The organism is Streptomyces sp. NPDC088157, from assembly GCF_044741545.1.
GTDB lineage: Bacteria > Actinomycetota > Actinomycetes > Streptomycetales > Streptomycetaceae > Streptomyces.
The window spans coordinates 367047-424372 of the sequence record NZ_JBIUSU010000009.1 but is presented as its reverse complement, the minus strand read 5'-3'; the positions used below and the strand labels follow the sequence as shown (position 1 = coordinate 424372).

Annotated in this window: 55 protein-coding genes (2 of these 55 cut by a window edge); 42 read left to right on the top strand and 13 right to left on the bottom strand. The window is 71.0% G+C overall.

Annotation, left to right across the window (positions count from 1 at the left end; genetic code table 11):
* From ACIPFH_RS33910 to ACIPFH_RS33845, 14 genes are all read left to right on the top strand, one after another.
* Window positions 1-1764 carry the 3' portion of a penicillin-binding transpeptidase domain-containing protein gene (locus ACIPFH_RS33910; RefSeq protein ID WP_401832579.1) on the top strand. The gene continues 201 nt to the left of window position 1, outside the view, so 1764 of the gene's 1965 nt are visible here — the last part of the coding sequence; its start codon lies off the left edge, out of view; it ends in the stop codon at window positions 1762-1764.
* Window positions 1765-1835: 71 nt separating this feature from the next.
* Entirely contained in the window at window positions 1836-3512 is a 1677-nt protein-coding gene (locus ACIPFH_RS33905; protein WP_401832577.1) for a UDP-N-acetylmuramoyl-L-alanyl-D-glutamate--2,6-diaminopimelate ligase, read from the top strand.
* A 4-nt stretch (window positions 3513-3516) separates the two neighbouring features.
* Entirely contained in the window at window positions 3517-4932 is a 1416-nt protein-coding gene (gene murF, locus ACIPFH_RS33900) for a UDP-N-acetylmuramoyl-tripeptide--D-alanyl-D-alanine ligase (RefSeq protein WP_401832575.1), read from the top strand.
* A complete protein-coding gene (gene mraY, locus ACIPFH_RS33895; protein WP_356251263.1) occupies window positions 4929-6002 on the top strand; it encodes a phospho-N-acetylmuramoyl-pentapeptide-transferase in 1074 nt (357 codons plus the stop codon). Before murF ends, mraY begins: the two co-directional genes overlap by 4 nt.
* Window positions 5984-7411: a UDP-N-acetylmuramoyl-L-alanine--D-glutamate ligase gene (gene murD, locus ACIPFH_RS33890; RefSeq protein ID WP_356251260.1), complete on the top strand. Its 1428-nt coding sequence runs from the start codon at window positions 5984-5986 to the stop codon at window positions 7409-7411. The genes mraY and murD overlap by 19 nt, the downstream gene beginning before the upstream one ends.
* Window positions 7412-7516: 105 nt before the next feature.
* On the top strand, window positions 7517-8881 hold the full coding sequence (gene ftsW, locus ACIPFH_RS33885; protein WP_401832572.1) for a putative lipid II flippase FtsW: 1365 nt from the start codon (window positions 7517-7519) through the stop codon (window positions 8879-8881).
* A 6-nt stretch (window positions 8882-8887) separates the two neighbouring features.
* Window positions 8888-9985 (top strand): undecaprenyldiphospho-muramoylpentapeptide beta-N-acetylglucosaminyltransferase, encoded by a 1098-nt coding sequence (gene murG, locus ACIPFH_RS33880; RefSeq protein ID WP_356251254.1) that lies wholly within the window; start codon window positions 8888-8890, stop codon window positions 9983-9985.
* 27 nt (window positions 9986-10012) lie between these two features.
* A complete protein-coding gene (locus ACIPFH_RS33875; RefSeq protein ID WP_401832570.1) occupies window positions 10013-10807 on the top strand; it encodes a cell division protein FtsQ/DivIB in 795 nt (264 codons plus the stop codon).
* Window positions 10808-11084: 277 nt separating this feature from the next.
* Window positions 11085-12281, top strand: coding sequence for a cell division protein FtsZ (gene ftsZ, locus ACIPFH_RS33870; RefSeq protein WP_356251248.1), 1197 nt, complete (start codon window positions 11085-11087; stop codon window positions 12279-12281).
* Window positions 12278-13006 (top strand): peptidoglycan editing factor PgeF, encoded by a 729-nt coding sequence (gene pgeF, locus ACIPFH_RS33865; protein WP_401832568.1) that lies wholly within the window; start codon window positions 12278-12280, stop codon window positions 13004-13006. Before ftsZ ends, pgeF begins: the two co-directional genes overlap by 4 nt.
* A 6-nt stretch (window positions 13007-13012) precedes the next feature.
* A complete protein-coding gene (locus ACIPFH_RS33860; protein WP_401832565.1) occupies window positions 13013-13732 on the top strand; it encodes a YggS family pyridoxal phosphate-dependent enzyme in 720 nt (239 codons plus the stop codon).
* Window positions 13733-13860: 128 nt separating this feature from the next.
* Entirely contained in the window at window positions 13861-14502 is a 642-nt protein-coding gene (locus tag ACIPFH_RS33855; protein WP_356251238.1) for a cell division protein SepF, read from the top strand.
* Window positions 14503-14563: 61 nt separating this feature from the next.
* Window positions 14564-14848, top strand: a complete 285-nt coding sequence (locus tag ACIPFH_RS33850; RefSeq protein ID WP_020129925.1) for a YggT family protein — start codon at window positions 14564-14566, stop codon at window positions 14846-14848.
* A 52-nt stretch (window positions 14849-14900) separates the two neighbouring features.
* Window positions 14901-16190, top strand: coding sequence for a DivIVA domain-containing protein (locus ACIPFH_RS33845; protein WP_401832562.1), 1290 nt, complete (start codon window positions 14901-14903; stop codon window positions 16188-16190).
* Between the two features lie 299 nt (window positions 16191-16489).
* Here ACIPFH_RS33845 and ileS read toward each other — a convergent pair whose 3' ends face one another.
* Window positions 16490-19636, bottom strand: coding sequence for an isoleucine--tRNA ligase (gene ileS / locus ACIPFH_RS33840; RefSeq protein ID WP_401832559.1), 3147 nt, complete (start codon window positions 19634-19636; stop codon window positions 16490-16492).
* Between the two features lie 612 nt (window positions 19637-20248).
* Here ileS and ACIPFH_RS33835 point away from each other — a divergent pair.
* From ACIPFH_RS33835 to ACIPFH_RS33810, 6 genes are all read left to right on the top strand, one after another.
* Window positions 20249-21277, top strand: a complete 1029-nt coding sequence (locus ACIPFH_RS33835) for a TraR/DksA C4-type zinc finger protein (protein WP_401832556.1) — start codon at window positions 20249-20251, stop codon at window positions 21275-21277.
* 67 nt (window positions 21278-21344) lie between these two features.
* Window positions 21345-21941, top strand: coding sequence for a signal peptidase II (gene lspA / locus ACIPFH_RS33830; RefSeq protein WP_401832555.1), 597 nt, complete (start codon window positions 21345-21347; stop codon window positions 21939-21941).
* A 62-nt stretch (window positions 21942-22003) separates the two neighbouring features.
* Window positions 22004-22948, top strand: coding sequence for an RluA family pseudouridine synthase (locus tag ACIPFH_RS33825; RefSeq protein WP_356251223.1), 945 nt, complete (start codon window positions 22004-22006; stop codon window positions 22946-22948).
* Entirely contained in the window at window positions 22945-23418 is a 474-nt protein-coding gene (locus ACIPFH_RS33820; RefSeq protein WP_401832554.1) for a GNAT family N-acetyltransferase, read from the top strand. Before ACIPFH_RS33825 ends, ACIPFH_RS33820 begins: the two co-directional genes overlap by 4 nt.
* A gap of 63 nt (window positions 23419-23481) precedes the next feature.
* A complete protein-coding gene (locus ACIPFH_RS33815; protein ID WP_401832552.1) occupies window positions 23482-25068 on the top strand; it encodes a Na+/H+ antiporter in 1587 nt (528 codons plus the stop codon).
* Between the two features lie 137 nt (window positions 25069-25205).
* The gene (locus ACIPFH_RS33810; RefSeq protein ID WP_401832550.1) at window positions 25206-25946 is read left to right on the top strand and encodes an SDR family NAD(P)-dependent oxidoreductase; all 741 of its coding nucleotides are present in this window, start codon (window positions 25206-25208) and stop codon (window positions 25944-25946) included.
* A 3-nt stretch (window positions 25947-25949) separates the two neighbouring features.
* Here ACIPFH_RS33810 and ACIPFH_RS33805 read toward each other — a convergent pair whose 3' ends face one another.
* Complete coding sequence (locus ACIPFH_RS33805; protein WP_401832547.1) at window positions 25950-27062, bottom strand: mechanosensitive ion channel family protein; 1113 nt, start codon at window positions 27060-27062, stop codon at window positions 25950-25952.
* Between the two features lie 116 nt (window positions 27063-27178).
* On the opposite strand from ACIPFH_RS33805, the gene ACIPFH_RS33800 reads away from it, so the two are divergent.
* Window positions 27179-27787: a dienelactone hydrolase family protein gene (locus tag ACIPFH_RS33800; protein WP_401832545.1), complete on the top strand. Its 609-nt coding sequence runs from the start codon at window positions 27179-27181 to the stop codon at window positions 27785-27787.
* Here the strand turns inward: ACIPFH_RS33800 and ACIPFH_RS33795 are convergent.
* The 4 genes from ACIPFH_RS33795 to ACIPFH_RS33780 form a co-directional block, all read right to left on the bottom strand.
* Window positions 27784-29463 carry an alkaline phosphatase D family protein gene (locus ACIPFH_RS33795; RefSeq protein ID WP_401832542.1) on the bottom strand — a complete coding sequence of 560 codons (1680 nt, stop codon included), beginning with the start codon at window positions 29461-29463 and terminating at the stop codon, window positions 27784-27786. The genes ACIPFH_RS33800 and ACIPFH_RS33795 overlap by 4 nt on opposite strands.
* A 91-nt stretch (window positions 29464-29554) precedes the next feature.
* Window positions 29555-30370 (bottom strand): DsbA family protein, encoded by an 816-nt coding sequence (locus ACIPFH_RS33790; protein ID WP_401832539.1) that lies wholly within the window; start codon window positions 30368-30370, stop codon window positions 29555-29557.
* A gap of 98 nt (window positions 30371-30468) precedes the next feature.
* On the bottom strand, window positions 30469-31161 hold the full coding sequence (locus ACIPFH_RS33785) for a hypothetical protein (RefSeq protein WP_401832538.1): 693 nt from the start codon (window positions 31159-31161) through the stop codon (window positions 30469-30471).
* A 68-nt stretch (window positions 31162-31229) separates the two neighbouring features.
* Window positions 31230-32555, bottom strand: coding sequence for a DUF2252 domain-containing protein (locus tag ACIPFH_RS33780; protein ID WP_401832537.1), 1326 nt, complete (start codon window positions 32553-32555; stop codon window positions 31230-31232).
* A gap of 215 nt (window positions 32556-32770) precedes the next feature.
* Here ACIPFH_RS33780 and dnaE point away from each other — a divergent pair, with 215 nt between their 5' ends.
* Window positions 32771-36310 (top strand): DNA polymerase III subunit alpha, encoded by a 3540-nt coding sequence (gene dnaE / locus ACIPFH_RS33775; RefSeq protein ID WP_401832535.1) that lies wholly within the window; start codon window positions 32771-32773, stop codon window positions 36308-36310.
* A 112-nt stretch (window positions 36311-36422) separates the two neighbouring features.
* On the opposite strand, the gene ACIPFH_RS33770 is transcribed toward dnaE, so the two are convergent.
* Window positions 36423-36587: a hypothetical protein gene (locus ACIPFH_RS33770; RefSeq protein WP_401832532.1), complete on the bottom strand. Its 165-nt coding sequence runs from the start codon at window positions 36585-36587 to the stop codon at window positions 36423-36425.
* 224 nt (window positions 36588-36811) lie between these two features.
* On the opposite strand from ACIPFH_RS33770, the gene ACIPFH_RS33765 reads away from it, so the two are divergent.
* The 4 genes from ACIPFH_RS33765 to ACIPFH_RS33750 all read left to right on the top strand — a co-directional run bounded on the left by ACIPFH_RS33765 (window position 36812) and on the right by ACIPFH_RS33750 (window position 40757).
* Window positions 36812-38032: an NYN domain-containing protein gene (locus ACIPFH_RS33765; RefSeq protein ID WP_401832529.1), complete on the top strand. Its 1221-nt coding sequence runs from the start codon at window positions 36812-36814 to the stop codon at window positions 38030-38032.
* Window positions 38033-38094: 62 nt separating this feature from the next.
* Complete coding sequence (locus ACIPFH_RS33760; RefSeq protein ID WP_356252637.1) at window positions 38095-39114, top strand: ABC transporter ATP-binding protein; 1020 nt, start codon at window positions 38095-38097, stop codon at window positions 39112-39114.
* Between the two features lie 94 nt (window positions 39115-39208).
* Entirely contained in the window at window positions 39209-40033 is an 825-nt protein-coding gene (locus ACIPFH_RS33755) for an ABC transporter permease (RefSeq protein WP_401832527.1), read from the top strand.
* A gap of 34 nt (window positions 40034-40067) precedes the next feature.
* Window positions 40068-40757, top strand: coding sequence for a DUF2567 domain-containing protein (locus ACIPFH_RS33750; RefSeq protein WP_401832525.1), 690 nt, complete (start codon window positions 40068-40070; stop codon window positions 40755-40757).
* A gap of 195 nt (window positions 40758-40952) precedes the next feature.
* On the opposite strand, the gene ybaK is transcribed toward ACIPFH_RS33750, so the two are convergent.
* The 4 genes from ybaK to ACIPFH_RS33730 all read right to left on the bottom strand — a co-directional run bounded on the left by ybaK (window position 40953) and on the right by ACIPFH_RS33730 (window position 44978).
* A complete protein-coding gene (gene ybaK, locus ACIPFH_RS33745; RefSeq protein WP_401832523.1) occupies window positions 40953-41453 on the bottom strand; it encodes a Cys-tRNA(Pro) deacylase in 501 nt (166 codons plus the stop codon).
* 8 nt (window positions 41454-41461) lie between these two features.
* Window positions 41462-42202: an LON peptidase substrate-binding domain-containing protein gene (locus ACIPFH_RS33740; protein WP_401832520.1), complete on the bottom strand. Its 741-nt coding sequence runs from the start codon at window positions 42200-42202 to the stop codon at window positions 41462-41464.
* 11 nt (window positions 42203-42213) lie between these two features.
* A complete protein-coding gene (locus ACIPFH_RS33735; RefSeq protein ID WP_401832517.1) occupies window positions 42214-43260 on the bottom strand; it encodes a hypothetical protein in 1047 nt (348 codons plus the stop codon).
* Between the two features lie 125 nt (window positions 43261-43385).
* Window positions 43386-44978, bottom strand: coding sequence for an oxidoreductase (locus tag ACIPFH_RS33730; RefSeq protein WP_401832514.1), 1593 nt, complete (start codon window positions 44976-44978; stop codon window positions 43386-43388).
* Window positions 44979-45175: 197 nt separating this feature from the next.
* On the opposite strand from ACIPFH_RS33730, the gene hisD reads away from it, so the two are divergent.
* The 8 genes from hisD to hisF are packed head-to-tail and all read left to right on the top strand — an operon-like array spanning window position 45176 to window position 50914.
* Window positions 45176-46501: a histidinol dehydrogenase gene (gene hisD / locus ACIPFH_RS33725; protein WP_356252615.1), complete on the top strand. Its 1326-nt coding sequence runs from the start codon at window positions 45176-45178 to the stop codon at window positions 46499-46501.
* Window positions 46498-47637, top strand: coding sequence for a histidinol-phosphate transaminase (locus tag ACIPFH_RS33720; protein ID WP_401832511.1), 1140 nt, complete (start codon window positions 46498-46500; stop codon window positions 47635-47637). The genes hisD and ACIPFH_RS33720 overlap by 4 nt, the downstream gene beginning before the upstream one ends.
* Window positions 47634-48227 (top strand): imidazoleglycerol-phosphate dehydratase HisB, encoded by a 594-nt coding sequence (gene hisB, locus ACIPFH_RS33715; RefSeq protein WP_356252609.1) that lies wholly within the window; start codon window positions 47634-47636, stop codon window positions 48225-48227. Before ACIPFH_RS33720 ends, hisB begins: the two co-directional genes overlap by 4 nt.
* A gap of 3 nt (window positions 48228-48230) precedes the next feature.
* Window positions 48231-48395, top strand: coding sequence for a hypothetical protein (locus ACIPFH_RS33710; RefSeq protein WP_189916770.1), 165 nt, complete (start codon window positions 48231-48233; stop codon window positions 48393-48395).
* Window positions 48386-49045: an imidazole glycerol phosphate synthase subunit HisH gene (gene hisH / locus ACIPFH_RS33705; protein ID WP_401832508.1), complete on the top strand. Its 660-nt coding sequence runs from the start codon at window positions 48386-48388 to the stop codon at window positions 49043-49045. The genes ACIPFH_RS33710 and hisH overlap by 10 nt, the downstream gene beginning before the upstream one ends.
* A complete protein-coding gene (priA, locus tag ACIPFH_RS33700) occupies window positions 49042-49767 on the top strand; it encodes a bifunctional 1-(5-phosphoribosyl)-5-((5-phosphoribosylamino)methylideneamino)imidazole-4-carboxamide isomerase/phosphoribosylanthranilate isomerase PriA (protein WP_356252602.1) in 726 nt (241 codons plus the stop codon). The genes hisH and priA overlap by 4 nt, the downstream gene beginning before the upstream one ends.
* Window positions 49764-50162, top strand: coding sequence for a RidA family protein (locus ACIPFH_RS33695; RefSeq protein WP_401832505.1), 399 nt, complete (start codon window positions 49764-49766; stop codon window positions 50160-50162). Before priA ends, ACIPFH_RS33695 begins: the two co-directional genes overlap by 4 nt.
* Window positions 50159-50914 carry an imidazole glycerol phosphate synthase subunit HisF gene (gene hisF, locus ACIPFH_RS33690; RefSeq protein ID WP_401832504.1) on the top strand — a complete coding sequence of 252 codons (756 nt, stop codon included), beginning with the start codon at window positions 50159-50161 and terminating at the stop codon, window positions 50912-50914. Before ACIPFH_RS33695 ends, hisF begins: the two co-directional genes overlap by 4 nt.
* A gap of 2 nt (window positions 50915-50916) precedes the next feature.
* Here hisF and ACIPFH_RS33685 read toward each other — a convergent pair whose 3' ends face one another.
* Together ACIPFH_RS33685 and ACIPFH_RS33680 are read right to left on the bottom strand one after the other, a co-directional pair.
* On the bottom strand, window positions 50917-51315 hold the full coding sequence (locus tag ACIPFH_RS33685) for a VOC family protein (RefSeq protein WP_401832501.1): 399 nt from the start codon (window positions 51313-51315) through the stop codon (window positions 50917-50919).
* An 11-nt stretch (window positions 51316-51326) separates the two neighbouring features.
* Window positions 51327-51962, bottom strand: a complete 636-nt coding sequence (locus tag ACIPFH_RS33680; protein ID WP_356252591.1) for a TIGR03085 family metal-binding protein — start codon at window positions 51960-51962, stop codon at window positions 51327-51329.
* 139 nt (window positions 51963-52101) lie between these two features.
* On the opposite strand from ACIPFH_RS33680, the gene hisI reads away from it, so the two are divergent.
* The 8 genes from hisI to trpB all read left to right on the top strand — a co-directional run.
* Window positions 52102-52494: a phosphoribosyl-AMP cyclohydrolase gene (gene hisI / locus ACIPFH_RS33675; protein WP_401832499.1), complete on the top strand. Its 393-nt coding sequence runs from the start codon at window positions 52102-52104 to the stop codon at window positions 52492-52494.
* Between the two features lie 11 nt (window positions 52495-52505).
* Window positions 52506-53984 (top strand): anthranilate synthase component I, encoded by a 1479-nt coding sequence (locus tag ACIPFH_RS33670; protein ID WP_356252585.1) that lies wholly within the window; start codon window positions 52506-52508, stop codon window positions 53982-53984.
* Window positions 53985-54090: 106 nt separating this feature from the next.
* Entirely contained in the window at window positions 54091-54741 is a 651-nt protein-coding gene (locus tag ACIPFH_RS33665) for a TIGR02234 family membrane protein (RefSeq protein WP_401832496.1), read from the top strand.
* Between the two features lie 192 nt (window positions 54742-54933).
* Window positions 54934-55185, top strand: a complete 252-nt coding sequence (locus ACIPFH_RS33660) for an HGxxPAAW family protein (protein WP_356252579.1) — start codon at window positions 54934-54936, stop codon at window positions 55183-55185.
* Between the two features lie 89 nt (window positions 55186-55274).
* Window positions 55275-55733, top strand: coding sequence for a DUF2752 domain-containing protein (locus ACIPFH_RS33655; RefSeq protein WP_401832495.1), 459 nt, complete (start codon window positions 55275-55277; stop codon window positions 55731-55733).
* A gap of 195 nt (window positions 55734-55928) precedes the next feature.
* Window positions 55929-56738, top strand: a complete 810-nt coding sequence (gene trpC, locus ACIPFH_RS33650; RefSeq protein ID WP_356252573.1) for an indole-3-glycerol phosphate synthase TrpC — start codon at window positions 55929-55931, stop codon at window positions 56736-56738.
* Between the two features lie 22 nt (window positions 56739-56760).
* Window positions 56761-57003, top strand: coding sequence for a tryptophan biosynthesis modulator TrpM (trpM, locus tag ACIPFH_RS33645; RefSeq protein ID WP_401832492.1), 243 nt, complete (start codon window positions 56761-56763; stop codon window positions 57001-57003).
* Between the two features lie 56 nt (window positions 57004-57059).
* Window positions 57060-57326, top strand: the 5' end (the start) of a protein-coding gene (gene trpB, locus ACIPFH_RS33640; RefSeq protein ID WP_401832490.1) for a tryptophan synthase subunit beta. The gene runs 1017 nt beyond the window's last position; the window shows 267 of its 1284 coding nt (coding positions 1-267); it begins with the start codon at window positions 57060-57062; the stop codon falls past the right edge of the window.

The window sequence follows — 57326 nt, the reverse complement described above, 5'->3', positions numbered from 1 at the left end:
GTGCTGATCGCCTTCGTCGTCCGTCTCCTCCAGGTGCAGGCCGTCGACGCGAGCACCTACGCCGCCAAGGCCGAGCAGAACCGGTACGTCGGCCAGGTGCTGGCCGCCGAACGCGGCGAGATCACCGACCGCACCGGCGTGGCCTTCGCGACCAGCGTCGACGCCTACGACATCACCGCCGACCCCACGATGTTCACCCGCCGGCAGCTGAAGGTCGACGACGGCCCCGAGCAGGCGGCCGCCCTCCTCGCGCCGATCCTCGGCCAGGAGCAGTCCGCGCTCGTCAAGAAGCTGCGGCCCAAGGACGCGAGCCTGCGCTACGTCAAACTCGCCGGCCGGCAGACCCCGCAGGTCTGGAAGCAGATCAAGGACCTGCGGTCCGCCCTGTCCACCAAGGCCGAGTCCGACGACTCCACCGTCAACGTCCTCGCCGGCGTCTTCTCCGTGCCCAGCAGCAAGCGCGTGTACCCCAACGGGAACCTCGCCGCCGGGATACTGGGCTGGGTCAACGCCGACGGCAAGGGCGGCGGAGGTGTCGAGCAGCAGCTGAACTCGACCCTGACCGGCAAGGACGGCAAGATCCGCTACGCGCAGTCCGGTGGCCGCCAGGTGCCCACCGTGGGCTCCACCGAGACCCCGGCGGTGCCCGGCTCGGACGTCGAGCTGACGATCGACCGCGACATCCAGTGGGCCGCGCAGAACGCCATCACCGAGCAGGTGAGGGAGTCCCGGGCGGACCGCGGCTACGTCATCGTCCAGGACAACCGCACCGGCGAGATCCTCGCCATGGCCAACTCGCCCGGCTTCGACCCCAACGACCTCTCGCAGGCCAACTCCGCGGACATGGGCAACGCCTCCGTCCAGGACGCCTACGAGCCCGGCTCCACGGCCAAGGTCATGTCGATGGCCGCCGTGCTGGAGGAGAACGCCGCCACCCCGCTGACGCATGTCACCGTGCCCAACCGGCTGCACCGCGGCGACCGGCTCTTCCAGGACGACATCGACCACCCCACCTGGTACCTCACGCTCAACGGCGTGCTCGCCAAGTCCAGCAACATCGGCACCATCCTGGCCACCGGCCAGCTCGGCAAGACGCAGGCCCAGGCCAACCAGGTGCTCTACTCGTATCTGCGCAAGTTCGGCATCGGCAGCCTCACCGGACTCGGTTTCCCCGGCGAGACGAGGGGCATCCTGGCCCAGCCCGGCAAGTGGTCGACCTCGCAGCAGTACACGATCCCGTTCGGCCAGGGCATGTCGCTCAACGCGCTCCAGGCGGCCTCCGTGTACTCGACGATCGCCAACGGCGGGGTCCGCGTCGAACCCACTCTGGTGCGCGGCACCACAGGACCGGACGGACGCTTCACCCCCGCCGAGGCTCCCGCGAAGACCCGGGTCGTCAGCCAGAAGACGGCGAAGACCCTCGCCCAGATGCTGGAGTCGGTCGTGGACGACCGGGAGGGGACGGGCGCCAAGGCGCGTATCCCCGGCTACCGCGTCGCGGGCAAGACCGGTACCGCCAACCGCGTGGACCCGGCCACCGGCACCTACAAGGGCTACACCTCGTCGTTCGCCGGGTTCGCGCCCGCCGACAACCCCCGGGTCACCGTGTACTGCGCCATCCAGAACGCCACCGAGGGCAGCTACTTCGGCGGCCAGATCTGCGGTCCCGTCTTCAAGCAGGTCATGGAGTTCGCCCTGAAGACCCTCCAGGTCCCGCCGACCGGCGCGAAGGCCGCGAACCTCCCGGTCGGCTTCACTCCCTGACCGTCCCGCCCCCGCCCGCCCCCGACCCCGACCCGTCACTGTTCAGCGCCGAACAAGCCAGGAACCAGCCCGTGACCATGATCACTCCCGACCCCGGGAACCACGCACCGAGCACGACGTCGCCTGCGTCCCCGCCCTCGCTTCGCTCGCAGGCGGGTGCGCCCGGTACGCTCACCGCCGTGCCACACGCTGATCAGTCCCAAAACACCCAGAAGGGCGCTTCCGTGACATATCCGGGACCGCCGCGACCGGCCCGAGTCTCCGCCACACCCCTCGCGGAACTCGCCGATCAGCTGGGTGCCGAGCAGCCGGGGAGCGCCGCCGTCGAGGTCACGGGCATCACCCATGACTCGCGCGCGGTCCGCCCCGGCGACCTGTACGCCGCCCTTCCGGGCGCCCGCCTGCACGGTGCCGACTTCGTCACCCAGGCCGCGGGCCTGGGCGCCGTCGCCGTCCTGACCGACCCCGCCGGCGCCGAACGCGCCGCCGCGACCGGCCTGCCGGTCCTGGTGGCCGACGACCCGCGCGGACGGATGGGCGAACTGGCCGCCACGGTCTACGGGCACCCCGGCCGCGGCCTGCTCCAGATCGGCATCACCGGCACCTCCGGCAAGACCACCACGGCCTACCTCGTCGAGGGCGGCCTGAGGCCGGTCAGGTCCACCGGGCTCATCGGCACCGTCGAGACGCGCATCGGCGACGAGCGCATCAAGTCCGAGCGCACCACCCCCGAAGCCACCGACCTCCAGGCGCTCTTCGCCGTCATGCGCGAGCGCGGTGTCGAGGCGGTCGCCATGGAGGTTTCCAGCCATGCCCTGGTCCTGGGCCGGGTCGACGGCTGCGTCTTCGACATCGCCGTCTTCAACAACCTCAGCCCGGAGCACATGGAGTTCCACTCCGGCATGGAGGACTACTTCCAGGCCAAGGCGCAGCTGTTCACCCGGAAACGCAGCAAACTGGGCGTGGTGAACTACGACGACGAGTACGGCCGTCGGCTGATCCAGGAGGCGGAGGTCCCGGTCGTCACGTTCTCCGCCGAGGGCCACCCGGACGCCGACTGGCGCGCGGTCGACGTCGAGATCGGTCCGATGGACTCGACGTTCACCGTCGAGGGCCCGGACGGGGTGCGGGTCGCCGCCAGGTCGCCGCTGCCGGGCTCCTTCAACGTGGCGAACACCCTCGCCGCGATCGTCTCCCTCGCCGCCGCCGGCATCGACCCGCGGGCCGCCGCCGACGGCGTCGCCGCGGTGCCGGGAGTGCCGGGCCGGCTGGAGCGCGTGGACACCGGGCAGCCCTACCTCGCCGTGGTCGACTACGCCCACAAGACGGACGCCGTCGAGTCGGTCCTCAGGGCGTTGCGCAAGGTCACCAAGGGCCGGCTGCACGTCGTCCTCGGCTGCGGCGGAGACCGGGACCGCACCAAGCGCGCCCCGATGGGCGCCGCCGTCGCCCGGTTCGCCGACACCGCCGTACTGACCTCCGACAACCCCCGCTCCGAGGATCCCCTCGCGATCCTCGCGACCATGCTCGAGGGCGCGGCTTCCGTGCCCGCGCACGAGCGCGGCGAGGTCCTGCTGTTCGAGGACCGGGCCGCCGCGATCGCCGCGGTCGTCGCCCGCGCGCACGCCGGGGACACCGTGCTGGTCGCGGGCAAGGGCCATGAGCAGGGCCAGGACATCGCCGGGGTGGTCCGTCCGTTCGACGACCGCCAGGTGCTTCGCGAAGCTATCCAGCAGACCCAGGGATGAACTTGTGATCGCCCTCTCCCTCGCCGAGATCGCAGCAGTCGTCGGCGGGCAGACGCACGACATACCGGATCCGTCCGTGGAAGTCACCGGACCGGTCGTCCGGGACTCCCGTGAAGTGGCGCCCGGCAGCCTCTTCGTCGCCTTCGTCGGCGAACGCGTGGACGGCCACGACTACGCGGCCGCGGTCGTCGAGGCGGGGGCGGCGGCCGTCCTGGCCTCGCGCCCCGTCGGCGTCCCCGCGATCGTCGTGGACGACGTCCAGACGGCGCTGGGCGCTCTCGCCCGGCACGTCGTGCACAGGCTCGGCACGACCCTTGTCGCGCTCACCGGCTCGGCCGGCAAGACCAGCACCAAGGACCTCATCGCGCAGGTCCTGCGGCGCAAGGCGCCCACCGTCTTCACACCCGGCTCGCTCAACAACGAGATCGGGCTGCCGCTGACGGCCCTGTCCGCGACCGAGGAGACGAAGTTCCTCGTGCTCGAGATGGGCGCCCGCGGGATCGGCCACATCCGTTACCTCGCCGATCTGACGCCCCCGAAGATCGGCCTCGTCCTCAACGTCGGCACCGCCCACATCGGCGAGTTCGGCGGCCGTGAACAGATCGCACAGGCAAAGGGCGAGCTCGTGGAGAGCCTGCCGCCGGCGGATGAGGGCGGCGCCGCGATCCTCAACGCCGACGACCCGTTGGTCCGGGCCATGGCCTCCCGTACGAAGGCGAAGGTGGTCTTTTTCGGAGAGTCCGGCGAAGCGGACGTACGGGCCGAGAACGTGCGACTCACGGACAGCGGACAGCCTGCCTTCAGCCTTCACACACCCTCCGGGTGCAGCGATGTGACCATGCGCCTGTACGGTGAGCACCACGTGTCGAACGCGCTCGCAGCGGCCGCCGTCGCCCATGAGCTGGGCATGTCCGCGGAAGAGATCGCCACCGCGCTCTCCGAGGCGGGCTCCCTCTCCCGCTGGCGGATGGAGGTCACCGAGCGCCCGGACGGCGTGACGATCGTCAACGACGCCTACAACGCGAACCCCGAGTCCATGCGAGCCGCTCTGCGCGCGCTCGCGGCCATGGGCAAGGGGCGGCGGACCTGGGCGGTGCTCGGCAAGATGGCCGAGCTCGGGGACGAGGCGCTCGCCGAGCACGACGCGGTCGGACGGCTCGCCGTCCGGCTCAATGTCGGCAAGCTCGTCGCGGTCGGGGGCAGGGAAGCCGCCTGGCTGCAACTGGGCGCATATAACGAGGGTTCGTGGGGTGAGGAGTCGGTGCACGTGTCCGACGCACAGGCGGCGGTCGACCTGTTGCGCAGCGAGTTGCGCCCGGGGGACGTCGTGCTCGTGAAGGCGTCCCGTTCGGTCGGCCTCGAGAGCGTCGCGCAGGCGTTGCTCGCGACCGGCACCGAGGGTGAGGTCGTCGCCCGATGATGAATCAGATCCTGTTCGCGGGTGTGATCGGCCTCTTCCTGACGCTGGTCGGCACGCCGCTGCTGATCAAGCTGCTGGCCCGCAAGGGCTACGGTCAGTACATCCGCGACGACGGCCCGCGCGAGCACGCCAGCAAGCGCGGTACGCCGACCATGGGCGGCATCGCCTTCATCTTCGCGACGATCGCCGCGTACTTCCTGTCCAAGGTGATCACCGGCAAGCCGCCGACCTACACCGGTCTGCTGGTGCTGGGCCTGATGTGCGGCATGGGCCTGGTCGGCTTCCTCGACGACTACATCAAGATCGTCAAGCGGCGTTCGCTGGGTCTGCGGGCCAAGGCGAAGATGGCCGGCCAGCTGATCGTCGGTATCACCTTCGCGGTGCTCTCGCTCCAGTTCTCCGACTCGCGCGGCAACACCCCGGCCTCCACGAAGCTGTCGTTCATCACGGACTTCGGCTGGACGATCGGCCCGGTGCTGTTCGTCGTCTGGGCGCTGTTCATGATCCTCGCGATGTCCAACGGCGTGAACCTGACGGACGGTCTGGACGGCCTCGCCACCGGCGCCTCCGTCCTCGTCTTCGGCGCCTACACGTTCATCGGCGTCTGGCAGTTCCAGGAGTCCTGCGCCAACGGTGAGACGCTGACCAACCCCAGCGCCTGTTACGAGGTGCGCGATCCGCTGGACCTCGCGGTCATCGCCTCCGCGCTGATGGGCGCCTGCCTCGGCTTCCTGTGGTGGAACACCTCGCCGGCCAAGATCTTCATGGGCGACACCGGTTCGCTGGCGCTCGGCGGCGTGCTCGCCGGTCTCGCGATCTGCTCCCGCACCGAGCTGCTGATCGCCCTCCTGGGCGGCCTGTTCGTGCTGATCACGATGTCGGTGGTCATCCAGGTCGGCTCCTTCAAGCTCACCGGCAAGCGCGTCTTCCGGATGGCGCCACTCCAGCACCACTTCGAACTCAAGGGCTGGTCCGAAGTCCTGGTGGTGGTCCGTTTCTGGATCATCCAGGGCATCTGTGTGATCGTCGGACTGGGTCTCTTCTACGCGGGATGGGCAGCGGACAAGTGACCGACTGGCAGGGGAAGAACGTCACCGTCGCCGGGCTCGGCGTCTCCGGTATCCCGGCGGCCAGGGTGCTGCACGGGCTCGGCGCGAGGGTCACCGTCGTCAACGACGGCGACGACGCACGCGCGCGTGAGCAGGCCGCCGAGCTGGAGGCACTGGGCGTCACCGTGCGCCTCGGTGACGGGGCGACCCTGCCCGAAGGCACCGAACTCATCGTCACCGCACCCGGCTGGAAGCCCGACAAGCCGCTCTTCACGGCGGCTCACGAGGCCGGAGTACCGGTCTGGGGCGACGTCGAACTCGCCTGGCGGCTCAGGGAACTGGACGGCAGAGAAGCCGCGCCCTGGCTGTGCGTCACCGGCACCAACGGCAAGACGACCACCACACAGATGCTGGCGTCCATCCTGAAGGCGGCCGGCCTGCGCACGGCGGCCGTCGGCAACATCGGCGTCTCCCTGCTGGACGCCGTCCTGGGCGAGGAGCGGTACGACGTCCTCGCCGTGGAACTCTCCAGCTACCAGCTGCACTGGGCGCCCTCCCTGCGCGCCCACTCCGCCGCCGTTCTGAACCTCGCCCCCGACCACCTCGACTGGCACGGCTCCATGGAGGCGTACGCCAAGGACAAGGGGCGCGTCTACGAGGGCAATCGGGTCGCCTGCGTCTACAACGTGGCCGACAAGGCCACCGAGGACCTGGTGCGGGAGGCGGACGTCGAGGAGGGCTGCCGGGCCGTCGGCTTCACCCTCGGCGCCCCGGCGCCGTCCCAACTCGGGGTTGTGGACGGCATCCTGGTCGACCGCGCCTTCGTCGAGAACCGGCAGAAGAACGCGCAGGAGCTGGCCGAGGTCTCCGACGTCAACCCGCCGGCCCCGCACAACGTCGCCAACGCCCTTGCCGCGGCGGGCCTCGCCCGTGCCTTCGGGGTGCCCGCCAAGGCGGTACGGGACGGCCTGCGGGCCTTCACCCCGGACGCCCACCGCATCGCCCACGTGGCGGACGTGGACGGCGTCACGTACATCGACGACTCCAAGGCGACCAACACGCATGCGGCGGAAGCCTCGTTGGCGGCCTACGAGTCGATCGTCTGGATCGCGGGCGGACTGGCGAAGGGCGCCACCTTCGACGAGTTGGTCGCCAAGTCGGCGAAGCGGCTTCGCGCGGTGGTGCTCATCGGCGCCGATCGCGCCCTGATCCGCGAAGCCCTGGCGCGACACGCCCCGGAAGTACCCGTCGTCGACCTCGACCGGACGGACACTGGGGCGATGCTCGCGGCCGTCCAGGAGGCCCGGCGCCTCGCCGTCGAAGGCGACACGGTGCTCCTCGCCCCGGCCTGCGCCTCCATGGACATGTTCGTCAACTACAACCAGCGCGGTGACGTGTTCGCTCAGGCGGTTAGCGAACTCGGAGCCTGACCCGGCCGCCTGCCGGGCGACCTTGGGAGGGACGCGTGGGACCGTCACGGCCGACGTACGGCGCGGCAGCCGAGCACAACGGCGGCGCGCCCGGTGGAGCAGCGGATGCCCGGTAGCCGTACCGGGCGTCCGCCCGTCCAGCGGGCCGTGCGCAGACCCGCCGACGCCTCCCGCCCGCGCCGCGACAACCCCGTCCGACGGCTCTACACGCGTGTGCAGAAGGCCTGGGACCGGCCGCTGACGGCGTACTACCTGATCTTCGGCGGTAGCCTGCTGATCACCGTACTGGGCCTCGTGATGGTCTACTCCGCCTCCCAGATCACCGCGCTTCAGATGTCGTTGCCGGGGTCGTTCTTCTTCCGCAAACAGTTCCTGGCCGCCTCCATCGGCGGCGCGCTGCTGCTGGTCGCCTCCCGGATGCCGGTGAAACTGCACCGGGCGCTCGCCTATCCCATCCTCGCGGGCGCGGTCTTCATGATGGTGCTGGTGCAGGTACCGGGGATAGGGCTGTCGGTCAACGGCAACCAGAACTGGATCTCGCTCGGCGGCTCCTTCCAGATCCAGCCCAGCGAGTTCGGCAAGCTCGCGCTGGTGCTGTGGGGCGCCGATCTGCTCGCCCGCAAACAGGACAGGAAACTGCTCGCGCAGTGGAAGCACATGCTGGTGCCGCTGGTGCCGGTCGCGTTCATGCTGCTCGGGCTGATCATGCTCGGTGGCGACATGGGTACGGCGATCATTCTCACGGCGATCCTGTTCGGGCTGCTGTGGCTGGCGGGGGCGCCCACGCGGCTCTTCGTCGGGGTGCTGTCGATCGCCGCCACCCTCGGTGTGATCCTCATCAAGACCAGCCCGAACCGTATGGCCCGGCTGCAGTGCATCGGCGCGACCGATCCCGGGCCGGGCGACGCCTGCTGGCAGGCCGTGCACGGGATCTACGCCCTTGCCTCCGGCGGGATCTTCGGATCGGGGCTCGGCGCGAGTGTGGAGAAATGGGGTCAACTTCCCGAAGCGCACACCGACTTCATCTTCGCCGTGACCGGTGAGGAACTGGGTCTCGCGGGGACGCTGTCGGTACTCGCCCTGTTCGCGGCTCTAGGCTATGCGGGTATCCGCGTGGCCGGACGCACGGAGGACCCCTTCGTCAGGTATGCCGCGGGAGGCGTGACCACCTGGATCACCGCTCAGGCGGTGATCAACATCGGTGCGGTGCTCGGCCTGCTGCCGATCGCCGGCGTGCCTCTCCCGCTGTTCTCCTACGGGGGTTCCGCCCTGCTGCCGACCATGTTCGCCATCGGGTTGCTGATCGCCTTCGCGCGCGACGAGCCCGCTGCGCGGGCGGCGCTTGCGATGCGGCACCCCCGCTTTGGTAGAAAGCGGGGGACTGGGGGCTCCGCGTTCGACCGGAGCCACCGGAGATGGAACACGATGCGACGGCGTGCCTCGGCGGCGCGCTCGTCCGGAGAGCGGTGAATTTCGGTGCATGTCGTACTCGCTGGTGGGGGGACCGCCGGCCACATCGAGCCCGCGCTGGCCCTCGCGGACGCCCTGCGCAGGCAGGACCCCACTGTGGGGATCACGGCCCTGGGCACGGAGCGCGGCCTGGAGACCACGCTCGTTCCGCAGCGGGGCTACGAGCTCGCGCTGATCCCCGCCGTGCCGCTGCCGCGCAAGCCCACCCCTGAACTGATCACCGTCCCGGGCCGGCTGCGCGGCACGATCAAGGCCGCCGAGCAGATCCTGGAACGCACCAAGGCGGACGCCGTCGTCGGCTTCGGTGGTTACGTGGCCCTGCCCGGCTATCTCGCCGCAAAGCGCCTCGGCGTCCCGATCGTCGTCCACGAGGCGAACGCCCGCCCCGGGCTGGCCAACAAGATCGGCTCGCGCTACGCGGCCCGGGTCGCCGTCTCCACGCCCGACAGCAAGCTGCGGGACGCCCGGTACATCGGCATCCCGCTGCGCCGCTCCATCGCCACCCTGGACCGCGCCGCCGCGCGCCCCGAGGCCCGGCACATGTTCGGCCTCGACCCCAACCTGCCGACCCTGCTGGTCTCCGGTGGTTCGCAGGGCGCCCGGCGCCTCAACGAGGTCGTCCAGCAGGTCGCGCCCTGGTTGCAGCAGGCCGGCATCCAGATCCTGCACGCGGTCGGCCCGAAGAACGAACTGCCGCATGTACAGCAGATGCCGGGGATGCCCCCCTACATCCCGGTACCGTACGTGGAACGGATGGACCTCGCGTACGCCGCCGCCGACATGATGCTCTGCCGCGCGGGCGCGATGACCGTCGCCGAGCTCTCCGCCGTCGGACTCCCGGCCGCCTACGTCCCGCTGCCCATCGGCAACGGCGAACAGCGGCTGAACGCCCAGCCGGTGGTCAAGGCGGGCGGCGGACTGCTGGTCGACGACGCGGATCTGACCCCCGACTGGGTCCGGGAGACCGTCCTGCCCGTCCTCGCCGACCCGCACCGGTTGTACGAGATGTCCCGCGCCGCCAGCGAGTTCGGCCGCCGGGACGCCGACGACCTGCTCGTCGGCATGGTGTACGAGGCGATCGCCGCCTCCCGTGCGCGCCGATAGGCACGATCGACGAAAGGGCAGGGGAGCGTGGCCGGATCCGCCACCGCCGAGCGCGGTGCACGCCAGCAGGAGTCGTCCGGCCCGCCCCTCTTCCGGCGGTTGGGGCCGCGCCGACTTCGTGTGATCATCATTCTCACGCTGGCCGTCGTGCTGCTCGGCGGGGGCACCGGCTGGGTGTTGTACGGCTCGCAGTGGCTGCGCGTGGAGCGCGTCTCCGTGGCCGGCACCGACGTGCTGACCCCGCAGCAGGTGCGCGCGGCAGCCGCCGTACCGGTCGGATCGCCGTTGGTCTCCGTCGACACGGACGCGATCGGGGCGCGGCTGCGCAGGGCACTGCCCCGGATCGACTCGGTCGACGTGGTCCGTTCCTGGCCCCATGGAATCGGCCTGAAAGTGACAGAGCGTACTCCGGTTCTGCTTGTGCAAAAGGGGTCGAACTTCGTGGAAGTGGACGATGAAGGAGTCCGTTTCGCCACGGTTCCCGAGGCCCCGAAAGGCGTTCCGCTGCTCGAAATCACCGTTTCCTCCTCGCGTTCGGCCGCCGCGAGTCTGCGCCGCTTCGGCGAAGCGCGGCTGGTGCGTGAGGCGGTGAAGACCGCAGGCTCCCTCCCGGCCGCCGTCGCCCGGGCCACCCGGGTCGTCAAGGTCCGTTCGTACGACGACATCTCGCTGGAACTGAGCGGCGGTCGCGCGGTGGAGTGGGGGAGCGCCGAGAAGGGCGCGGCGAAGGGCCGTGCGCTCACCGCTCTCATGAAAGCCGTCCCGGCCGCGCGGCACTTCGATGTCAGCGCTCCCACCGCCCCCGCGTCAGCGGGGAGTTGACGCGCATCCGCGCAGGCCAGCACCCTGGTTGGGCAGCGACACGGCTGATCACATAGGGTGAAAAGAAAAATGGGAGGTTCGGCGTGTTCGTTGAACGGGCGCCACTTGTCGACTTAGTGTCCTGTTCAGAAGACTCCAAGGAACGGACACACTGGTAACCCTAAACTTCAGGGTTAGGGTTCGGGTCGGCGAAACGGACCGTCCCATTCGGCATCAGTCGTCGGATCGCATCACCTGCGAGGCGACGACACGTAACTCGAGGCGAGAGGCCTTCGACGTGGCAGCACCGCAGAACTACCTCGCAGTCATCAAAGTCATCGGTGTCGGCGGCGGTGGTGTCAATGCCATCAACCGGATGATCGAGGTCGGTCTCAAGGGCGTCGAGTTCATCGCCATCAACACCGACGCGCAGGCGCTGTTGATGAGCGACGCCGACGTCAAGCTCGACGTCGGCCGTGAACTCACGCGCGGACTCGGCGCCGGCGCCAACCCGGCTGTCGGCCGCAAGGCGGCCGAGGACCACCGCGAGGAGATCGAGGAGGTCCTCAAGGGGGCCGACATGGTCTTCGTGACGGCCGGCGAAGGCGGCGGCACCGGCACCGGCGGCGCCCCCGTCGTGGCCAACATCGCACGCAACCTCGGCGCCCTCACCATCGGCGTGGTGACCCGCCCGTTCACCTTCGAGGGCCGGCGCCGCGCCAACCAGGCCGAGGACGGCATCGCGGAACTCCGCGAAGAGGTCGACACCCTCATCGTCATTCCCAACGACCGGCTGCTGTCCATCTCGGACCGCCAGGTCTCGGTCCTCGACGCCTTCAAGTCGGCCGACCAGGTCCTGCTCTCCGGTGTCCAGGGCATCACCGACCTCATCACCACCCCCGGTCTGATCAACCTCGACTTCGCCGACGTCAAGTCGGTCATGTCCGAGGCCGGTTCGGCCCTCATGGGCATCGGCTCGGCCCGCGGCGACGACCGCGCGGTGGCAGCCGCCGAGATGGCGATCTCCTCGCCGCTCCTGGAGGCCTCCATCGACGGCGCCCGGGGCGTCCTGCTCTCCATCTCCGGCGGCTCCGACCTCGGCCTGTTCGAGATCAACGAGGCCGCCCAGCTGGTCAGCGAGGCCGCGCACCCCGAGGCCAACATCATCTTCGGCGCGGTCATCGACGACGCCCTCGGTGACGAGGTCCGGGTCACCGTCATCGCGGCGGGCTTCGACGGGGGCCAGCCCCCGGCCCGCAGAGAGACCGTCATGGGTTCGTCCTCGGCCTCGGCGCGCCGCGACGAGCCCACTCCGGTACGGCAGTCCGAGAGCCGTCCGTCCTTCGGCTCGCTCGGCAGCGTGACCCCGAAGGAGGAGCCGGAGCCGGCCCCCGAGCCGGTGGCCGACCTCCCGGTCGCCCCGCCGGTGCCGCCGTCGCGGTCCTACTCGGACAGCGCGGCCGAGGAGCTGGACGTGCCGGACTTCCTGAAGTGATAGGACGGCGCGAGAGCGTGAGCGGCGCGCACTTCGCCTTCACCGACCGGTGGGGCGGGGTGAGCGCCGCTCCGTATGAGGAGCTCAACCTCGGCGGAGCGGTCGGCGACGACTCCGACGCCGTACGCACCAATCGTGAGCTGGCCGCCAAGTCGCTGGGCCTGGACCCGGGGCAGGTCGTCTGGATGAACCAGGTGCACGGCAACGACGTCGCCGAGGTCGACGGGCCGTGGACCACCCCGCTCCCCCGGCCGGTCGACGGCCTGGTGACCGCGACCCGCGGACTCGCCCTCGCCGTGCTGACGGCGGACTGCGTGCCGGTGTTGCTCGCCGACCCCGTCGCCGGGGTGGTCGCGGCCGCGCACGCCGGGCGGCCGGGCATGGTCAAGGGCATCGTGCCCGCCGCGATCGACGCGATGGAGTCGCTCGGCGCGGACCCCTCCCGGATCGTCGCCCGCACCGGGCCCGCCGTGTGCGGGCGGTGCTACGAGGTGCCGGAGGCGATGCGCGCCGAGGTGGCCGCCGTCGAGCCGGCGGCGAGCGCCGAGACGAGCTGGGGAACTCCCGCGGTCGACGTGATCGCCGGGGTGCATGCCCAACTGGACCGGCTCGGGGTGCGCGACCGGGAGCGGTCGACCGTGTGCACACGGGAGTCGAAGGATCACTACTCGTATCGCCGCGATCGCTCCACGGGGCGACTCGCGGGATATGTCTGGCTGGACTGATGGGGCATGACGGACCGTAGGGATGAACTCGCCGCAAACCTGGCGAAGGTGGAGGAGCGCATCGACGCCGCGTGCGCGGCCGCCGGTCGTGCGCGGGACGAGGTGACCCTGATCGTGGTCACCAAGACCTATCCGGCGAGCGATGTGCGGCTGCTGTCGGAACTCGGTGTGCGCCATGTCGCGGAGAACAAGGACCAGGACGCGGCGCCCAAGGCGGCCGAGTGTGCGGCCCTGCCGCTGCGCTGGCATTTCGTCGGCCAGTTGCAGACCAACAAGGTGCGCTCGGTGGTCGGTTACGCGGATGTGGTGCAGTCCGTCGACCGGGCCAGGCTGGTGGCGGCCCTGTCGAAGGAGGCCGTGCGGGCCGGGCGTGAGGTGGGCTGCCTCCTTCAGGTGGCCCTCGACGCCGGGGAGGGTGAACGGGGTGAGCGGGGTGGCGTGGCCCCGGGCGGCGTCGAGGAGTTGGCCGGTCTGGTGGCGGGCTCACCGGGGCTGCGACTTGACGGACTGATGACCGTCGCACCCCTGACCGGGGAGTACGCCGGGCGCCAACGGGAGGCCTTCGGGCGGTTGATGGATTTGTCGACTGACCTGCGCCGAGCTCATCCTGCTGCGAACATGGTGTCGGCAGGGATGAGTGCGGACCTCGAGGAGGCCGTGGCGGCCGGAGCGACACATGTACGCGTCGGCACTGCGGTACTCGGAGTCCGCCCCAGGCTCGGGTAACGTCGCCAGGAAGTCGGACCACAGCAGAAAATATGGTCATTACCGCCGAAAGGCGGACACAAGGGCCACGTGGATCGCGGGACTTGGCAGTCGAAAGTCGATCCACCACAGAGCGGAGGACTCAGAGAATGGCCGGCGCGATGCGCAAGATGGCGGTCTACCTCGGCCTCGTGGAGGACGATGGGTACGACGGCCGGGGATTCGACCCCGACGACGACTTCGAACCCGAGCTCGACCCGGAACCCGAGCGGGATCACCGGCGACACGAGCCGTCCCACCAGTCACACGGTGCGCATCAGTCCCAAAGGGACGAAGAGGTGCGAATCGTCCAGCCGTCGGCGCCGCGTGAGCCGGCGGCGCGATCCGCTTCGCTAGGCGCGGAATCCGGACGTCCGGCGCGCATTGCGCCCGTGGCATCCATCACACAAGAACGTCAGTCCCTGGAGAAGAACGCACCGGTGATCATGCCCAAGGTCGTGTCGGAACGAGAGCCGTACCGGATCACCACGCTTCACCCCCGGACCTACAACGAGGCCCGTACCATCGGGGAACACTTCCGTGAGGGCACCCCGGTGATCATGAATCTGACTGAGATGGACGACACAGACGCGAAGCGACTTGTCGACTTTGCGGCCGGTTTGGTGTTTGGTCTTCACGGCAGCATCGAGCGGGTGACGCAGAAGGTGTTCCTGTTGTCGCCTGCTAACGTCGATGTCACGGCGGAGGACAAGGCCCGCATCGCAGAGGGCGGGTTCTTCAACCAGAGCTGAGACGCAAGACCGGAAAAGCAGTACAGAGCAGCATGGAGCAGGGGAGAGGGAAGCACCGAACATGAGCGTGGTCCTGGATGTCGTCTACATCGCGCTGATGGTCTTCCTCATCGTGCTCATCTTCCGGTTGGTCATGGACTACGTCTTCCAGTTCGCCCGCTCATGGCAGCCCGGCAAGGCGATGGTGGTCGTTCTGGAGGCCACCTACACTGTCACCGATCCACCGCTCAAGCTTCTGCGGCGGGTAATCCCGCCGTTGCGTCTCGGGGGCGTGGCGCTCGACCTGTCCTTCTTCGTACTGATGATCATCGTCTACATCCTGATCTCGATCGTGAGTCGGCTGTGAGCGATGTGAACTACCGTCTTGCCGATGCCGACGACTACGTTGAGGTGAAGAGATGCCGTTGACCCCCGAGGACGTGCGGAACAAGCAGTTCACGACCGTCCGCCTCCGAGAAGGCTATGACGAGGACGAGGTCGATGCCTTCCTCGATGAGGTCGAAGCCGAACTGACCCGCCTGCTTCGTGAGAACGAAGACCTGCGTGCCAAGCTGGCCGCGGCCACGCGCGCTGCTGCCCAGAACCAGCAGAACATGCGCAAACCGCCCGAACAGGACCAGCAGCAGGGTGGCATGCCCCAGCAGGGTGGCATGCAGCAGCAAGGCGGCATGCAGCAGCAAGGCGGCATGCAACAGGGCGGTATGCAGCAGCAGGGCATGCCCCAGCAGGGAATGCCTCCGCAGGGCATGCGAGGCCCGGGCGGCCCGGTGCCCGCCGGCATATCGGGCCCGCCGCAGCAGCAGATGGGTGGCCCCATGGGTGGCCCGCCCCAGCTGCCGAGCGGTGCGCCGCAGCTGCCCGCCGGTTCCGGCGGTGGTCAGGGTGGTCCGCAGGGTCCCGGCCCGATGGGCCAGGGTCCGATGGGTCAGGGTCCGATGGGTCAGGGTCCGATGGGCCAGAACCCCATGCAGCAGCAGATGGGCCAAGGCCCCATGGGTCAGGGTCCGATGGGCCAGAACCCCATGCAGCAGCAGATGGGTGGTCCGATGGGCGGCCCCATGGGCGGTCCGATGGGCGGCCCCGGTCAGGGCCCCGGTGGCGACAGTGCCGCCCGTGTCCTCTCGCTGGCCCAGCAGACCGCCGACCAGGCGATCGCCGAGGCCCGTTCCGAGGCCAACAAGATCGTCGGTGAGGCCCGCAGCCGCGCCGAGGGTCTCGAGCGTGACGCCCGTGCCAAGGCCGACGCCCTGGAGCGGGACGCGCAGGAGAAGCACCGCGTCGCGATGGGCTCCCTGGAGTCCGCCCGCGCCACGCTGGAGCGCAAGGTCGAGGACCTGCGCGGCTTCGAGCGCGAGTACCGGACGCGTCTGAAGTCGTACCTCGAGTCCCAGCTGCGTCAGCTGGAGACCCAGGCCGACGACTCCCTCGCCCCGCCGCGCACGCCGGCCACCGCCTCCCTGCCGCCGTCCCCGGCGCCTTCCATGGCTCCGGCCGGTGCCGGCGCCCCGTCCTACGGCAACCCGGGCATGGGCGCTCCCGGTCAGTCGGCTCCGTCCTACGGCGGTCAGCAGCAGATGTCCCCGGCGATGACCCAGCCGATGGCGCCGGTGCGGCCGCAGGGCCCGTCGCCGATGGGCCAGGCCCCCTCGCCGATGCGTGGCTTCCTCATCGACGAGGATGACAACTGACGGCCAGTAGTACGCCTTAGGCGTCGGCAGCGTTCAAAGGGCGGGACCCCGGATCACGATCCGGGGTCCCGCCCTTTTACGCGTGCTGACAGCGATCATGGTGACGGAACCCGGCCGAGCCCGGCGGGCGCGCGGTCGCATACGGCCACGGCTCCGGCGCCGTGCTTCCGGCCCGCTCTACCTCGGGCCCCGCCGCGGACGCCCGACGCGCTCGCCGGGACGTGCCGGAGGCCGGCCGGACATACGGGAGGGCCCGGTTCCCCTGGGGGAGCCGGGCCCTCGTGGCCGTGCCTCGCGTCCTACGCCTTGCGCAGGCGGAAGGTCAGCGTCAGACCGTCGTCCGTGAACGGGGCGCCGAACGTGTCGTCCGCCTCTCCCAGGGCGAAGTCCGTGGCGAGGACCTCGTCGGCGATGAGGCCGGCGTGACCGGACAGGGCGTCCACGGTCGCCGGGTCGGTCGCGGTCCAGCGGAGCGCGATGCGGTCGGCGACGTCGAGGCCGCTGTTCTTGCGAGCCTCCTGGATGAGCCGGATCGCGTCCCGGGCCAGGCCCGCGCGGCGCAGCTCCTCGGTGATCTCCAGGTCGAGGGCGACCGTCGCGCCGGAGTCGGACGCCACCGACCAGCCCTCGCGCGGGGTCTCCGTGATGATGACCTCGTCGGGGGCCAGGGTGATCGTCTCGCCGTCGATCTCCACCGACGCCGTGCCCTCGCGCAGGGCGAGGGAGAGCGCGGCCGCGTCGGCGTTCGCGACGGCCTTGGCCACGTCCTGGACGCGCTTGCCGAACCGCTTGCCCAGGGCGCGGAAGTTTGCCTTGGCGGTCGTGTCGACCAGGCTGCCGCCGACCTCGGAGAGGGACGCCAGCGACTCGACGTTGAGCTCTTCCGTGATCTGCGCGTGCAGCTCGCGGTCGAGGGTGTCGAAGCCGCCGGCGGCGATCAGGGCGCGCTTCAGGGGCTGGCGGGTCTTCACGCCCGACTCCGCGCGCGTGGCGCGGCCCAGCTCCACCAGGCGGCGGACCAGGACCATCTGCTTCGACAGCTCGGGGTCGATCGCGGAGAGGTCGGCCTCCGGCCAGGCCGCCAGGTGGACGGAGTCCGGGGCGTCCGGCGTGACCGGCACCACGAGGTCCTGCCAGACCCGCTCGGTGATGAACGGCGTCAGCGGGGCCATCAGCTTGGTGACCGTCTCGACGACCTCGTGCAGGGTGCGCAGCGCGGCCTTGTCGCCCTGCCAGAAGCGGCGGCGGGAGCGGCGGACGTACCAGTTGGACAGGTCGTCGACGAACGCGGAGAGCAGCTTGCCGGCGCGCTGGGTGTCGTAGGCCTCCAGGGCATGCGTCACCTGGTCGGTGAGCGCGTGGAGTTCGGAGAGCAGCCAGCGGTCCAGGACCGGGCGGTCGGCCGGGGCCGGATCGGCCCCGCTCGGCGCCCAGCCGGACGTACGGGCGTACAGCGCCTGGAAGGCGACGGTGTTCCAGTACGTCAGGAGCGTCTTGCGGACGACCTCCTGGATGGTGCCGTGGCCCACCCGGCGGGCCGCCCACGGGGAACCGCCGGCCGCCATGAACCAGCGCACCGCGTCCGCACCGTGCCGGTCCATCAGCGGGATCGGCTCCAGGGTGTTGCCCAGGTGCTTGGACATCTTGCGGCCGTCCTCGGCGAGGATGTGGCCGAGGCAGACGACGTTCTCGTACGACGACTTGTCGAAGACCAGCGTGCCGACGGCCATCAGCGTGTAGAACCAGCCGCGGGTCTGGTCGATGGCCTCGCTGATGAACTGCGCCGGGTAGCGCGACTCGAAGAGTTCCTTGTTCTTGTACGGGTAGCCCCACTGCGCGAACGGCATCGAACCCGAGTCGTACCAGGCGTCGATGACCTCCGGCACGCGCGTGGCCGTCTGTCCGCAGTCGTCCTTGGGGCAGGCGAAGGCGACGGCGTCGATGTACGGGCGGTGCGGGTCCAGTTCGGACTGGTCGGTGCCGGTGAGTTCGGTGAGCTCCGCGCGGGAGCCGACGACGGTGAGGTGGTCGTCCGCGCAGCGCCAGATCGGCAGCGGGGTGCCCCAGTAGCGGCTGCGGGAGAGCGCCCAGTCGATGTTGTTGTTCAGCCAGTCGCCGAAGCGGCCGTTCTTGACCGTCTCCGGGAACCAGTTGGTCTTCTCGTTCTCCTGGAGGAGACGGTCCTTGACGGCCGTCGTGCGGATGTACCAGGACGGCTGCGCGTAGTAGAGCAGCGCGGTGTGGCAGCGCCAGCAGTGCGGGTAGCTGTGCTCGTACGGGATGTGCTTGAAGAGGAGACCGCGCTGCTGGAGGTCCTCGGTGAGCTTTTCGTCCGCCTTCTTGAAGAAGACGCCGCCGACCATCGGGACGGACTCCTCGAAGGTGCCGTCGGGGCGGACCGGGTTCACGACCGGCAGGCCGTACGCGCGGCAGACCTTGAGGTCGTCCTCACCGAAGGCGGGGGACTGGTGGACCAGGCCCGTACCGTCCTCGGTCGTGACGTACTCGGCGTTGACGACGTAGTGGGCCGGTGCCGGGAACTCCACGAGCTCGAACGGACGTTGATAGGTCCAGCGCTCCATTTCGGCGCCGGTGAAGGTCTCGCCGGTGGTCTCCCAGCCCTCGCCGAGCGACTTCTCGACGAGCGGCTCGGCGACGACGAGCCGCTCCTCGCCGTCGGTCGCGACGACGTAGGTGACCTCGGGGTGCGCGGCGACGGCCGTGTTGGAGACCAGCGTCCAGGGCGTCGTCGTCCAGACGAGGAGCGCGGCGTCGCCGGCGAGCGGACCGGAGGTGAGCGGGAAACGGACGTACACGGACGGGTCGACGACCGTCTCGTAGCCCTGGGCCAGCTCGTGGTCGGACAGGCCGGTGCCGCAGCGCGGGCACCAGGGGGCGACGCGGTGGTCCTGGACCAGCAGGCCCTTGTTGAAGATCTCCTTCAGCGACCACCAGACGGACTCGATGTACTCCGGGTCCATGGTCCGGTAGGGGTCCTTGAGGTCGGCCCAGTAGCCCATGCGGGTCGTGAGCGCTTCGAAGGCGTCGGTGTGCCGGGTCACGGACTCGCGGCACTTGGCGTTGAACTCGGCGATGCCGTACGCCTCGATGTCCTGCTTGCCGGCGAAGCCCAGCTCCTTCTCGACCGCCAGCTCCACCGGCAGGCCATGGCAGTCCCAGCCGGCCTTGCGGGCCACGTGGTAGCCGCGCATGGTGCGGAAGCGGGGGAAGACGTCCTTGAAGACGCGCGCCTCGATGTGGTGGGCGCCCGGCATGCCGTTGGCGGTGGGCGGGCCCTCGTAGAACACCCACTCGGGGCGGCCCTCGGACTGCTCCAGGCTCTTGGCGAAGATCTTCTGCTCGCGCCAGAAGTCGAGCACCGCGTGCTCGAGGGCGGGCAGGTCGACCTGGGCGGGCACCTGACGGTACTGCGGCTGCGTATTCAACGAGCTTCCTCCGGCGGACACACTGTCTTCCGTCGGAGGGACGAGAGCCGTCTTGCCTGTCTACGCCGTCTGCGGCGCGCTCCCGCGGTACCACCCTCCTTGGCCCTCCGGTGCGTCCTGCGCGCCGGTGAGCCCCCTCATTGGGGTCGCGATGCCGGTTCTACGGGCCCTCGCCTGTCGGCTGCGGCCTTCTTCCGGCGGCTCCGGGGTGATCTTCACGTCGCGCTCGCCCCCGGGCTCCCACCGTCCCCGGGTCGCTCTGGGCTGCGTACGCCGCTACTCGTCCCCATCCATGCTTTTCGCTCCGCCCAGTGTACGGCTCCCCGACGACAGCGGCCGACCGGTTTTCGGGGGCGTCGGGAGCGGAAGGGCGGCCGCTGGAAGATGACCCGAATGGTGGCTGCATGGGATGGTTCGTACTTTTGAATTCCGCGATGCCCCGCTCGGCGGATTACCCGGCGGGGAGCTGGGCACAACGGATGCAGGCCTTCCGCCTGGCGTGCGCGAGGCGGGCGAATCGGGCGGTGCGTCCCGTTGCCGCGGGCTCCAAGTCGATTTATCGTCCCAGCACGATTCGCGTGCAAGATCACAATATGTGAAGGGGCCGCGGCCATGGTGGCGAAGAAGACCGCCGTACAGCGATCGGCGTCCGACAGGTCAACGAGTGCCACCGGCGATGCGGCCAAGGACGTGAAGGCCGTGAAGACGGTGCGGTCCGCTGCCGCCGGTGGGGCGAAGAAGGCGGCGGCCAGGAAGAGCGCGGCCGCGAAGGCGGTGGCCCGAAGACCGGCGGAGGAGGCGGAGGAGGCGGCTGAGCCGGTCGGGCAGGACGGACCGGCCGAGAAGGCGCCCGCCATGAAGAAGAACGCCGCGAAGAAGGACGCGGTGAAGAAGAACGCGGTGAAGAAGGCGGCCGCGGACAAGACGGCTGCCGGAAGGACGGTCGCCAGGAAGGCGGCTGAGGCGGGGCCGGCGACCGGCAGGCAGGCGGCGGCCGGGAAGGCCGTCGCCGAGAAGCCGGCCGCCAAGCGGGTCGGCTCCGGGAAGGCGGCGGGCGGGAAGATCGTCGGCGCCGAAGGCGTGACCGGGACGAGTGCGGGCAGGAAGAGCACGGCCAAGAAGGTGGGCGCGGCCTCGGCCGCGGAGCAGACGGGAGCCACGACTGTGGTTGCGAAGAAGACTCCGGGTACGGCCACGGCGGCGAAGACCGCCGTTCCCAAGGCACGCCTCGCCGCGGCGGAGCCGGGCGAGCTCGCGGTGCGCCCCGGCGAGGAGCCCTGGACGCCGGAGGAGGTCGAGGAGGCCCGCGCGGAGCTCGACTCCGAGCAGGCGCGGCTGCGAGCGGAGCTGGCCTCGTCCGAGGCGGCCCTGACGGGGCTGATGCGGGACTCGGGGGACGGCGCCGGCGACGACCAGGCGGACACCGGGACGAAGAACATCACGCGCGAGCACGAACTGGCGCTGGCCGCCAACGCGCGCGAGATGCTGATCCAGACCGAGCACGCCCTGGAGCGGCTGGACGCCGGTACGTACGGCCTGTGCGAGAACTGCGGCCAGGCCATCGGAAAGGCCCGGATGCAGGCCTTCCCGAGGGCCACCCTGTGTGTCGAGTGCAAGCAGAAGCAGGAGCGCCGGTACTGATCACCTGGCCGCCTGGGGGTGTGCCGTACCCTCGTCCTCAGTCAGGTACCTAGGTTGAGGGACTCACGTGGCAGAGGCGGAGCGCGTCATCGGTACGCCGGACACCCCAGAGGCGGGATCGGAGCCGGATCAGTCGTCCGGACCGGGCGGGCAGGAGAGCACCGAGGCGCGGCCCAGGGGCAGGCGCCGCATCGCCGTGCTCTTCGCCGTCGCCACGTTCGCGTACGCACTCGACCTGGTCAGCAAGATGATCGTGGTCGCCAAGCTGGAACATCACGCGCCGATCGAGGTCGTCGGTGACTGGCTGAAGTTCGAGGCCATCCGCAACGCGGGCGCGGCCTTCGGCTTCGGCGAGGCCTTCACCATCATCTTCACGGTGATCGCGGCGGCCGTGATCGTGGTGATCGCCCGGCTCGCCCGCAAGCTCTACAGCCTGCCCTGGGCGATCGCCCTGGGGCTGCTGCTGGGCGGCGCGCTGGGCAACCTCACCGACCGGATCTTCCGCGCGCCGGGCGTCTTCGAGGGCGCGGTCGTGGACTTCATCGCGCCGAAGCACTTCGCGGTCTTCAACCTCGCCGACTCGGCGATCGTCTGTGGCGGCATCCTGATCGTGCTGCTCTCGTTCAAGGGGCTGGACCCGGACGGGACCGTCCACAAGGACTGACCGCCCGGCGGTTGTCCACAGGCCCGTACGGCGGTACCGGAGCCGTCCGGCATACTCGACGGGTGAGCACGATTCCCGAGACCCGTACCCTGCCCGTGCCGGACGGCCTGGAGGGCGAGCGCGTAGACGCCGCCATCTCCCGCATGTTCGGCTTCTCCCGTACGAAGGCCGCCGAGCTGGCTGCGGCGGGGAAGGTCACGGTCGACGGCTCGGTGGTCGGCAAATCCGAGCGGGTGATCGGCGGGGCCTGGCTGGAGGTCGAGATGCCGCAGGCGCCGGCTCCCGTGCAGATCGTCGCCGAGCCGGTCGAGGGCATGGAGATCGTGCACGACGACGACGACGTGGTCGTGATCGTCAAGCCGGTCGGCGTGGCCGCGCACCCGTCGCCCGGATGGAGCGGGACGACCGTCATCGGCGGGCTCGCCGCGGCCGGCTACCGCATCTCCACCTCCGGTGCGGCCGAGCGCCAGGGCATCGTGCACCGCCTCGACGTCGGCACCTCGGGGCTGATGGTGGTCGCCAAGTCGGAGCGGGCGTACACGTCGCTGAAGCGCCAGTTCAAGGAGCGCACGGTCGACAAGCGCTACCACACGCTCGTCCAGGGCCACCCGGACCCGACCAGCGGCACCATCGACGCGCCCATCGGCAGGCACCCCCAGCACGACTACAAGTGGGCGGTGACGGCCGAGGGCAAGCCGTCCGTCACGCACTACGACCTGATCGAGGCCTTCCGCGCGGCCTCCCTGCTGGACGTGAAGCTGGAGACGGGCCGTACCCACCAGATCCGCGTGCACATGGCGGCCCACCGCCACCCCTGCGTCGGCGACCTGACGTACGGCGCCGACCCCACGCTGTCCAAGCGGCTGGGCCTGACCCGGCAGTGGCTGCACGCCGTGCGGCTGGGCTTCGAGCACCCCGGCGACGGGCAGTGGGCGGAGTTCGCCAGCGACTACCCCGAGGACCTGAGCAAGGCTCTGGAGCAGGTCCGCGAGGAGACCTACGGATGAGCGGCACGCCCGCGTACGTGGTGCGGGTCGCCGGGGATCCCGCCGACCGGGAGGCGTGCTTCGCGGTGCGCAAGGAGGTCTTCGTCGGCGAGCAGGGCGTGCCCGAGGACCTGGAGTACGACGAGCACGACGCCGACGCCGTGCACGTGCTGGCGGTCGGCGAGGACGGGCTGCCGCTCGGCGCGGGGCGGCTGCTGTACGGCGAGGCGGCCGCGGCCAGGACCGGCGACCTGTCGGTGGGCTCGCTGGGGCGGCTCGCCGTGATGCGTGAGGCGCGCGGGCTGGGCGTCGGGGTCGCGCTGGTGCGGGCCATCGAGGAGGCCGCACGCGCGCGTGGGCTCGCGGCCGTGGACCTGCACGCACAGACGCAGGCGCTGGGATTCTACGAACGGCTGGGGTACACGGCGTACGGGCCGGAGGACCTGGAGGCGGGGATCGCGCACCGGGCCATGCGGCGTTCGCTGCGGTAGACGGTGGGCGTGCGACGCTGGGGGTCCGGATGTTCTTGATCGTCTAGACCCGGAGCGCTGACCGTGGACCAGTTGGCCCTGTTGTTCGTCCTGTTGCTCGGGGCCGTGGTGAGCGTCCCGGTCGGGGACCGGTTCGGTCTTCCCGCCCCGGTGCTCATGACGCTGCTCGGGATAGTCCTCGCGGTGCTCGACTTCGTGCCCAACGTGGAGATCCCGCCGGAGCTGATCCTGCCCCTGCTGCTGCCGCCCCTGTTGTACGCGGCGGTACGGCGGACCTCGTGGCGGCAGTTCGCGGCGAACGTGCGGCCGATCTTCCTGCTGGCCGTGGCGCTGGTGTTCGTCACGACGGTGTGCGTGGCCGCCGTGGCCCAGGCGATCGTTCCGGGGCTGCCGATCGCCGCGGCCGTCGCGCTGGGCGCGCTGGTCGCGCCGCCCGACCCGGTGGCCGCCACCGCCGTGGCCGGACAGCTCGGGCTGCCCCGCCGGCTGGTGTCCATCCTGGAGGGCGAGGGGCTGTTCAACGATGTGACGGCCATCGTGCTGTACCACGTCGCGATCGCCGCGGCCGTGAGCGGGTCGTTCTCGCCGTGGCGGGCCGGCCTCGACCTGGTGCTGTCCGCGGTGGTCGCGGTGGCGGTGGGCGTCGCACTGGGCTGGGGCGCGAACAGACTGCTGGACGTCCTCGGGGACACGACGCTGCAGATCGGGCTGACACTCCTGGTGCCGTACGCCTCGTACGTGCTGGCGGAGGAGTTCCACGGGTCCGGGGTGCTGGCCGTCCTGACCACCGCGCTGTTCCTCGCCGAATACGCCACCGACCCCGACGACGTGCTGACGCGGCTGGCCGGCCACACCTTCTGGGACATCATCGACACCCTCGTCACCGGCGTCGCGTTCGGGCTCATCGGCCTGGAGCTGCACAACGCGATCCGCACGGCGTCCGGGCGCTGGGGGGAGATGCTGGGGTGGGCGGCGGTGATCGTGGCGGTGGTCGTCGTCGTACGGCTGCTGTGGCTGCTGCCGGCGACCTGGCTGACGCAACGGCTGCACGCCAGGAAGGACCACCTCGAGGACATTCCGACGAACTGGCGGGAGACGCTCGTCATGTGGTGGTCCGGGATGCGCGGGGTGGCCTCGGTGGCGCTGGCGCTGGCCGTGCCGCTGAAGACCGACGACGGGAGGCCCTTCCCCGACCGTGACGAGATCATCTTCATCGCGTTCGGCGTGATCATGGCGACACTGGTCCTCCAGGGACTGACCCTGCCGTGGCTCGTGAAGCGGCTCGACGTGCAGTCGGACACCGACCGCGAGAAGGAGTTCGAGAAGGAGCTGGCGGTACGGGCGGCGAAGGCGGCGAAGCAGCGGCTGCGGGAGATCCAGACCGAGGAGGACCTGTCGGAGGAGCTGTCCGAGCAGATGCTGCGGCGGGCCTTCGACATCGGGCTGCGGATCAGCCCGGACGTCGGGGAGGACGAACGGCGCGAGGGCCACGACCAGCGGGTGCGGAGGCTGAAGCGGGTGCGGCGGATCCAGAGCGAGATGCTGAGCGCGGCACGGCACGAGGTGGTCGCGGCACGCAGCGAGCCGGGCGCCGATCCCGAGATCGTGGACCGCGTGCTGCGGCATCTGGACGTGCGCAGCCTCAAGTGAGCTGGGCGGGCGGCGACCCACGCGGTGACGTCGCAGGCCTGGGTTGACGGCGGGCCCGCTTTTCGGCGGACGACAGTCTCATGGCGGTCGCGTAAAACGCCACGCCCCCCGTCGGCGCCCGAAGTTACGCTCGGGCCATGGCACGCAATGTGGTGATCAGTGGAGGCGGGACGGGGATCGGACTCGCCGCGGCGCGGGTCTTCGCCGCGGACGGGGACCGGGTGCTGCTGCTCGGGCGGCGGGCGGAGGTACTGCAGAAGGCCGGGGTGGCCGGAGCGCTCACCCACGCCGCGGATCTGAGTGAGCCGGAGCAGGTGCGCGGGGTCGCCCGGTTCGTCGAGGCGGAGTTCGGGACCGTGGACGTGCTGATCCACAGCGCCGGGGGCGCCGGGCATGTGGAGCCGCCGAGCGACAGCGACGATCCGCTCGACCGGGTCGCGCACAACTGGACCGTCAACTTCCGGAGCAACACCCTCAGCGCCGCCCTGCTCACCGAGGCGCTGAAGGACCGGCTCGCCGCGCCGGGCGGGCGGGTGCTGTTCGTCAGCTCCATCGCCGCCTACCGGGGGTCGGGCAGCGGGGCGTACGCCGGCGCCAAGGCCGCTTTGCACCCGTACGCCCGTGATCTCGCCCGGGAGCTGGGGCCCCGGGGCGTCACCGCGAACCTCGTCGCCCCCGGGTATGTCGAGGACACCGGGTTCTTCGGGGACGCCATCGAGCCGGCGCGACGCGAGCGGCTCGTCGGGGAGACCTTCACCGGGCGGGCCGGGACGCCCGGGGACATCGCCGCCACACTGCACTGGCTGGCCTCCCCGGGCGCCGGTCACGTCACTTCGCAGGTCGTACAGGTCAACGGGGGTGCGGAGCGCGGGAACTGACGGTCAGCGGCCCGGCCGCGGTGGCTCGTGGGCGCGGCGGGCCGCACCGTCGGGGGAGGCGGACTGGCTGGGCAGACGGCTCGGAGGCAGCGCGGCGTCCGACGTGTTGACCTTCGGGAGCGCGTACGAGTGCTCCTTCGACAGCCAGCGGATCATCTCCTCACGGACCCTGACCCGCACCGTCCAGATGTCGTCGGCGTCCTTCGCCGTGACCAGGGCCCGCACCTGCATGGTGTTCGGAGTGGTGTCGGTGACGTCGAGCCCGCAGGCGCGGCCGTCCCAGGCCGGGCACTCGCGCAGGATGTCGCGCAGCTTCTCGCGCATGAGCTCCACCGGCGCCGTGTGGTCGACGTGCCAGTAGACGATGCCGGTCATCTGCGGCGTGCCGCGCGACCAGTTCTCGAAGGGCTTCGAGGTGAAGTACGAGACCGGCATCGTGATCCGGCGCTCGTCCCAGGTCCGCACGGTCAGGAAGGTCAGGGTGATCTCCTCGACCGTGCCCCACTCGCCGTCCACCACGACAGTGTCGCCGATGCGCACCATGTCGCCGAAGGCGATCTGGAGGCCGGCGAACAGGTTGCTCAGCGTCGACTGGGCGGCCACACCGGCGACGATGCCGAGGATTCCGGCCGAGGCCAGCAGGGAGGCGCCCGCCGCCCGCATGGGCGGGAACGTCAGCAGCATCGAGGCCGCGGCGACCACGCCGACGACGGCCGACACCACCCGCATGATCAGCGTCACCTGGGTCCGCACCCGCCGGACCCGGGCCGGATCGTGGTGCATGCGCGCGTAGCGCGTGTACGACGTCTCGACGATCGCCCCCGCGATCCTGATCACCAGCCAGGCCGCGGAGCCGATCAGCACCAGGGTGATGACCTGGCCGATCCCGGCCCGGTGGTCCGGCAGCAGCCGAGCGGCGTCGTACGACCCTCTCAGCATCGCCGCGCCCAGCACGAGCTGGTAGGGGATGCGGCCACGGCGCAGCAGACCCCACAGCGGGGTCTCGGAGTGCCGTCGGTCGGCCTTGCACAGCAGGCGGTCGGTGGCCCAGCCGATGAGGACTGTCAGCACGACCGAGCCGCCGACCACGATCACGGGGCGGAGCATGTTCTCCATGCCTTCGAACGTAACCGGGTCGGAGGGGCCTTGAACATGCGGTTTCTGTGAGGAGGCGCACGCACGGCGTTGTCAGCGCAGGCTGGGTTGTCAGCGCAGGCTGGCACCATGGGCACATGAACATCATGCTCTTTCACTCGACCTACGGTCCGCGGCCCGCGGTGCGCGCAGCGGCGGACCGGCTGCGTGCCGCCGGGCACGAGGTGTGGACGCCGGACCTCTTCGAGGGGCGCACGTTCGACACGGTCGAGGAGGGCATGGCGTACAACGAGGAGATCGGCAAGGACGAGCTGCTGAAGAGAGCCGTCCTGGCGGCCGCGCCCTACTCGGAGCGCGGGCTGGTGTACGCCGGTTTCTCGCTCGGCGCGTCGATCGCGCAGACCCTCGCCCTCGGCGACGCCAGGGCGCGTGGCCTGCTCCTCCTGCACGGCACCTCGGACCTGGCGCCGAACGTCTCGGTGGACGATCTGCCGGTGCAGCTGCATGTCGCGGAGCCGGATCCGTTCGAGACCGACGACTGGCTGAGCGCCTGGTATCTCCAGATGGGCAGAGCGGGCGCCGACGTGGAGGTGTACAGGTACACGGGAGCCGGGCACCTGTACACCGACCCCGAGCTGCCCGACTACGACGAGGAGGCGGCCGAGGCCACCTGGCGGGTGGCGCTCGGCTTCCTGGAGACGCTCCGGGAGGGCGCGGCCTGGACCGGGTCGTACGACGCGACCTAGACCGGGTCGTACGTCCGTTCCACCTTCTGCGTGCCGCTGCGCGTGCGGTACGAGCGGGACCAGGTGGAGGTCGCGGTGGTGCTGGTGCGGTCGGACAGGACGTAGTAGTCCATCTGCGCGCGCTCGGCGGTGATGTCCAGGACGCCGTAGCCGTGGCGGTCGGTGTCGACGAAGTGGACGTGCCGGTTCGCGGCCCGGATGATCGGGGAGGCGATCGCGGTGAGCGTGCCCTCGGGGACCTTCACGATGTCGTCGAGGTTGTCGGAGGTCACCGAGGTGACCACGAACTCCGTGGCGGCCGAGGCGGACAGCGGGTACGTCCCGGCGTCCACCGGCACGTCGTTGGCCCACGCCATGTGGATGTCGCCGGTCAGGAAGACGGTGTTGCGGATGGCGTTCGAACGCAGGTGGGCGAGGAGCTCGCGGCGGTCGTCGGTGTAGCCGTCCCACTGGTCGGTGTTGAGGCCGAGGCCCTCCTGCGGCAGGCCGAGCAGCTTGGCCAGCGGCTTGAACAGGTCCGCGGAGAGCGAGCCGATCGCGAACGGGGAGATCATCACCGAGTTGCCGACCAGCCGCCAGGTGGTGTCGGACGTCTTCAGCCCGGCCTTCAGCCAGTCGAGCTGGGCGCGGCCGGTGATCGTGCGGTCCGGGTCGTCCACGGTGCCGTTGCCGACGGCGACCTGCTGTGAGCGGAAGGAACGCAGGTCCAGCAGGGACAGATCGGCGAGCTTGCCGAAGCGCAGCCGGCGGTAGGTGGTCCCGGCGAGGGCGGGGCGGACCGGCATCCATTCGAAGTAGGCCTGCTTCGCGGCCGCCTGACGGGCCGACCAGGCGCCCTCGGCGCCCTCGGTGTGGTTCTCGGCGCCGCCGGACCAGGTGTCGTTGGCGAACTCGTGGTCGTCCCAGATCGCGACGACCGGCGCCTTCGTGTGCAGGGCCTGAAGGTCCGGGTCGGTCTTGTACTTGCCGTGCCGGGTGCGGTAGTCGGCGAGCGTGAGGATCTCGTGCGTGGGTGCCGTCTGCCGTACGACGGTCCCGCGCGTGCCGTACTCGCCGGTGCCGTACTCGTAGATGTAGTCGCCGAGGTGCAGCCAGGCGTCCAGGTCGCCGCGGGCCGCGAGGTGACGGTACGAGGAGAAGTAGCCGGCCTCCCAGTTGGCGCAGGAGACCACGCCGAAGCGCAGGCCCGGCACGGCCGCGTCCGCCGCCGGCGCGGTGCGGGTGCGCGCCACCGGGGAGTCGTTGCCGCCGGCCGAGAAGCGGAAGTAGTAGTCGGTGGCGGGCGCGAGGCCGCGGATGTCGGCCTTGACGGTGTGGTCGGACGCGGCGGTGGCGGTGGTCGAGCCCTTGGCGACGACGTTCATCAGTGCCTTGTCCGTGGCGACGACCCAGCTCACGTCGGTGTCCGGACCGAGCCCGGAGCCGGGTATCGCCTCGGCGGTGGGCGTCACCCGGGTCCACAGCAGGACACCGTCGGGCAGCGGGTCGCCGGAGGCGAGCCCGTGCAGGAAGACGGGAGCCTCGGCGGCGCGGGCGGGCAGCGCGGCGGCGAGCGGGCCGGCCAGCACGGCGGTCGCGGCCACGGCCTTGAGAGCCGTACGGCGGCGTGGCGACAGCGAGTTGGGGCGCTCTGACGGGATGTCGGCGCTCTCGGAGGATCTGTATCGACTGGTCACGGCCGATCAGATTACTGACCAGTACTACAAAAGAGCGGGCGAACGCCCAAAGTTCGCCCGCTCTTTCACGCAGTGTCGGATCCGGAGCCGATCAGCCCTTGAGAGCCGCGTTGATCGCCGTGGTGAAGTCGGCGACCGTCATCGGGGCGTTCCCCTGCCCGTCGGAGCCGGTCAGCGTCTTGCCGTCCATCTTCAGCGTCGGGGTGCCCGTGACACCGCTGGAGTCGAACGTCTTGGACATCTCCAGCGCCCACCGGTCGTAGGTGCCGTTCTTCACGGCGCTCTGGAACTTCGCGTTGCCCTTCAGCGCCGAGACCGTGTCCGCCACCTTGATCAGGTAGGAGTCGTCCTTGAACTTGTCCTCGGTCTCCGTGGGGTGGTACTTCGCCGAGTACAGCGCGGTCTTGTACTCGAGGAACGCCTCGGGGCCGACGTTGAGCGCGGCGCCCAGGGCGCTGAGCGCGTTCTTGGAGCCCTCGCCGGTCAGGCTGCGGTCGAGGAAGGTCGCACCGACGTACTGGATCTTGAACTTGCCGGTGTCGTAGTCGCTCTTCACCGTCGCGCCGACGGTCTGCTCGAACTGGGCGCAGACCGGGCAGCGCGGGTCCTCGTACATCACGAGCGTCTTCTTGGCGCTCGCCTTGCCCATGACGACCGTCGTGCCGTTCTTGCCGGTGGTGTTGGCCGGCGCGACGAGCTTGGCCTTCGCGGCGTCCTCCCAGTAGCCGGGCTTGTTCGCCTGGACGACGGCGTAACCTATGCCGCCGGCCAGGGCCAGCACGCCGACGACCGAGCAGGCGACGATGATCTGCCGCCTGACCTTGGCCCGCTTGGCCTCGCGCTCACGCTCGACGCGCAGCCGCTCCCGGGCCGCCGTCTTCGCCGCCGCGCTGTTCCGCTTGCTCATGGTGTTCTCCCGATGGACGCGCACTCGTGGTACGCGGAAGTTCGTGTGGGGACTGAGGTGGTGCTCGGGGGCCGGGTCTGTCGGACGTGCCGGTCCGGTCAGACCGCGGCGGGCGAGCACGGCGGTCCACGCCGTCCCAGGGAGTGCACGAGGATCCGCTCGCGGACGGTGGTCGTACGGCGCGTGGGCCGCGGCAGGCGGAGGGCCGCCGGGGCGCGTCGTACGGTCACGGCGGAGACGGCCAGCAGCAGCGGCCGGAAGGTGGTCGCGGTCGCCGCCCGCAGCAGCTGGGCCAGTGCCCGCTCGCCCCGGCGCAGCCAGGCGGCGGCGATCAGGCCGACGCAGACGTGCGCGGCGAGCAGCAGCCACGCGGTGGCCGGTTCGGCGTGGGCGAGGAGGCCGCCCAGCTTGCCGGCGTCGGTGCCGGTGACCTGGGCCAGCGGAGTGCCGACGGGGGTGCCGTCGCCGCAGAGCACGTCCCAGCCGACCGAGGCCAGCGGGCCGGCGACCGGGCCGCCGGCCCGGCCGTAGCAGACGTGCTGACCGGTGGTGAAGATCGTGTCGGCCGCCAGTTCCAGCGGGATCAGCAGGGCGGCGATCCGCCCGAAGCCACACTCCCGGCCGGCGAGCGCGTACGCGAGGGCGAACACGGCGGCCGCGACGGCGGCCACCGTGTTGAGCGGCAGCGGGGCCCGGGACAGCAGCACGTGCGACGCGGTACTGAGCGTCACGACGCATGCCGTGAACAGCGCCGCGCGTACGGCTCTGAAGCGGGTCCCGGATATGTCCATAGCGGAGGAGAGTGTGTCACGTGCTCCTGTAGGAGACCCCTAAAGGGTCCCTGTGAGAAGGCGTACTGTCACAGACCTGGGATCCGGCCGTTGCGGAACAGGTCGACGAAGATCTGGTGGTCGGCACGCGCGCGTGCGCCGTAACTGTGCGCGAAGTCGACCAGGAGCGGCGCGAAGCCGTCCTCGTCGGCCGCGATCGCCGCGTCGATGGCCCGCTCGGTGGAGAAGGGGACCAGGGACTCGCCGGAGGTGTCGTCCGCCGCCGCGTGCATGGTGGCCGTGGCCCGGCCCAGATCGGCGACGACGCCCGCGATCTCCTCCGGGTCGTCGATGTCGCCCCAGTCCAGGTCGACGGCGTACGGCGAGACCTCGGCGACCAGCTGGCCGGCGCCGCCCAGCTCGGTCCAGCCCAGCCACGGGTCGGCGTGCTGCTGGAGGGCGCGCTGGGAGATCACCGTGCGGTGGCCCTCGTGCTGGAAGTAGTCGCGGATCGACGGGTCGGTGATGTGCCGGGAGACGGCCGGCGTCTGGGCCTGCTTGATGTAGATCACGACGTCGTTCTCCAGGGCGTCGCTGTGGCCCTCGAGCAGGATGTTGTACGACGGCAGACCGGCCGAGCCGATGCCGATCCCGCGGCGGCCGACGACGTCCTTCACGCGGTAGGAGTCCGGGCGGGCCAGCGACGTCTCCGGCAGCGTCTCCAGGTAGCCGTCGAAGGCGGCGAGGACCTTGTAGCGGGTGGCCGCGTCCAGCTCGATGGAGCCGCCGCCCGGTGCGAAGCGGCGCTCGAAGTCACGGATCTCCGTCATCGAGTCCAGCAGCCCGAAGCGGGTCAGCGAGCGGGCGTCGCGCAGCGCGTCCAGGAGCGGGCCCTGCGCGGTGTCCAGGGTGAAGGGCGGCACCTCGTCGCTCTTGGCGCCGGTGGCCAGCGCGCGGATGCGCTCGCGGTACGCGCCCGCGTACACCTCCACCAGCTCGCTGATCTGCTCGTCGCCGAGTGCCTTCGCGTACCCGATGAGGGCGACGGAGGCGGAGAAGCGCTTGAGGTCCCAGGTGAAGGGGCCGACGTACGCCTCGTCGAAGTCGTTGACGTTGAAGATCAGCCGGCCCGTGGCGTCCATGTACGTGCCGAAGTTCTCCGCGTGCAGATCGCCGTGGATCCACACGCGCGAGGTGCGCTCGTCCAGGAACGGGCCGCCCCGCTTCTCGGCGTCGAGATCCTGGTAGAAGAGCCCCGCGGTGCCCCGGTAGAACGCGAACGCGGAGGCCGCCATCTTCCGGAACTTCACCCGGAAGGCGGCCGGGTCGGCGGCCAGGAGCTCGCCGAACGCGGTGTCGAAGACGGCGAGGATCTCCTCGCCGCGGTGCTCGTCGTTGAGCTGCGGAACCGACATCGCTGGGTGCCTCCTGGTGCATGACATGTACGACAGCGTCTCTGTCGTCTCCAACGGACGAAGGTACGCGGGAGTGCCCGTTTCCCCCCGGTGAAGGTACGCGGGGAAGCGGCTCCGGTGTCAGTCGTCAGGCATAGACTTCGACGCTGTTCCCCCGGACTGTCCGCAACCCGTGGGACACCAGTCGACCCGCGTTTCCCTTGGAGGCCGCAGCCGTGTCAAAGCCGCCGTTCACGCACCTGCACGTCCACACCCAGTACTCGCTGCTGGACGGTGCCGCGCGGCTGAAGGACATGTTCGACGCGTGCAACGAGATGGGCATGACCCATATCGCCATGTCCGACCACGGCAACCTGCACGGGGCGTACGACTTCTTCCACACCGCGAAGAAGGCCGGAGTCACCCCGATCATCGGGATCGAGGCGTATGTCGCCCCCGAGTCGCGGCGCAACAAACGCAAGATCCAGTGGGGCCAGCCGCACCAGAAGCGCGACGACGTCTCCGGTTCCGGTGGCTACACCCACAAGACGATCTGGGCGGCCGACGCGAAGGGCCTGCACAACCTCTTCCGGCTCTCCTCGGACGCGTACGCCGAGGGCTGGCTCCAGAAGTGGCCCCGGATGGACAAGGAGACCATCGCCCAGTGGTCCGAGGGCCTCATCGCCTCCACCGGCTGCCCCTCGGGCGAGCTCCAGACCCGGCTGCGGCTCGGCCAGAAGGAAGAGGCGCTGAAGGCGGCCGCCGAGTACCAGGACATCTTCGGCAAGGACCGGTACTTCCTGGAGCTGATGGACCACGGCATCGAGATCGAGAGCCGGGTCCGTGACGGCCTCCTGGAGATCGGCAAGAAGCTCGGCATCCCGCCGCTGGTCACCAACGACTCGCACTACACGTACGCGCACGAGGCGACCGCGCACGACGCGCTGCTGTGCATCCAGACCGGCAAGAACCTCTCCGACCCGGACCGCTTCCGCTTCGACGGCACCGGCTACTACCTGAAGTCCACGGACGAGATGTACGCCATCGACTCCTCGGACGCCTGGCAGGAGGGCTGCGCCAACACCCTCCTGGTGGCCGAGCAGATCGACACCACCGGCATGTTCGAGGCCAGGAACCTCATGCCGAAGTTCGACATCCCCGAGGGCTACACCGAGGTCAGCTGGTTCAAGGAGGAGGTCCGCCGGGGCATGGACCGCCGTTTCCCCGGCGGCGTCCCCGACGACCGGCAGAAGCAGGTCGAGTACGAGATGGACGTCATCATCCAGATGGGGTTCCCGGGCTACTTCCTCGTCGTCGCCGACTTCATCATGTGGGCCAAGAACAACGGCATCGCGGTCGGCCCCGGCCGAGGCTCCGCGGCCGGCTCGATCGTCGCCTACGCGATGGGCATCACCGACCTCGACCCGATCCCGCACGGCCTGATCTTCGAGCGGTTCCTCAACCCCGAGCGCGTCTCCATGCCCGATGTCGACATCGACTTCGACGAGCGCAGGCGCGTCGAGGTGATCCGCTACGTGACGGAGAAGTACGGCGCCGACAAGGTCGCCATGATCGGCACCTACGGCAAGATCAAGGCGAAGAACGCCATCAAGGACTCCGCGCGCGTGCTGGGCTACCCGTACGCGATGGGCGACCGCCTCACCAAGGCCATGCCCGCCGACGTCCTGGGCAAGGGCATCGACCTCAACGGCATCACCGACCCCTCGCACCCGCGCTACAGCGAGGCGGGCGAGATCCGCGCGATGTACGAGAACGAGCCGGACGTCAAGAAGGTCATCGACACGGCCAAGGGCGTCGAGGGCCTGGTCCGGCAGATGGGTGTGCACGCGGCCGGCGTGATCATGTCCAGCGAGCCGATCGTCGACCACGCCCCCATCTGGGTGCGGCACACGGACGGCGTGACCATCACGCAGTGGGACTACCCGCAGTGCGAGTCGCTCGGCCTGCTGAAGATGGACTTCCTCGGCCTGCGCAACCTGACGATCATGGACGACGCCGTCAAGATGGTGAAGTCCAACAAGGGCATCGACCTCGACCTGCTGGCCCTGCCGCTCGACGATCCCAAGACCTTCGAACTGCTCCAGCGCGGTGAGACCCTGGGCGTCTTCCAGTTCGACGGCGGCCCCATGCGTTCGCTGCTGCGCCTGATGAAGCCCGACAACTTCGAAGACATCTCCGCCGTCTCCGCGCTCTACCGTCCGGGCCCGATGGGCATGGACTCGCACACCAACTACGCGCTCCGCAAGAACAAGCTCCAGGAGATCACCCCGATCCACAAGGAGCTGGAGGAGCCCCTCCAGGAGGTCCTGGCCGTCACCTACGGCCTGATCGTCTACCAGGAGCAGGTGCAGAAGGCCGCCCAGATCATCGCCGGGTACTCGCTCGGTGAGGCCGACATCCTGCGCCGCGTGATGGGCAAGAAGAAGCCCGACGAGCTGGCGAAGAACTTCACCATCTTCCAGGCCGGCGCGAAGAAGAACGGCTACAGCGACGAGGCGATCACGGCCCTGTGGGACGTGCTGGTCCCCTTCGCCGGCTACGCCTTCAACAAGGCGCACTCCGCCGCGTACGGCCTGGTCTCGTACTGGACCGCCTACCTGAAGGCGAACCACCCCGCCGAGTACATGGCCGGGCTGCTCACCTCGGTGAAGGACGACAAGGACAAGTCGGCCGTCTACCTCAACGAGTGCCGACGCATGGGCATCAAGGTGCTCCCGCCGAACGTCAACGAGTCGGTGCACAACTTCGCCGCACAGGGCGACGACGTGATCCTGTTCGGCCTCGAAGCCGTGCGCAACGTCGGCACCAACGTGGTGGAGTCGATCATCAGGAGCCGCAAGGCCAAGGGCAAGTACGCCTCCTTCCCCGACTACCTCGACAAGGTCGAGGCCGTCGCCTGCAACAAGCGCACCACGGAGTCGCTGATCAAGGCGGGCGCGTTCGACACCCTCGGACACACCCGCAAGGGCCTCACCGCGCACTTCGAGCCGATGATCGACAACGTGGTCGCGGTCAAGCGCAAGGAGGCCGAGGGCCAGTTCGACCTCTTCGGCGGCATGGGCGAGGAGGAGACCAGCGAGCCCGGCTTCGGACTCGACGTCGAGTTCACGACCGACGAGTGGGAGAAGACGTATCTGCTCGCCCAGGAGCGGGAGATGCTCGGTCTGTACGTCTCCGACCACCCGCTCTTCGGCCTGGAGCACGTGCTGTCCGACAAGGCCGACGCGGGCATCGCGCAGCTCACGGGAGGTGAGCACGCGGACGGCGCGGTCGTCACCATCGGCGGCATCATCTCCGGTCTCCAGCGCAAGATGACCAAGCAGGGCAACGCCTGGGCGATCGCCACCGTCGAGGACCTCGCGGGCTCCATCGAGTGCATGTTCTTCCCGGCGACCTACCAGCTCGTCTCGACCCAACTCGTCGAGGACGCCGTCGTCTTCGTCAAGGGCCGCCTCGACAAGCGGGAGGACGTGCCGCGGCTCGTCGCGATGGAGCTCCAGGTCCCGGACCTGTCGAACGCGGGCACCAACGCGCCCGTGATCCTCACGATCCCGGCCACCCGGGTCACCCCGCCGATGATCAACCGTCTCGGGGAGATCCTCACCCACCACCGGGGCGACAGCGAGGTCCGGATCAGGCTCCAGGGCCCGACGAAGACGACCGTCCTGCGTCTGGACCGGCACCGGGTCAAGCCCGACCCCGCGCTGTTCGGTGATCTGAAGGTGCTGCTCGGCCCGTCCTGCCTGGCCGGCTGATCGCGGGAGACGACGGGAGAAGACACGCACCGAGGGGCGCGTCCGGTACCGGACGCGCCCCTCGGTGCGTCCGAGCCGCAACGGCCCGTGGCGCGGCAGTCAGTTGCCGAGGTCAGTTGTGGCCGAAGCGCTTCTGCCGGCCCTTGCGGGCGACATCGGCGGGCGTCACCTGCGCGATGCGCTGCTCGGCCTGCGACTCCATCGAGGAGTGCTGTGCCGCCTCCTGGCCACGCTCGGACTGCGGCTGCTTACGATCCTGTTTCTTGTTCTTGGCCATGGTGATCTGCCTCCTGTGGGGGATCTGAGGGCCAGAGACGGGACCAGATTCACATAGGCTGACTTACGACGCATTTCGGATAATTACCGTCTGTAACAGGGGTTGTCGGAGCGCAAGCCCTCGAAACGCCACGCCGAAGATCGAGTTCCGGCCGTTAACCCCCGCGCAGTCGGGCAGACTCGAAGGAAGCCCGAAGCAAACCTCCCGGAAAGAGGGTGAGTCGTGTGGACCGCTGCATCGTCCTGGTGGACGCCGGGTATCTGCTGGGGGCCGCCGCCAGTCTCCTCGCCGGAGAGCCCTCGCGATCGAGGATCACCGTCGACCACTCCGCCCTCGTCCAGGGTCTGCGCGAACAGGCCGAGTCCGAGACCGAGCGGCCGCTGCTGCGCATCTACTGGTTCGACGGCGCCCCGGACCGTGTCCCCCAGCCCGAACACCGCAGACTGCGGGTCATGCCCCGGGTGACCGTCCGGCTGGGCGCACTGACCCGCAGCGACGGCCGCTGGGCCCAGAAGGGCGTCGACGCCGCCATGCACGCCGAGCTGACCGAGCTGGCCCGCAACCGCGCCTGCTCCGACGTCGTGCTCGTCACCGGCGACGGCGATCTGCTGCCCGGCATGATGGCCGCGAAGGAGCACGGCGTCGCCGTCCACCTGTGGGCCGTCCAGGCCGCGGACGGCGACTACAACCAGTCCGAGGACCTGGTCGCGGAGGCCGACGAACGCCGCGTCCTGGACCGCACCTGGATCACCAAGGCCGTACGCGCCAAGGAGCTCGGCGGCACCTGCGCGCCACCGCCCGTGCCCCGGCCGGAGATCGCCGCGATCCTCTCCGCGCCGCTGCCCGACTCAGGCCTCGCCCCCACCGCCGAGCGGACCGAGGAGGCCGAGCACCCCTCCGCGGCCGGCGCCTCCGAGAACGGCGCCCAGGAGCGCGTGCCCGCCCCCAAGGGAGGCGTACCGACCCCCAAGGACCTGGCCGCCCTGCGCGCCCCCGGTGCCCCGGCCGCCCAGCAGCCCACCACCGCGACCCTGCGCTGGTCCTCCGACAAGGGCTGGGTCGACCGTCCCGGGATCGCCGCCGAACCCTCCGAGGTCGCCGCGATGCCGACACTCGCGCAGCTCACCACGGCGGAACAGCGGTGGGCCGACCGCGAGGAGGACATCACCACCGTCGGCGGCGACCCCTACGAGGTGGGGCAGGTCTTCGCCCGCCGGTGGATGGGGCGCCTCGGCGAACAGGGGCAGCTCCAGAAGCTGTCGGGCATGTACCCGCGGATCCCGCACCGCATCGACGGCGAGTTGCTGCGCTACGCGGCCCGCTTCGGACTGCTCGCGCACAAGGACGACCAGATCGACGAACACGACCGGTACGCCATCCGGGCGGGTTTCTGGCGCGAGATCGACGTACGGACGGCCGCCGAACACGCCCCGGCGGCGGACTGAGCGGGCCGCCCGGAACGCCCCGACGGCGAGCGGCGGTCCGCGACCCCGTAGTCTCGTCCTTTGTGAGTACGCGCGCGGCACCGCCCATTCGGCACGGGGACGAGGTCGTATGTGCCGTGCGCGGGCTGACCAAGACCTATCCGGCGGTCCGCGGCCGGCGCGGCACTCCCGCGACACCCGAGGTCCGGGCCACCGACGACGTGCGGCTCGACATCCGGCGCGGTGAGATCTTCGGGCTGCTCGGGCCGAACGGCGCGGGCAAGACCACCCTCGTACGGCAGATGACCGGGCTGATGCGGCCCGACGCGGGCAGCGTGGAGATCCTCGGGCACGACATCGTGCGCCACCCCGAGCGGGCCGCGCGGATCCTCGCCTACCTCGGGCAGGAGTCCACCGCCCTCGACGAACTCACCGTCTCGCTGGCCGCCGAGACCACCGGACGGCTGCGCGGCCTCGATGTGCGCACGGCGCGCCGGGAGCGCGACGCCGTCCTCGACGAGCTGGGCCTCACGCCGATCGCGGGCCGGCCGCTGCGCAAGCTGTCCGGCGGACAGCGGCGGCTGGCCTGCTTCGCGACCGCGCTGGTGGGGGAGCGGCCCCTGCTCGTGCTGGACGAGCCGACCACCGGGATGGACCCGGTGGCCCGGCGGGCCGTATGGGCCTCCGTGGACCGGCGGCGGGCCGAGCGCGGGGCGACCGTGCTGCTCGTCACCCACAACGTCATCGAGGCGGAGACCGTCCTCGACCGGGTCGCCGTCCTCGACCAGGGCCGGGTCATCGCCTGCGACACCCCCTCCGGGCTCAAGGAGCAGGTCGCCGACGAGGTGCGGGTCGAGCTGGTGTGGCGCGAGCGGGCGCCGCTGGACGTGCCCGAGGTCGCCGCGCTGCGCGAGCGGGCCGTGGAGTCGGGCCGCCGCTGGACGCTGCGGCTGGCGCCCGACGAGGCCCGCGCGGTCGTCGCCACCGTCACCGGCGGGGCCGCCTTCGCCGCCCTGGACGACTTCACGCTGGCCACGCCGAGCCTGGAGGACGTCTATCTGGCGCTGGGCGGGGCGGCACGGCAGGGGCTGGTACGGGCATGAGGGCGGCGAGAGCGCGGGGCGCCGAGGTGAGTGCGCGAGCTTCCGGGTCCGTATGGGACGGTATGAGAACCGCAGGGAAGAGGAGCAGCGCCACGTGAGTGTCGTACCCGCCGAGGTTCTGCCGGGAAGCGCCCGGGCCGTCACACAGACGGCGCCGCGCGCCGCCGCCGAGCTGGCCCCCCGCGCACGGCTGTGGCCGTCGCTGGTGGCCGTGTACCGGGCGCAGCTGTCCCGGGCACGGGTGGCGCGCATCCCGCTGCTGTTCGTGGCGACCTTCCAGTCGGTCGGCATCCTGATCATGATGCGGGGCGTGGTGGACGGCGGCCGCGAGGCGGAGGCCGTCGTGGCGGGCTCCGCGGTCCTCGTCGTCGCCTTCGTCGCGCTGAACCTGCTCGCGCAGTACTTCGGGCAGCTGCGGGCGAGCGGGGGGCTGGACCACTACGCGACCCTTCCGGTGCCGCCGGCGGCCGTGGTGCTGGGGGCGGCGGGAGCGTACGCGTCCTTCACCGTGCCGGGGACTCTCGTGACCTCGGTCTTCGGGTGCGTGCTGTTCGGGCTGCCGGTCACCCATCTGTGGGTGCTCGCGGCCGTGATCCCCCTGGCCGGCGCCGCGCTGTCCGGGCTCGGCGCGGCCTTCGGGCTGCTCGCGCCGCGGCCGGAGCTGGCCACCGTGCTGGGGCAGCTCGGCATGTCGGCGGCGCTGCTGCTGGGCGTGCTGCCGCCGGACCGGATGCCGGAGGCGGTGCGCTTCGCCCGCGACCTGCTGCCGTCGACGTACGGCGTCGAGGCCTTCGCCCGGACCTTCCGGGCCAGTCCCGACTGGGCGTTCGTCCTCGGTGACCTCGCCGTGTGCGCGGGGGTCGGCGTCGTGTCGCTGGCCGTCGCCACCTGGGCGTACCGCCGGGCCGCCGTCCGGTGACGCGCCGCTCGGGCGGGCCTGGCACGATGTCAGGGTGACCGCACCGCTGACTCCGCCTCCGCCGCCGCACGAACCGTCTTCGCACACGCCCTGGCCGCCGTCGCCCGACGGGTACGCGGGGATGGCCACCGCGCCCCACGACGTCGCGTACGGACAGGACGGGCCCGGCATGAAGACCGAACTGCGGGAAGCCGCCGTGATCACGGTCGCCGTCGCGCTCGCCGGGGTGCTGCTCGGGCTGCTGTGGGTGTGGCTGGCGCCGAAGGTGCCGCTCGTGGGTGACCTGGTGGACGACAACTGGGTCGTCTACTTCAAGGACACCGAGGGGGAGCAGGCGATCGGCGTGGACGGCACGTTCACCCTGCTGGCCCTGGCGTGCGGTGCCGTGAGCGCGGTGACGGTATTCCTCTGGCGGCGGCGCGGCGGGGTGCCACTGGTGGTCGCTCTCGGCGTCGGCGGGTTGCTCGGGTCGCTGCTGGCGTGGCGGCTGGGGGTGTGGCTGGGGCCGGACTCCGACGTGGTCGCGCATGCCCAGGCGGCGGGCAAGGGCGTCACGTTCTCGGCTCCGTTGAAGCTGGGGGCGAAGGGGGCGCTGCTGGCGTGGTCGTTCGCGGCGGTGCTGGTGCATCTGGGGCTCACGGCGTTGTTCGGGCCCCGGGACCCCGATCCGTATCAGGCGCACGGGGGTGTGCCGAAGGACGGGTACGGGGCGCCGATGGCCTAAGGGCTGTCGGCGTGATCCCCGGCGGGCGCACGACGACAGCCACGGCACGTCGCCGCGTTGTCGGAACGCCCGAATACATCCAGTCCGCGGACGTGCCTCCGCCTTGCGACGCACCGCATCCGATGCCCGGGGGCTGGGCTCGCAGACCGCCGCTTTCGCCTGGCCGGCCTCGCCCTCAAACGCCGGACGGGCTGTCTACGCGCGGGCGATCGGGGCCCGTACCGCTTCGGTGAGCCTGGTCAGGTCCATGGGGGAGAGTTCCACCTCCAGGCCTCTGCGGCCCGCCGAGACGCAGATCGTGGCGTGGGCCGAGGCCGAGGCGTCCAGGACCGTGGGGAGCCTCTTGCGCTGGCCGAGGGGGGAGATGCCGCCCCGGACGTAGCCCGTGGTGCGTTCCGCGAGGGCCGGGTCGGCCATCGCCGCTCGTTTTCCGCCCACCGCCGACGCCAGGGCCTTCAGGTCCAGGGAGCCGGCCACCGGGACCACCGCCACCGTCAGGGCGCCGTCCACGTCCGCGACCAGGGTCTTGAAGACCCGGTCGGGGGAGACGCCCATCGCCTCGGCCGCCTCCTCGCCGTAGGACGGGTGGCTCGGGTCGTGGTCGTAGGAGTGGACCGTGAAATCCACGCCCGCCGCCGTCAGGGCCACCGTCGCGGGCGTGCCTCCGGGCTGCTGCTTCTTCGGCTTCTTCGCCATGCGGGCCTTCAGTTGAGACTCGTGGGGCCGCGCGTCAGCTCCGACGCGGGCAGCGACGGCAGGCTGCGGATGATCGCCGTCTCCGCGCGCAGCAGATTCAGCTCGTCCCGCAGCCGGGAGGCCGTGTCGGGGGCCTGGAGCAGGCGCTGCTTGGTCGGGGTGTCCAGCATCATCGCGGCAGCCACCAGGTACGACACCACCGACGGGTCGTCCGGGAGGTCCGCGCCGGTGGCCAGCGAGCGTTCGCGGGCGCCTGCCAGGCGCTTCTGGTACTGGCGGAACGCGCGCAGCACACCCTCCGCGAGGGCGCCCGCCTCGTCGCCCGGGTCCTCGGGCAGTTCCTGCAGCTCGGCCGTCAGGAACGGGCCCGACGCGTCCACCGACAGCAGCTTCACGCGGGTCGTGCCCGTCGCCAGCACCTCGAAGGTGCCGTCGGCGCGCTCACGGATCGTCGCCGCGTCGGCCACGCAGCCCACGTCGTGGAACGCCTTGAGCGGGGCGTCGCCGAAGCCGGCCGAGGGGCCGCGCTCGGGCAGCGCGGTCGGGTCGGGCAGGCCCGGGGAGCTGGGTGCCACCTCGTGGCCGTCGCGGATGGCCACGACGGCGAACCGGCGCGATTCGTCCTCGGGGGTCTTCAACAGGTCGCGCATCATGGCGCGATAGCGCTCCTCGAACACGTTGAGCGGGAGCACGAGTCCCGGGAACAACGCCGAGTTCAGGGGGAAGAGCGGCAGACGGACGGTGGTCACGACGCTGAAGCCTAGTGGTCCGTGGGACGGGCTCGTTCGCCGTGCCCAATACCTGGATGCCACGGCGTGCGCTCGGACGGTCCCGAGCGCACTTCCTCGCGCACCGCCAGGAAGTGGCCGAGCGGGTCGTCCGACAGCCGGCTCCAGGGGAAGGACGTGGCGTACGGGCCGATCAGGCGCAGCTGCGCGAGGGCGTCGTCCCGGCGGCCCAGGCGCACCAGGACGCACGTCAGCACATTGCGGATCTCGGCCGGCCACGGGTCGGCGGACGGGAAGCGCGCGGACAGCGTGATGGCGCGGTCGGCGGCCGCGTCCAGCCGCTCGCGCGGCACCTCGGGCCCGCAGCCGTCGGCCAGGTACGCGAAAGCGGCCCGCGCCGGCAGCGCCTGGACCAGGGAGCCGGCCGGCGCGTCCTGCGCGGCCCGGTCCGCGAAGTCGAAGCACTCGCGGTGGGAACCGTGCCACGACTCGGCCAGATAGCGCTTGGCGGCCACATGGCAGCCGTAGTGGTGCGGGGCGCGGCGGACCGCCGCCTCCCACAGCTCGCCGAAGTACTTGTGCCCGGCACGCGCACCGCGCGCGTGGTCCAGGGCGATCCGCCACGGCACCGGGTCGCGGACGTCGCTCTGCGCGGCCGCCGTGATCAGCGGGCTCACCTCGCGCAGCAGCTCGGCCCGGGCGGGCGACCGCCAGGCCCGGTCCACCGCGAGCTGGGCGGCGACCAGCAGGACGTCCGGGTCGCGCGGGGCGGCGGCCCGCCACTCCTCGAACCACTCCGAACGTGAGTGCGCGAAGGACGCCAGCCGGGTCGCGTACCGGTCGCGGTACTCCCACTCGGCCCGTTCCCGGGTGTGGGCCATGAGCTGGGCGGCGGGAGCGTAGGCGCCCAGGCCGGCGGCGACCAGGGCGGGACCGAGACGGTCGTCGGGCACGTCGAGGAGCACCTCGTCGTCGGTGGGGAGCCCGGCGGCGCTGTGGGGGGCGGCGGCGTTCCGTGTCCTCCGGGAGGCCCGGGAGACGCGGATGAACGGGGGCAGCAGAGCCATGGTGTGGCCCATTGAAAAGCCGCGAGTTCAGATTGCGCCAGAGGGTTCCGGGACCTTCACGAAAGTTGTACACCGTACGGTCAAGGCGCGGTAAAACGTCACTGTGCGCGACTGTCGGCGCACCGGACGGCGGCCGGTCAGCCCCGGCGCAGCAGGCGCGTCGCCCCGGCCGCCACCGTCGTCGCCAGGATCCAGCCCAGCAGGATCAGCGCCGACGACAGCCACTGCCAGCCGCCGCGCAGCTGCCACTGGCCGGCCTGCCCCAGGTCGATGACCGGAAGCAGCAGGTCGAGGGCGAAGAGGGCGGGATTCCAGGGCGGGTGTCCGTCGCGGCTGACGGGCGGATGCGCCGCGTGTCCGAACGCCAGCGAACTCGCCGCCCACAGCAGCGCCATCCACACCGCCGCGCGGCCCGGCCGGTATCCGTAGGCGACCGTCCAGTCCTGTACGTAGCCCCAGAGCTTCGCGGCCGGCGGCAGGGTCTCGCGGCGCCGCCGCTGCTTGGCCAGCAGCACCTCGCGGGCGTCCTCGTCCTCCCCGCCCGCCCGCAGCACGGTGGCCAGCCGCTCGTACGGCTCGGGGGCGTACTCGGCGGTCGCCGCGGCCACCCAGCGCAGCCGCTCGGCCAGGGGGAACGGGCCCTGCGGCACCAGGTTCTCGTACGCGAAGCCACCCATGTGCACACTGCCGGGGCCCGGCCAGGCGCTCGCCCGGTCCACCAGGTTGATCACCCGCGCGCCCGACAGCACCACCTTGCCGCGCCCCGGCCGCTCCCCGAGGAAGCGCAGCTCGGGCGTCTGCACCCGGCGCAGCGACAGCTCCTGGTCCTCCGTGAACAGGAACCGGGCCCGCTCCAGGTCCACGGCGTCCCCGAACCGCCCGTCGTCCAGGCGTATCCCGCCCCGGCACTCGAAGCGCTGGATGCGCGTCCCGCGCGCGGGCGTCGTGCCGCTCAGCGCCTGGCCGCCGACACCGGCCGGGGTCAGGTACAGCGAGCGCTCCACCGTCAGCTGCGGCGCGTTCAGCGCGAGCCGCGTGTACGGGTTGGCCAGCCGCGCCCCGCGCAGGCTCAACGACACGCCGATCTTGGCGCTGCGCAGACTGAGCTCGCCGTGCGATTCGAGCAGCTCGGCCTGGAGGTCCTGGCCGACCGTCATGCCGTCGGCGGCGATCGAGCGGCCGGTGCGGTCCCGGTAGACGATCGCCTGGTTGAGCAGCAGGTCGGTGCCGATGTGCGCGTCGGTGAGCCGGACGCCGTTGTGGAAACGGCAGCGGGGGAGGTGAAGATCGCCCTCGGTGTGCACCCGGGCCGCCTCCAGACGCGGCACCGAGCAGTCCACCATCCGCAGCGTCGTGAACCGCGCCTCCGGCAGCAGCACCTCCCGCTCGAACCGGCAGCGCTTCATCTCCAGGTACGGCACCACCGTGCCGCCCGCGAGGTCCAGGGTGCCGCTGATCTGCACGCCCGCCAGCTTCAGCGAGGAGACCCGGCCGGCCAGCGCGGGCGGCCCGTCCAGCAGCAGCCAGGCGACGATCCGCGCCCGCACCGTCCGCGACCCGCCCCACGGATGCCCGCCGTGCGGGTCGTCGACGACCGTGTCCCCGCTGCTCAGGTCGTACACGCTGCCGTTGCGGAAGGCCTGCCACATACCGGCCTCGGCGGCGGTCAGGTCGTCCGGCAGATCGCCCGGATCGTCTCCCGTGCGGATGGCGCCGGCCCCGTCGGTCACACCATGCACCCCCTTCGTCACTCGCGGTTTCGCACAGCAGTTCATGCCCCGTGAGTCGGCGTCCGAACGCCGGCGCCGCCGTGCCTTTCGGGAGGACACTCCTGGGGCCGCCCGGTCCTCCGGGTTCCGGCCAGGCTCTGTATCAGCCATTGATACACGCGGACGACGCCCGATCCCGGTCTGAGAGAATTGACCCTGTGATCTCCCGAATCGATCTGCGCGGCGACGCCCTCCCCGAGGGACCCGCCCTGCGCGACCTGCTGCCCCGAGCCGACTTCGACGTCTCGGCCGCCCTGGAGAAGGTGCGTCCGATCTGCGAGGCCGTGCATCATCGGGGCGACGCGGCGCTGATCGACTTCGCCGAGAAGTTCGACGGAGTGCGGCTGGAATCCGTCCGCGTCCCCGCGCGCGCGATCGCGGACGCGCTCGAGCGGCTCGACCCGGCCGTGCGCGCGGCCCTGGAGGAGTCCATCCGCCGCGCCCGTCTCGTCCACCGCGAGCAGCGCCGTACGACGCACACGACCCAGGTCGTGCCCGGTGGGTCCGTGACCGAGAAGTGGGTGCCCGTCGAGCGGGTCGGGCTGTACGCGCCCGGCGGCCGTTCGGTCTACCCCTCCTCCGTGGTCATGAACGTCGTCCCGGCCCAGGAGGCCGGCGTCGGGTCCATCGCGCTCGCCTCCCCGGCGCAGGCCGACTTCGACGGTCTGCCGCACCCGACGATCCTCGCCGCGTGCGCGCTGCTCGGCGTCGACGAGGTGTACGCGGCCGGTGGCGCGACCGCCGTCGCGATGTTCGCGTACGGCACCGAGTCCTGCGCGCCCGCCAACATGGTGACCGGCCCCGGCAACATCTGGGTCGCCGCCGCCAAGCGCTACTTCGCGGGCAGGATCGGCATCGACGCCGAGGCGGGACCGACCGAGATCGCGGTCCTCGCGGACTCCACGGCCGACCCCGCCCACGTCGCCGCCGACCTGATCAGCCAGGCCGAGCACGACCCGCTGGCCGCCGCGGTCCTGGTCACCGACTCCGTCGAGCTGGCGGACGCCGTGGCGAAGGAACTGGAACCGCAGGTCGCGGCCACCAAGCACATCGAGGACCGGATCGTCCCGGCGCTCGCCGGCCGGCAGTCGGCGATCGTGCTGGTCGACGGTGTCGACGAGGGCCTGCGGGTGGTCGACGCGTACGGCGCCGAGCACCTGGAGATCCAGACGGCGGACGCCGCCGCCGTGGCCGACCGCGTCAGGAACGCGGGCGCGATCTTCGTCGGACCCTGGGCGCCGGTCTCCCTCGGCGACTACGCCGCCGGGTCCAACCACGTGCTCCCCACGGGTGGCTGCGCCTGCCACTCCTCCGGGCTGTCCGTGCAGTCCTTCCTCCGGGGCATCCACATCGTCGACTACACGCGGGACGCGCTGGCCGAGGTCGCGCACCACGTGGTGACGCTGGCGGAGGCGGAGGACCTGCCGGCCCACGGGGCGGCGATCAAGGCGCGGTTCGACTGGAAGGTACCGACGAGCAAGTGAGCTTCGGAATCGACGATCTCCCCGTACGGGACGAGCTGCGCGGCAAGTCCCCCTACGGCGCGCCCCAGCTGGACGTCCCCGTACGGCTCAACACCAACGAGAACCCCTACCCGCTGCCCGAGCCGCTGGTCGAGCGGATCGCCGAGCGGGTGCGCGAGGCGGCCCGCGACCTCAACCGGTACCCGGACCGGGACGCCGTCGAGCTGCGGACGCAGCTCGCGAAGTACCTCACCGACACCGCGAAGTACGAGGTCGGCCCGGCCGACGTGTGGGCGGCGAACGGCTCCAACGAGATCATCCAGCAGTTGCTGCAGACCTTCGGCGGACCCGGCCGTACCGCGATCGGCTTCGAGCCGTCGTACTCGATGCACGGGCTCATCGCGCGCGGCACGGGCACGGGATGGATCTCGGGTCCCCGCAACGAGGACTTCACCATCGACCTCGCGGCGGCGCAGCGGGCCATCGCCGAGCACCGGCCCGACGTCGTCTTCGTCACCACCCCCAACAACCCCACCGGCACCGCGGTCCCCGCCGAGACGGTCCTCGCGCTGTACGAGGCGGCGCAGCACGCCAAGCCGTCGATGGTCGTGGTCGACGAGGCGTACATCGAGTTCAGCCACGGCGACTCACTGCTGCCGCTGCTCGAAGGCAGGCCGAACCTCGTCGTCTCGCGCACCATGTCGAAGGCCTTCGGCGCGGCCGGCCTGCGCCTCGGCTACCTCGCCGCGCACCCCGCGGTGGTGGACGCCGTCCAGCTCGTCCGGCTGCCGTACCACCTGTCGGCCGTCACCCAGGCGACGGCGCTGGCCGCACTGGAGCACACCGACACGCTGCTGAAGTACGTCGAGCAGCTCAAGTCGGAGCGTGACCGGCTGGTGAGCGAGCTGCTCGCGATCGGCTACGAGGTCACGGCGTCCGACGCCAACTTCGTGCAGTTCGGGCGGTTCGCAGACGCCCACGAGGTCTGGCGGCGGATCCTCGACCGGGGCGTCCTGGTCCGGGACAACGGCGTGCCCGGCTGGCTGCGGGTCACCGCCGGAACACCCGAAGAGAACGACGCGTTCCTCGACGCGGTCCGTGAAGTGATGGGCTTTGCGGGGGACACCCCCGCACCCCCGAAGGAGCAGAGCGCATGAGCCGCGTAGGACGTATAGAGCGCACGACGAAGGAGACGTCGGTACTCGTCGAGATCAACCTCGACGGCACCGGCAAGGTCGATGTGTCGACCGGTGTCGGCTTCTACGACCACATGCTGGACCAGCTCGGCCGGCACGGGCTGTTCGACCTGACCGTGAAGACCGACGGCGACCTGCACATCGACTCCCACCACACCATCGAGGACACCGCCCTCGCGCTCGGCGCCGCCTTCAAGCAGGCCCTCGGCGACAAGGTGGGCATCTACCGCTTCGGCAACTGCACGGTCCCGCTGGACGAGTCCCTCGCCCAGGTCACCGTCGACCTCTCCGGCCGTCCGTACCTCGTCCACACCGAGCCCGAGAAGATGGCTCCGATGATCGGCGAGTACGACACCACGATGACCCGGCACATCCTGGAGTCCTTCGTCGCCCAGGCGCAGATCGCGCTGCACGTGCACGTGCCCTACGGGCGCAACGCGCACCACATCGTGGAGTGCCAGTTCAAGGCGCTCGCCCGCGCCCTGCGCTACGCCGCCGAGCGCGACCCGCGCGCGGCCGGCATCCTCCCCTCCACGAAGGGCGCGCTGTAAGTCATGAGCGGACTGTCGACCGTCCTGATCGTCGTCGGCCTCTTCCTGGCCGGCGGCATCTACTCCTTCGTCAAACAGCAGATGCCGAAGAGCCTGATCGTGCTGCTCTCGATCGGCGCCGCGATGTGTCTCCTCGCCGGCGTCGTGAGGCTGGAGGTGTGGAATTGAGCGCCGCTTCGAAGAGCCCGAAGAAGGTCGTCGTCTTCGACTACGGCTTCGGCAACGTCCGCTCCGCCGAGCGCGCGCTCGCGCGCACCGGGGCCGACGTCGAGATCACCCGTGACTTCGACACGGCCATGAACGCCGACGGGCTGCTGGTGCCCGGCGTCGGCGCCTTCGCCGCCTGCATGCGCGGCCTGAAGGAGGCCCGCGGCGACTGGATCATCGGCCGCAGGCTGTCCGGCGGCCGCCCGGTGATGGGCATCTGCGTCGGCATGCAGATCCTGTTCGCACGCGGCATCGAGCACGGCGTGGAGACCGAGGGCCTCGACGAATGGCCCGGCGCGGTCGAGCCGCTGCAGGCCGAGATCGTGCCCCACATGGGCTGGAACACCGTCGACGCCCCGGCCGGCTCCGAGCTCTTCGCCGGACTGGACGCGGACGCGCGCTTCTACTTCGTGCACTCCTACGCCGTGCAGGACTGGTCCCTCGACGTGCACAACCCGCTGCTGCGGGCGCCGAAGGTGACCTGGTCGACCCACGGCAAGCCGTTCGTGGCCGCCGTGGAGAACGGCGCCCTGTGGGCCACGCAGTTCCACCCCGAGAAGTCCGGCGACGCCGGAGCCCAGCTCCTCACCAACTGGATCGGAACACTGTGAGCAAGCTCGAACTCCTCCCCGCCGTCGACGTCCGCGACGGCCAGGCCGTCCGGCTCGTACACGGCGAGTCGGGCACCGAGACCTCCTACGGCTCCCCGCTCGAGGCCGCCCTCGCCTGGCAGCGCTCCGGCGCCGAGTGGCTGCACCTGGTCGACCTGGACGCCGCGTTCGGCACCGGCGACAACCGCGCGCTGATCGCCGAGGTCGCGGGCGCGATGGACATCAAGGTGGAGCTGTCCGGCGGCATCCGCGACGACGCCACCCTCGCCGCCGCCCTGGCCACCGGCTGCACCCGGGTGAACCTGGGCACGGCCGCCCTGGAGACCCCCGAGTGGGTCGCCAAGGTCATCGCCGAGCACGGCGACAAGATCGCCGTCGGCCTGGACGTCCGGGGCACCACCCTGCGCGGCCGCGGCTGGACCCGCGACGGCGGCGACCTCTACGAGACGCTGGAGCGCCTCGACAAGGAGGGCTGCGCCCGCTACGTCGTCACCGACATCGCCAAGGACGGCACGCTCCAGGGACCGAACCTGGAACTGCTGAAGAACGTGTGCGCGGTGACGGACCGCCCGGTCGTGGCGTCCGGCGGCGTGTCCTCCCTCGACGACCTGCGCGCCATCGCCGAACTGGTGCCCCTCGGCGTCGAGGGTTCCATCGTCGGCAAGGCCCTGTACGCCGAGGCGTTCACCCTGGAAGAGGCCCTGGAGGCGGTCGCACAGTGAGCGAGCTGCGACGCGTCACGACCGGAGCGCCCTGGGAGGAGACCTTCGGGTACTCCCGCGCGGTGGAACTGCCGAACGGCCTGGTGCTGGTCTCCGGCTGCACCTCGATAGTGGACGGCGAGATCGCCGGCGGCGGTCCCTACGAACAGACGGTCAACGCCTTCAAGGTCGCGTTCGCGGCCCTGGGGCAGCTGGGCCTCGGGCGCGACGACGTCGTGCGCACCCGCATGTACATCACCCACGCGCGGGACGTGGACGATGTCGGACGCGCTCACAAGGAGCTGTTCGACGCCGTCCGGCCCGCCGCGTCCATGCTCATCGTCGCCGGCCTCGTGGACCCCAGTCTGGTCGTCGAGGTCGAGGTGGAGGCGTTCCGAGGGGAGCCCGCAGCATGACGCTCGCCGTACGGGTCATCCCCTGCCTGGACGTGGACAACGGCCGGGTCGTCAAGGGCGTCAACTTCCAGAACCTGCGCGACGCGGGCGACCCCGTCGAGATGGCCAAGGTGTACGACACCGAGGGCGCCGACGAGCTGACGTTCCTGGACATCACCGCCTCGTCGGGCAACCGCGAGACGACGTACGACGTGGTGCGCCGCACCGCCGAGCAGGTGTTCATCCCGCTGACCGTCGGCGGCGGGGTGCGTACCCCCGAGGACGTCGACAAGCTGCTGCGGGCCGGCGCGGACAAGGTGGGCGTCAACACGGCCGCCATCGCCCGCCCGGAACTGATCAAGGAGATCGCCGAGCGGTTCGGCAGCCAGGTGCTGGTGCTGTCGGTGGACGCCCGGCGGACCCCCGCGGGGACCTTCGAGGTGACCACCCACGGCGGCCGCAAGGGCACCGGCATCGACGCGATCGAGTGGGCGCACCGGGCGGCGGAGCTGGGCGCGGGCGAGATCCTGCTCAACTCGATGGACGCGGACGGCACGAAGGACGGCTACGACCTGGAGATGATCGCCGCCGTCCGCAGGCACGTGACCGTCCCGGTGATCGCCTCCGGTGGCGCCGGCCGGCTCGCCGACTTCCCGCCGGCCGTCGAGGCGGGCGCGGACGCGGTGCTCGCCGCGTCGGTGTTCCACTTCGGCGACCTGCGGATCGGCGAGGTCAAGGACGCGCTGCGGCAGAGCGGACACCCCGTGCGCTGAGCTCACTCCTTCGGCTGAGCCAGCTGCACCAGGTTGCCCACCGTGTCGTCCAGGACGGCCGCGACGACCGGACCCTGGTCCTGCGGAGGCTGGGTGAAGCGCACACCCAGCCCACGCAGCCGCTCGTACTCCGCCTCGATGTCGTCGACGGAGAAGACGATGCACGGCAGTCCCGCCTCCCGCAGGGCCGTGCGGTACGGCTCCGCGATGGGGCCCTGGCCGGGCTCCAGCAGCAGCTGGAGATCCTGCTGGGCCCCGTCCGCCGCGCCCACGGTGACGAGCAGCGTGCCTCCGCCGAGATCCATGTGCAGCCGTGTCTCGAACCCGAGGACCTCCGTGTAGAACGCGTGGGCCTTCGGGACGTCGTCGACGTACACGCCCGTCATGGCGACCTTGATCATGTCCGGCCCTCTCAGATCCCGAGCTGCTTGCCGCCGTGCAGCCTGGCGATCGCGTCCTTCTCGCCGTCCAGCTCCACCTCGGCGGCGCTCTGCCGGCCGTACAGGAACAGCAGCAGTTCCGACGGCTCCCCGGTGGCCGTCACGACCGGCGTGCCCCGGTTGGCGACCGCCGTACGGCCGTCCGGGCGCCGCAGCACCAGACCGGTCGGGGTGCCGCGGCCCATCAGACGCGCGGTGCGCTCCAGGCGGGACCACAGGGCGTCCTGGAAGACCGGGTCGAGCTCGCGCCGGGCCCAGTCCGGCTCGGCACGGCGGACGTCCTCGGTGTGGACGTAGTACTCGATCGTGTTGGACGCCTCGTCGAGCTGCTTGAGCTGGAAGGGCGAGAAGCGCGGCGGACCCGTGCGGATCAGCTGGATCAGCTCCTCGTACGGCTTGGCGGCGAACTCCTCCATCACCCTGTCCAGGCGGGACGCGAGCTGCTTGATCAGAATGCCCCCGGCGGCGTCCGGACGGCGCTCGCGCACCACCACGTGCGCGGCCAGATCCCGGGTCTGCCAGCCCTCGCAGAGGGTCGGGGCCTCGGGGCCCGCCGTTTCCAGGAGGTCGGCGAGCAGGAGTCGTTCACGCTTGGCGAAAGTCGACATGCCGTCAGCCTACGACTGCGCGGAAGGTCCGCACACCCGTCGCCCGACCACCACCCCTCACCGAGTCGCTTCGCGCCGCTCCTTCCCATCCAGTGGACGCGGGCCGTCACCGTCAGTGGCGCGCGGCACAATGGCAGGCATGACCAGCACGCCCCTGCCCAGCCGCCTCGACCCCGAGATCGCCGCGCGCCTCAAGCGCAGCGCCGACGGCCTCGTCCCCGCCATCGCCCAGCAGTACGACACCGGTGAGGTGCTCATGCTCGGCTGGATGGACGACGAGGCGCTGCACCGCACGCTCACCACCGGCCGCTGCACCTACTGGTCGCGCAGCCGCAGGGAGTACTGGGTCAAGGGCGACACCTCCGGCCACTTCCAGTGGGTGAGGTCCGTGGCCCTCGACTGCGACGCCGACACGGTGCTCGTCAAGGTCGACCAGGTGGGCGCCGCCTGCCACACCGGCGCGCGCACCTGCTTCGACGCCGACGTTCTGACCGAGAACGCCGATTCCGGCGTACCCGCCACGGATCAGTAAGGTCAGCCGCCATGGACCTCGAGACGTTCCGCAAGCTGGCCACCGACCGCCGCGTCATTCCGGTCACCCGCAAGCTCCTCGCCGACGGCGACACCCCGGTCGCGCTCTACCGCAAGCTCGCCGCCGAGCGCCCCGGAACCTTCCTGCTGGAGTCCGCGGAGAACGGCCGCTCGTGGTCCCGGTACTCCTTCGTGGGCGTTCGCTCCGCCGCGACCCTCAGCGCGCGCGACGGCCAGGCCCACTGGCTCGGCACCCCGCCCGTCGGAGTCCCGCTGGACGGCGACCCGCTCGCGGCCCTGCGCGCCACCATCGAGGCCCTCCACACTCCTCACCAGGAGGGCCTGCCGCCCTTCACCGGCGGCATGGTCGGCTACCTCGGCTACGACATCGTGCGCCGCCTGGAGAAGATCGGCCCCGGCGACCGCGACGACCTGAGGCTGCCCGAGCTGACCATGCTCCTGACCAGCGACCTCGCCGTCATGGACCACTGGGAGGGCTCCGTCCTGCTGATCGCCAACGCGATCAACCACAACGACCTCGACACGGGCGTCGACGAGGCCTACTCGGACGCGGTGGCCCGGCTGGACGCCATGGAGGCCGACCTCTCCCGCCCCGTCGCCCAGCCCCCGGCCGTCCTCCCGCCCTCCGAACTCCCCGAGTACAGCGCCCTGTGGGGCGGCCCCGACTTCCAGGGAGCCGTCGAGGACATCAAGGAGCGCATCCGCGCGGGCGAGGCCTTCCAGGTCGTGCCCTCCCAGCGCTTCGAGACGGCGTGCACGGCGAGCGCGCTGGACGTCTACCGGGTGCTGCGGGCGACGAACCCCTCCCCGTACATGTACCTGTTCCGCTTCGACGGCTTCGACGTCGTGGGCTCCTCCCCGGAAGCCCTCGTCAAGGTCGAGGACGGCCACGCCATGGTCCACCCCATCGCCGGCACCCGGCACCGCGGGGCCACCCCGCAGGAGGACCAGGCCCTCGCCGACGAACTGCTCGCCGACCCCAAGGAGCGCGCCGAGCACCTCATGCTCGTCGACCTCGGCCGCAACGACCTGGGCCGGGTCTGCGAACCCGGCTCGGTCGAGGTCGTCGACTTCATGTCCGTCGAGCGGTACTCGCACGTGATGCACATCGTCTCGACCGTCACCGGGAAGGTCGCGGCGGGCCGCACCGCCTTCGACGTCCTCACCGCCTGCTTCCCGGCCGGCACCCTCTCCGGCGCCCCCAAGCCGCGCGCCATGCAGATCATCGACGAACTCGAGCCGTCCCGCCGCGGCCTGTACGGCGGCTGCGTGGGCTACCTGGACTTCGCGGGCGACTCCGACACCGCCATCGCCATCCGTACGGCCCTCCTGCGCGACGGCACCGCCTACGTCCAGGCCGGCGCGGGAATCGTCGCCGACTCCGACCCGGTCGCCGAGGACCAGGAGTGCCGCAACAAGGCGGCGGCGGTCCTGCGCGCGGTCCACACGGCCAACCGGCTGGCCGGGTAGGGCGCTTCCGGACACCGGCCGCCGGACACCGCCGAGGTGCCTTTCCGAAGATAGGACGCGTCTCACGTGAGCCCCGGGTGACGGTTCGCCCGGGGTTCAGGCGATAGTGGAGTACGTGACTGCTGTTCCGCACCCCCGATCCGAAGCCGCCGCCCCCGCCGGGTCCGGCCGCCGGAGCCTCGCGCTCGCCCTGCTGTTCGGCGCGCTGGGCTCGGCCGTGACCCTGTTGTCCACCCGGCAACGCTGGTCGGACGGCACGGCCACGGTGGCCGGCGGCGCCTTCCCGCTGACCGCCAGGGGCAGCGACGTCACGGGCGTGCCCGCGGCGCTCGCCATAGCGGCCCTCGCCGCGCTCGTCGCCGTGTTCGCCGTCCGCAGGACCGGCCGCTTCGCGGTCTCCGCCCTGCTCGCGCTCTCCGGCGCCGGCATCATGGCCGCCGCCCTGCTCGGCGCCTCCGACGGCTCCGCGCTCGACGAACAGGCCGCGCGGGCCTCCGGCGACACCTCGGCGACCGTCGCCTCGTTCAGCCACACCGCCTGGCCCTACGCCGCGGCCGCGGGCGGCGCCCTGATCCTCCTGGCCGGCCTGCTCGCCCTGCGCTACGGCCGCCTGTGGCCCACCATGTCCGGCCGTTACGAACGCGACGGCACCCCCCGCCCCCGGCGCGCGGCCAAGCCCGTCGACCCGGACCGGCCCGAGGACATGTGGAAGGCCCTGGACCGGGGCGAGGACCCGACGGGCGCCGACCCGGCCTGAGCACCGCCTCACGCACGGCGCCCGGCCCGGCTCCGGCCCGCCTCCGGTGCCTCTCCGGTCGAGCGGTCACCGATGTGGTGAATCAGACGCGACCGGAAGCCACCCCCGCGTCCGGGACGTGCACGGGTACGGGACAATGGACGACGAGCGTCCGGCTCGGACGGACACACAGACAGCAATGAGGAGCAAGTCATGGCGGGCAGCAGCCACGGACACACCCCGGCCGCCTGGACCGGTGTCATCATCGTCTTCATCGGTTTCACCGTCGCGGGCGCGTTCATGGTGATGGCCGAGCCGCTCGGCTTCTGGGCCGGCATGGCGATCGTGGCCCTCGGGGGTGTCGTCGGCGGCATCATGCGCGCGATGGGCCTCGGCATGCCGAGGGACGCCCACCCGGTGCACCAGGTCACGGCGACCCGCGAGCCGGCGAGCGTCGAGGGCTGAGTCCCGTACGACTTCCGCAGGACCTCGTGAGGGGCGGCCGGTGCTCACCGGCCGCCCCTCACGCGCGCGTGGCGCGCGGGCGGGGCACAATGCGAGGCGTGAACGCCGACAGTCAGCGGGTGACGCCCCCGACACCCCGGACCCACCCGGACACCGTGCTCGCACGGCTCGCGGTGCCCGCCGGGATCCTCGCGGCCGTCGCCGGCGCCTTCGCGTACGTCGGGACCGTCGACCCCAACCGACCCGGCCACTACCCGGTCTGCCCCCTCCTGCGCGTCACGGGCCTGTACTGCCCGGGCTGCGGCGGTCTGCGCAGCGCGCACGCCTTCGTGCACGGGGACTTCGCCGCCGCCCTGCACGACAACGCGATGGCTGTCGTCGGCTTCCTGGGCTTCGCGGTGGTGTGGGCCGTCTGGGTGGTCCGCGCGGCACGCGGTCGCCCCGCGCGCGTGGAACTCACCTCGGTGCGACTGTGGACGCTGGGCGCGTTCCTGCTGGTCTTCACCGTTGTCCGGAACCTGCCGTTCGGTGGCTGGCTGCATCCTTGATCAACGGGTGAACGTCCAGTACGAGGGCACCTCCCGCCCGAGCATGCGAAGCTTGTTCGAGGGCGGGGGAGGGACCGCCGTCAACCGGATGTGAGGCCTTCGCCTTCCTCCGGATACCATCGCAGTGACCACCTTTTTTCTCTGGTCACTGGAACTGTCAACCGTCTGTCAGCCGTCTGGAAGGGGGCCGCTCGCGTGAGTGTGCTCGACGAGATCATCGACGGAGTCCGTGCCGACCTCGCGGAGCGGCAGGCGCGCGTCAGCCTCGACGAGCTCAAGGAGCGCGCGGCGAAGGCCCGTGCCGCCAAGGACGGGGTGGCCGCGCTCCGGGGCGACGGCGTCAAGGTGATCTGCGAGGTCAAGCGCTCCAGCCCGTCCAAGGGCGCGCTGGCCGCGATCGCCGATCCGGCCGGCCTTGCCGCGGACTACGAGGCGGGCGGTGCGGCCGTCATCTCCGTCCTCACCGAACAGCGCCGCTTCGGCGGCTCCCTCGCCGACCTCGAGGCGGTTCGCGCGCGGGTGGACATCCCCGTACTGCGCAAGGACTTCATCGTCACCTCGTACCAGCTGTGGGAGGCCCGCGCGTACGGCGCCGACCTCGCGCTGCTGATCGTGGCCGCCCTCGAGCAGTCGGCCCTGGAGTCGCTGATCGAGCGTGCCGTGTCCATCGGCCTCACCCCGCTCGTCGAGGTCCACGACGAGGACGAGGTCGAGCGCGCGGTCGACGCGGGCGCCAAGGTGATCGGCGTGAACGCGCGCAACCTGAAGACCCTCGAGGTCGACCGGGGCACCTTCGAGCGGGTCGCCCCCGAGATCCCGGCCCACATCGTCAAGATCGCCGAGTCCGGCGTCCGGGGCCCGCACGACCTCATCGCGTACGCCAACGCCGGCGCCGACGCGGTCCTGGTCGGCGAGTCCCTGGTGACGGGCCGCGACCCGAAGACGGCGGTGGCCGACCTGGTGGCGGCGGGCGAACACCCCGCACTGCGCCACGGCCGCGGCTGATTTCCCGGTAGGATCGGCCCCGATGACACCCACGACGACGGCCATGGACAGGTACGCCCGCCTCGCGCGCGGCTGCCGCCCCCGTGGCTGCCGCGCGCCCGCACGTCGGGTGCACGGCAGGCGCGTGCGTTACGTCATCGGAGACGAACCCGGCCAGGTGAACGGCATGCGATGGCAGCGCCCCGTCAGGGGCGCGGGGCTCTTTTGGATGTGCGGCTACCGCCGCGCGGGCGCGACCAGCCACAGAGGTCCCGCAGCCAACTGATAATCCCTGCCCCCACGGCGACAGTGCCCAACACACACTCACCGTGAGGTTTCCGCATGCCCAGCGAGTTCTTCATTCCCGACCCCGAGGGTCAAGTCCCCAGCGCCGAAGGCTACTTCGGCGCGTTCGGCGGCAAGTTCATCCCGGAGGCCCTCGTCGCCGCCGTGGACGAGGTCGCCGTCGAGTACGACAAGGCGAAGCACGACCCCGAGTTCGCCCGCGAGCTCGACGACCTGCTCATGCACTACACCGGCCGCCCCAGCTCCCTCACCGAGGTGCCGCGGTTCGCCGAACATGCCGGTGGCGCCCGGGTCTTCCTCAAG

Coding starts and splice junctions, on each gene's coding strand:
- ACIPFH_RS33850 (WP_020129925.1), top strand. CDS start 14,564: ATGAGCGTGGTCCTGGATGTCGTCTACATCGCGCTGATGGTCTTCCTC.
- ACIPFH_RS33780 (WP_401832537.1), bottom strand. CDS start 32,555: ATGTCGGTTCCGCAGCTCAACGACGAGCACCGCGGCGAGGAGATCCTC.
- ACIPFH_RS33855 (WP_356251238.1), top strand. CDS start 13,861: ATGGCCGGCGCGATGCGCAAGATGGCGGTCTACCTCGGCCTCGTGGAG.
- ACIPFH_RS33735 (WP_401832517.1), bottom strand. CDS start 43,260: ATGGGCCACACCATGGCTCTGCTGCCCCCGTTCATCCGCGTCTCCCGG.
- ACIPFH_RS33790 (WP_401832539.1), bottom strand. CDS start 30,370: ATGAGCAAGCGGAACAGCGCGGCGGCGAAGACGGCGGCCCGGGAGCGG.
- mraY (WP_356251263.1), top strand. CDS start 4,929: ATGATGAATCAGATCCTGTTCGCGGGTGTGATCGGCCTCTTCCTGACG.
- ACIPFH_RS33670 (WP_356252585.1), top strand. CDS start 52,506: ATGGACCTCGAGACGTTCCGCAAGCTGGCCACCGACCGCCGCGTCATT.
- ACIPFH_RS33785 (WP_401832538.1), bottom strand. CDS start 31,161: ATGGACATATCCGGGACCCGCTTCAGAGCCGTACGCGCGGCGCTGTTC.
- ACIPFH_RS33680 (WP_356252591.1), bottom strand. CDS start 51,962: ATGTCGACTTTCGCCAAGCGTGAACGACTCCTGCTCGCCGACCTCCTG.
- ACIPFH_RS33805 (WP_401832547.1), bottom strand. CDS start 27,062: ATGGAGAACATGCTCCGCCCCGTGATCGTGGTCGGCGGCTCGGTCGTG.
- ACIPFH_RS33835 (WP_401832556.1), top strand. CDS start 20,249: ATGGTGGCGAAGAAGACCGCCGTACAGCGATCGGCGTCCGACAGGTCA.
- ACIPFH_RS33820 (WP_401832554.1), top strand. CDS start 22,945: ATGAGCGGCACGCCCGCGTACGTGGTGCGGGTCGCCGGGGATCCCGCC.
- trpM (WP_401832492.1), top strand. CDS start 56,761: ATGACACCCACGACGACGGCCATGGACAGGTACGCCCGCCTCGCGCGC.
- ACIPFH_RS33660 (WP_356252579.1), top strand. CDS start 54,934: ATGGCGGGCAGCAGCCACGGACACACCCCGGCCGCCTGGACCGGTGTC.
- hisB (WP_356252609.1), top strand. CDS start 47,634: ATGAGCCGCGTAGGACGTATAGAGCGCACGACGAAGGAGACGTCGGTA.
- murD (WP_356251260.1), top strand. CDS start 5,984: ATGGGCAGCGGACAAGTGACCGACTGGCAGGGGAAGAACGTCACCGTC.
- ftsW (WP_401832572.1), top strand. CDS start 7,517: ATGCCCGGTAGCCGTACCGGGCGTCCGCCCGTCCAGCGGGCCGTGCGC.
- ACIPFH_RS33800 (WP_401832545.1), top strand. CDS start 27,179: ATGAACATCATGCTCTTTCACTCGACCTACGGTCCGCGGCCCGCGGTG.
- ACIPFH_RS33685 (WP_401832501.1), bottom strand. CDS start 51,315: ATGATCAAGGTCGCCATGACGGGCGTGTACGTCGACGACGTCCCGAAG.
- ACIPFH_RS33710 (WP_189916770.1), top strand. CDS start 48,231: ATGAGCGGACTGTCGACCGTCCTGATCGTCGTCGGCCTCTTCCTGGCC.
- ACIPFH_RS33810 (WP_401832550.1), top strand. CDS start 25,206: ATGGCACGCAATGTGGTGATCAGTGGAGGCGGGACGGGGATCGGACTC.
- ACIPFH_RS33860 (WP_401832565.1), top strand. CDS start 13,013: ATGACGGACCGTAGGGATGAACTCGCCGCAAACCTGGCGAAGGTGGAG.
- ACIPFH_RS33655 (WP_401832495.1), top strand. CDS start 55,275: ATGCGAGGCGTGAACGCCGACAGTCAGCGGGTGACGCCCCCGACACCC.
- hisF (WP_401832504.1), top strand. CDS start 50,159: ATGACGCTCGCCGTACGGGTCATCCCCTGCCTGGACGTGGACAACGGC.
- ACIPFH_RS33770 (WP_401832532.1), bottom strand. CDS start 36,587: ATGGCCAAGAACAAGAAACAGGATCGTAAGCAGCCGCAGTCCGAGCGT.
- ybaK (WP_401832523.1), bottom strand. CDS start 41,453: ATGGCGAAGAAGCCGAAGAAGCAGCAGCCCGGAGGCACGCCCGCGACG.
- hisI (WP_401832499.1), top strand. CDS start 52,102: ATGACCAGCACGCCCCTGCCCAGCCGCCTCGACCCCGAGATCGCCGCG.
- ACIPFH_RS33845 (WP_401832562.1), top strand. CDS start 14,901: ATGCCGTTGACCCCCGAGGACGTGCGGAACAAGCAGTTCACGACCGTC.